49 protein-coding genes (1 of these 49 running past the window's edge) are annotated in these 57671 nt (G+C 40.8%); 19 read left to right on the top strand and 30 right to left on the bottom strand.

Annotated features, from left to right (window positions below):
• The 4 genes in view from G399_RS0105780 to G399_RS0105765 are tightly spaced (at most 55 nt apart) and all read left to right on the top strand, a layout consistent with a single transcriptional unit that may run on beyond the window.
• A protein-coding gene (locus G399_RS0105780) for a penicillin-binding protein activator (protein ID WP_006011735.1) crosses the window boundary here: on the top strand, positions 1–1150 show its 3' portion. Its footprint begins 806 nt before the window's first position; only the last 1150 of its 1956 coding nucleotides appear in the window; the start codon falls outside the window, past its left edge; the stop codon is at positions 1148–1150.
• Positions 1151–1172: 22 nt separating this feature from the next.
• Positions 1173–1511, top strand: coding sequence for a YraN family protein (locus tag G399_RS0105775; RefSeq protein WP_006011732.1), 339 nt, complete (start codon positions 1173–1175; stop codon positions 1509–1511).
• A 55-nt stretch (positions 1512–1566) separates the two neighbouring features.
• Positions 1567–2160, top strand: a complete 594-nt coding sequence (locus tag G399_RS0105770) for a phosphoheptose isomerase (protein WP_006011729.1) — start codon at positions 1567–1569, stop codon at positions 2158–2160.
• Positions 2161–2172: 12 nt separating this feature from the next.
• The gene (locus tag G399_RS0105765; RefSeq protein WP_006011727.1) at positions 2173–2757 is read left to right on the top strand and encodes a BON domain-containing protein; all 585 of its coding nucleotides are present in this window, start codon (positions 2173–2175) and stop codon (positions 2755–2757) included.
• A 155-nt stretch (positions 2758–2912) separates the two neighbouring features.
• Here the strand turns inward: G399_RS0105765 and G399_RS0105760 are convergent, their stop codons facing one another.
• The 18 genes from G399_RS0105760 to pdsR form a co-directional block, all read right to left on the bottom strand.
• A complete protein-coding gene (locus G399_RS0105760; RefSeq protein ID WP_006011725.1) occupies positions 2913–3458 on the bottom strand; it encodes a ClpXP protease specificity-enhancing factor in 546 nt (181 codons plus the stop codon).
• A gap of 93 nt (positions 3459–3551) precedes the next feature.
• On the bottom strand, positions 3552–4184 hold the full coding sequence (gene sspA / locus G399_RS0105755; protein ID WP_006011724.1) for a stringent starvation protein SspA: 633 nt from the start codon (positions 4182–4184) through the stop codon (positions 3552–3554).
• A 107-nt stretch (positions 4185–4291) separates the two neighbouring features.
• A complete protein-coding gene (locus tag G399_RS0105750; protein WP_006011723.1) occupies positions 4292–5026 on the bottom strand; it encodes a cytochrome c1 in 735 nt (244 codons plus the stop codon).
• Positions 5023–6288, bottom strand: a complete 1266-nt coding sequence (locus G399_RS0105745; protein ID WP_006011722.1) for a cytochrome b — start codon at positions 6286–6288, stop codon at positions 5023–5025. The genes G399_RS0105750 and G399_RS0105745 overlap by 4 nt, the downstream gene beginning before the upstream one ends.
• The gene (gene petA, locus G399_RS0105740; RefSeq protein ID WP_006011721.1) at positions 6288–6920 is read right to left on the bottom strand and encodes a ubiquinol-cytochrome c reductase iron-sulfur subunit; all 633 of its coding nucleotides are present in this window, start codon (positions 6918–6920) and stop codon (positions 6288–6290) included. Before petA ends, G399_RS0105745 begins: the two co-directional genes overlap by 1 nt.
• Before the next feature lie 320 nt (positions 6921–7240).
• Entirely contained in the window at positions 7241–7633 is a 393-nt protein-coding gene (rpsI, locus tag G399_RS0105735; RefSeq protein WP_006011720.1) for a 30S ribosomal protein S9, read from the bottom strand.
• A gap of 12 nt (positions 7634–7645) precedes the next feature.
• Positions 7646–8074, bottom strand: a complete 429-nt coding sequence (rplM, locus tag G399_RS0105730) for a 50S ribosomal protein L13 (protein ID WP_006011719.1) — start codon at positions 8072–8074, stop codon at positions 7646–7648.
• Between the two features lie 226 nt (positions 8075–8300).
• Positions 8301–8723, bottom strand: a complete 423-nt coding sequence (locus G399_RS0105725; protein ID WP_006011717.1) for a MazG nucleotide pyrophosphohydrolase domain-containing protein — start codon at positions 8721–8723, stop codon at positions 8301–8303.
• A 45-nt stretch (positions 8724–8768) separates the two neighbouring features.
• Entirely contained in the window at positions 8769–10916 is a 2148-nt protein-coding gene (relA, locus tag G399_RS0105720) for a GTP diphosphokinase (protein WP_006011715.1), read from the bottom strand.
• Positions 10917–10928: 12 nt separating this feature from the next.
• Entirely contained in the window at positions 10929–12350 is a 1422-nt protein-coding gene (gene rlmD / locus G399_RS0105715; protein ID WP_006011713.1) for a 23S rRNA (uracil(1939)-C(5))-methyltransferase RlmD, read from the bottom strand.
• 5 nt (positions 12351–12355) lie between these two features.
• Complete coding sequence (gene acpS / locus G399_RS0105710; RefSeq protein WP_006011712.1) at positions 12356–12799, bottom strand: holo-ACP synthase; 444 nt, start codon at positions 12797–12799, stop codon at positions 12356–12358.
• Positions 12800–12906: 107 nt separating this feature from the next.
• Positions 12907–13647, bottom strand: coding sequence for a pyridoxine 5'-phosphate synthase (gene pdxJ, locus G399_RS0105705; RefSeq protein ID WP_006011711.1), 741 nt, complete (start codon positions 13645–13647; stop codon positions 12907–12909).
• A gap of 62 nt (positions 13648–13709) precedes the next feature.
• Entirely contained in the window at positions 13710–14432 is a 723-nt protein-coding gene (gene recO, locus G399_RS0105700) for a DNA repair protein RecO (RefSeq protein WP_006011710.1), read from the bottom strand.
• Position 14433: 1 nt separating this feature from the next.
• On the bottom strand, positions 14434–14715 hold the full coding sequence (locus tag G399_RS0105695) for a hypothetical protein (protein WP_006011709.1): 282 nt from the start codon (positions 14713–14715) through the stop codon (positions 14434–14436).
• A 119-nt stretch (positions 14716–14834) separates the two neighbouring features.
• Complete coding sequence (gene recJ / locus G399_RS0105690; protein WP_006011707.1) at positions 14835–16553, bottom strand: single-stranded-DNA-specific exonuclease RecJ; 1719 nt, start codon at positions 16551–16553, stop codon at positions 14835–14837.
• A 295-nt stretch (positions 16554–16848) separates the two neighbouring features.
• On the bottom strand, positions 16849–21438 hold the full coding sequence (locus G399_RS0105685; RefSeq protein WP_006011705.1) for a PAS domain S-box protein: 4590 nt from the start codon (positions 21436–21438) through the stop codon (positions 16849–16851).
• Positions 21439–21659: 221 nt separating this feature from the next.
• Positions 21660–23819, bottom strand: a complete 2160-nt coding sequence (gene pdsS, locus G399_RS0105680; RefSeq protein ID WP_006011703.1) for a proteobacterial dedicated sortase system histidine kinase — start codon at positions 23817–23819, stop codon at positions 21660–21662.
• Positions 23816–24514: a proteobacterial dedicated sortase system response regulator gene (gene pdsR / locus G399_RS0105675; RefSeq protein ID WP_006011702.1), complete on the bottom strand. Its 699-nt coding sequence runs from the start codon at positions 24512–24514 to the stop codon at positions 23816–23818. Before pdsR ends, pdsS begins: the two co-directional genes overlap by 4 nt.
• 195 nt (positions 24515–24709) lie before the next feature.
• Between pdsR and pdsO the strand changes: the two genes are divergently transcribed.
• Genes pdsO through G399_RS0105660 form a run of 3 tightly spaced genes read left to right on the top strand, consistent with a single transcriptional unit; the run spans position 24710 to position 28799 of the window.
• Positions 24710–25633: a sortase-associated OmpA-like protein PdsO gene (pdsO, locus tag G399_RS0105670; RefSeq protein WP_006011700.1), complete on the top strand. Its 924-nt coding sequence runs from the start codon at positions 24710–24712 to the stop codon at positions 25631–25633.
• A 33-nt stretch (positions 25634–25666) separates the two neighbouring features.
• Positions 25667–28132, top strand: coding sequence for a marine proteobacterial sortase target protein (locus G399_RS0105665; RefSeq protein WP_006011699.1), 2466 nt, complete (start codon positions 25667–25669; stop codon positions 28130–28132).
• Between the two features lie 19 nt (positions 28133–28151).
• Positions 28152–28799, top strand: coding sequence for a class GN sortase (locus tag G399_RS0105660; RefSeq protein ID WP_006011697.1), 648 nt, complete (start codon positions 28152–28154; stop codon positions 28797–28799).
• A gap of 31 nt (positions 28800–28830) precedes the next feature.
• On the opposite strand, the gene G399_RS0105655 is transcribed toward G399_RS0105660, so the two are convergent.
• The 3 genes from G399_RS0105655 to djlA all read right to left on the bottom strand — a co-directional run bounded on the left by G399_RS0105655 (position 28831) and on the right by djlA (position 31566).
• Positions 28831–29580 carry a thioredoxin fold domain-containing protein gene (locus G399_RS0105655; RefSeq protein ID WP_006011696.1) on the bottom strand — a complete coding sequence of 250 codons (750 nt, stop codon included), beginning with the start codon at positions 29578–29580 and terminating at the stop codon, positions 28831–28833.
• A gap of 180 nt (positions 29581–29760) precedes the next feature.
• On the bottom strand, positions 29761–30705 hold the full coding sequence (gene xerD / locus G399_RS0105650) for a site-specific tyrosine recombinase XerD (RefSeq protein WP_006011695.1): 945 nt from the start codon (positions 30703–30705) through the stop codon (positions 29761–29763).
• Positions 30706–31566, bottom strand: coding sequence for a co-chaperone DjlA (gene djlA, locus G399_RS0105645; protein ID WP_006011694.1), 861 nt, complete (start codon positions 31564–31566; stop codon positions 30706–30708).
• Between the two features lie 340 nt (positions 31567–31906).
• Here djlA and G399_RS0105640 point away from each other — a divergent pair, with 340 nt between their 5' ends.
• The 7 genes from G399_RS0105640 (at position 31907) to G399_RS0105610 (ending at position 40634) form a co-directional block, all read left to right on the top strand.
• Positions 31907–34120: an LPS-assembly protein LptD gene (locus G399_RS0105640; protein WP_006011693.1), complete on the top strand. Its 2214-nt coding sequence runs from the start codon at positions 31907–31909 to the stop codon at positions 34118–34120.
• 20 nt (positions 34121–34140) lie between these two features.
• Entirely contained in the window at positions 34141–35454 is a 1314-nt protein-coding gene (surA, locus tag G399_RS0105635; RefSeq protein WP_264358391.1) for a peptidylprolyl isomerase SurA, read from the top strand.
• A complete protein-coding gene (gene pdxA / locus G399_RS0105630; RefSeq protein WP_006011691.1) occupies positions 35454–36440 on the top strand; it encodes a 4-hydroxythreonine-4-phosphate dehydrogenase PdxA in 987 nt (328 codons plus the stop codon). Before surA ends, pdxA begins: the two co-directional genes overlap by 1 nt.
• A complete protein-coding gene (gene rsmA / locus G399_RS0105625) occupies positions 36437–37270 on the top strand; it encodes a 16S rRNA (adenine(1518)-N(6)/adenine(1519)-N(6))-dimethyltransferase RsmA (RefSeq protein WP_006011690.1) in 834 nt (277 codons plus the stop codon). Before pdxA ends, rsmA begins: the two co-directional genes overlap by 4 nt.
• Complete coding sequence (gene apaG, locus G399_RS0105620) at positions 37260–37649, top strand: Co2+/Mg2+ efflux protein ApaG (protein WP_006011689.1); 390 nt, start codon at positions 37260–37262, stop codon at positions 37647–37649. The genes rsmA and apaG overlap by 11 nt, the downstream gene beginning before the upstream one ends.
• On the top strand, positions 37649–38464 hold the full coding sequence (locus G399_RS0105615; RefSeq protein WP_425304071.1) for a symmetrical bis(5'-nucleosyl)-tetraphosphatase: 816 nt from the start codon (positions 37649–37651) through the stop codon (positions 38462–38464). Before apaG ends, G399_RS0105615 begins: the two co-directional genes overlap by 1 nt.
• Positions 38465–38609: 145 nt before the next feature.
• Positions 38610–40634 carry a methyl-accepting chemotaxis protein gene (locus G399_RS0105610; RefSeq protein ID WP_006011684.1) on the top strand — a complete coding sequence of 675 codons (2025 nt, stop codon included), beginning with the start codon at positions 38610–38612 and terminating at the stop codon, positions 40632–40634.
• A 155-nt stretch (positions 40635–40789) separates the two neighbouring features.
• Here the strand turns inward: G399_RS0105610 and lysC are convergent, their stop codons facing one another.
• The 4 genes from lysC to G399_RS0105585 all read right to left on the bottom strand — a co-directional run bounded on the left by lysC (position 40790) and on the right by G399_RS0105585 (position 47020).
• Positions 40790–42139 carry a lysine-sensitive aspartokinase 3 gene (lysC, locus tag G399_RS0105605; RefSeq protein ID WP_006011681.1) on the bottom strand — a complete coding sequence of 450 codons (1350 nt, stop codon included), beginning with the start codon at positions 42137–42139 and terminating at the stop codon, positions 40790–40792.
• A 72-nt stretch (positions 42140–42211) separates the two neighbouring features.
• Positions 42212–42784: a DUF192 domain-containing protein gene (locus G399_RS0105600; protein WP_006011678.1), complete on the bottom strand. Its 573-nt coding sequence runs from the start codon at positions 42782–42784 to the stop codon at positions 42212–42214.
• Between the two features lie 254 nt (positions 42785–43038).
• Positions 43039–45651: a bifunctional aconitate hydratase 2/2-methylisocitrate dehydratase gene (gene acnB / locus G399_RS0105595; RefSeq protein ID WP_006011675.1), complete on the bottom strand. Its 2613-nt coding sequence runs from the start codon at positions 45649–45651 to the stop codon at positions 43039–43041.
• 214 nt (positions 45652–45865) lie between these two features.
• Entirely contained in the window at positions 45866–47020 is a 1155-nt protein-coding gene (locus tag G399_RS0105585; RefSeq protein ID WP_006011673.1) for a PQQ-dependent sugar dehydrogenase, read from the bottom strand.
• Positions 47021–47159: 139 nt separating this feature from the next.
• Here G399_RS0105585 and G399_RS0105580 point away from each other — a divergent pair, with 139 nt between their 5' ends.
• The 3 genes from G399_RS0105580 (at position 47160) to G399_RS0105565 (ending at position 50393) form a co-directional block, all read left to right on the top strand.
• Entirely contained in the window at positions 47160–47690 is a 531-nt protein-coding gene (locus G399_RS0105580) for a hypothetical protein (protein ID WP_006011672.1), read from the top strand.
• A gap of 242 nt (positions 47691–47932) precedes the next feature.
• Positions 47933–48952: an AEC family transporter gene (locus G399_RS0105575; protein ID WP_006011671.1), complete on the top strand. Its 1020-nt coding sequence runs from the start codon at positions 47933–47935 to the stop codon at positions 48950–48952.
• 352 nt (positions 48953–49304) lie between these two features.
• Positions 49305–50393: a methyl-accepting chemotaxis protein gene (locus G399_RS0105565; RefSeq protein ID WP_006011669.1), complete on the top strand. Its 1089-nt coding sequence runs from the start codon at positions 49305–49307 to the stop codon at positions 50391–50393.
• A 59-nt stretch (positions 50394–50452) separates the two neighbouring features.
• On the opposite strand, the gene G399_RS0105560 is transcribed toward G399_RS0105565, so the two are convergent.
• The 3 genes from G399_RS0105560 to G399_RS0105550 form a co-directional block, all read right to left on the bottom strand.
• Complete coding sequence (locus G399_RS0105560) at positions 50453–51166, bottom strand: aspartate/glutamate racemase family protein (RefSeq protein WP_006011668.1); 714 nt, start codon at positions 51164–51166, stop codon at positions 50453–50455.
• Between the two features lie 26 nt (positions 51167–51192).
• Positions 51193–52125: a hypothetical protein gene (locus G399_RS0105555; protein WP_006011667.1), complete on the bottom strand. Its 933-nt coding sequence runs from the start codon at positions 52123–52125 to the stop codon at positions 51193–51195.
• Between the two features lie 150 nt (positions 52126–52275).
• The gene (locus G399_RS0105550; protein WP_006011665.1) at positions 52276–52776 is read right to left on the bottom strand and encodes a lactoylglutathione lyase family protein; all 501 of its coding nucleotides are present in this window, start codon (positions 52774–52776) and stop codon (positions 52276–52278) included.
• A 93-nt stretch (positions 52777–52869) separates the two neighbouring features.
• On the opposite strand from G399_RS0105550, the gene G399_RS0105545 reads away from it, so the two are divergent.
• Complete coding sequence (locus tag G399_RS0105545) at positions 52870–53745, top strand: LysR family transcriptional regulator (protein WP_006011664.1); 876 nt, start codon at positions 52870–52872, stop codon at positions 53743–53745.
• A 539-nt stretch (positions 53746–54284) separates the two neighbouring features.
• On the opposite strand, the gene G399_RS0105540 is transcribed toward G399_RS0105545, so the two are convergent.
• Positions 54285–55049 carry a PEP-CTERM sorting domain-containing protein gene (locus G399_RS0105540; RefSeq protein WP_226988969.1) on the bottom strand — a complete coding sequence of 255 codons (765 nt, stop codon included), beginning with the start codon at positions 55047–55049 and terminating at the stop codon, positions 54285–54287.
• Between the two features lie 453 nt (positions 55050–55502).
• Between G399_RS0105540 and G399_RS0105535 the strand changes: the two genes are divergently transcribed.
• Complete coding sequence (locus G399_RS0105535) at positions 55503–55721, top strand: hypothetical protein (protein WP_006011662.1); 219 nt, start codon at positions 55503–55505, stop codon at positions 55719–55721.
• A gap of 777 nt (positions 55722–56498) precedes the next feature.
• Here the strand turns inward: G399_RS0105535 and tuf are convergent.
• A partial coding sequence (gene tuf / locus G399_RS0105525) for an elongation factor Tu (RefSeq protein WP_026843505.1) occupies positions 56499–57671 on the bottom strand: 1173 nt, incomplete at its 5' end.

Raw genomic sequence — 57671 nt, 5'->3', positions numbered from 1 at the left:
CGACGTCCGCAATATCGCCGTTTTACTGCCATTGAGTGGTCGCGTCCAGGTGCAAGGTGATGCTATCAAGCAAGGTATTATGACAGCATACTTTGCAAAGCTAGAGAACATTAATGCGAACGATCCAGGCCAAGCCATTCCAAATATTAGATTTTTAGATACAGGCTCCGATAACGACGCTTTCGTCAGTCCGGCGATTACGCCAGAGAGCCTCATGCGGTATGACATCGTTATTGGCCCATTACTGCGTGAGCATGTGAGCTTAGTCAAAGACTTCAATTTGCCTGATTCAATGCTTGTATATTTGAATCGTTTGTCAACAGAGGCACCAATGACTGAGTCAGCTAAGAGCACGAGCGATACATCAGCTAAAGTATATTTTGCGTTAGCACCAGAAGATGAAGCTACGCAACTGGCTAATTTGATGAAAAAAAAGGGTATAAGAACACCGATTATTATTAGCAATGGCTCGTCGCTTAGTCGTCGAATGATAGACACATTCAATCAGCAGTGGATAGCGTTGAATGGACTAGACGAAATAAAGCTTCCCAAAATAGTTACCTTTTCAGACAATAAAGGATTGCGTATTGGTATTACGGCAGCGCTCGATGTACTTCAAAGCCAAAGACGCATCAGTCAAATGACAAGTTTAACCACAGAAACAGTGCATAGCGTTACCCGCAATAGACGAGATGTAGACGCTTTTGTGGTTTTCGCTTTACCGCAACAAGTTGAATTGTTGAACCCGATTATAGAGGCTAGTATTAGCTTATTTACAGAGCGAACTATTCCGGTATTCGCTACCTCTTATAGCTATCAACATCAACTTAATAACAATAGTATTCGAGATTTACGCAACCTGGTTTTTGTTGATATGCCATTTCTTATGCCCGCGCAAAGAGATAGCGCACTTGCGCTACAGGTAGATGATATCTGGAACAATCCACCCAGTTCGTTTTTACGCTTATTTGCATTTGGCTACGACGCTTTCCAGTTTTCTGAAAAAATGCAACAGTTGGCTTATTTTAGTCATACCGATTTAAAAGGCTTATCCGGTAAGTTGACCGTAAACGATCAGCGTCAAGTTACTCGCAGCTTGCCAAGTGCGGTTATTCAAAATGACTCAATAACCCAAGCAGACGGCTTCTAATAGTTTGGTATCTTATCAATACATGGCCAGCTTGATTGGCCACGACGCTGAGCAAGTGGCAAAACAATATTTACTCGACCATTCACTTCTATTTTTGGAACAAAACTATAAAGCAAAGGTCGGAGAGATAGATCTAATAATGTTAGATCAGCAACAGCTGGTTTTTGTTGAGGTAAAGTTTAGGTCAACAGACGGTCATGGTTGTGCAGCCGAGCATTTTACCTTTAAGAAGCGCAAACGGCTGGAAAGGACTATTAATTATTATTTGTTACAAAAGAAACTGAATACCCACCACACAAATTTACGAATAGATGTTGTCGCCATAGACGGTGAACAGGTAAACTGGATTAAGAACGTATAATTAGTTAATAACAATCAGAAAAATCATGGTACGGACACTACTTAAGGGGCATTAAATGCTGGATAATATTAGAAAAAGTTTTACCGAAAGCATTCAAACTAAAATAGCGGCTGCTGAAGAACTGCCTATTCCAATCGAAAAGGCAGCTAACATGATGGTGCGCGCGCTTATTAATGGCAACAAAATTTTAAGTTGCGGTAATGGTGGCTCAGCGGGCGATGCACAACACTTTTCATCTGAACTATTGAACCGTTATGAACGCGACCGCCCTTCACTGCCAGCCATGGCCTTAACCACGGATAGCTCAACAATTACGTCTATTGCTAATGATTATAGCTATGATGAAATATTTTCAAAACAAATCAAAGCACTGGGGCAACCGGGCGACATTTTACTCGCAATTTCAACCAGTGGTAATAGTCGCAACGTCATTAACGCAATGGAAGCTGCTCTAGGTCGTGATATGACAATTGTTGCCCTAACAGGTAAAGACGGCGGTGAAATGGCTGGATTCTTAAGTGAGAATGACGTTGAAATTAGAGTGCCTTCGTCACGTACAGCAAGAATACAAGAAGTACATCTTCTGGTTATCCATAATTTGTGCGAGTCAATCGACAATGCACTATTCCCAATTAGCGAAGCAGAATAAAGAGAAGGGTTTATGTTTAGCAATGGAAAAACCGCCACGATATTAATTATCTTCGTTGCGTTTATGCAAACGGGTTGCGCACTCGTAACTGTAGGAACGGTTGGCGCAGCTGCTACGGTATCAGCCAACGACAGACGCACTGTCGGCACACAAATAGATGACAAAACGACACAGAGCAGGGTCAGAAGTGCAATCAATGATATTCCGTTAGTTAAGGACGAAGCCGCTGTTAGTGTTGATGTTTACAACGGTCAGGTTTTACTAACAGGGCAAGCGCCATTACAAAGAATGATTGTCGACCTTGAAAAAATGGCGACTGCAGTACAAAACGTAATGAAAGTGCATAACCAAGTGCGGCTAGGAAGTCCTATTCCAGCCACCTCAACCATGAATGACGTATGGTTGGCTTCCAAAATTAAAACTATCATGCTTGCGGATGAAAAAATCCCGTTATTCAAGCTGGTTCTTGTGGTGGAAGACAGCGAAGTATTTATTATGGGCTTGCTCACTAAAGCAGAAGCGGCGGCGGCAGTTGACGCAGCTCGGAATGTTGACGGTGTTTCTAAGGTAATAAGAGTAATGGAACTCATTCCGTGAGAATAGAGGTGCATAACAGCTCACTGCGTGATCATATTGCATGAATGATGTAGTTGGCAGAATGCTCGTGTGTTTTCTTTTTTCCGGAACATCTTAAATTATAATCGACGGTGTCTCTGCAGTGGCCTGAATTAAAAGATGCTATTAGTATGAGTCTATTTAATCACTTTTAGGCTGGGTTTTTTAGATTTACCGTCACTTTCTTTTACTGATTTTTTAACATCACTCGCTTTACTTTCTTCTGCCAGTGTTAGCTTTCCAGCTTGCACGGTCTTGGTGGTTACTTTTTCGCTTAGTTTGACACTTTCAAGTTTTTTAACAGGCTGTACAGAGGGCAAGCCCGCGTCTGTGTGCGTACTCTTTTCATATTCGGCCAACTCTTCTGGCGTTCGCGTAAATACAGTCCCAGCGCCATTTTCACGAGCATATACGGCACTAACAGCAATACTTGGAACAAACACTTGCATAGGCTGCCCAGAAAATCGTGCCTGAAACGCCACGCCTTCGAGACCTACATTTAAATTGACACACGCACTGGGCGATATATTCAGAACAATTTGGCCGTCTTTTACAAACTGTCTAGGCACTTCTACACCAGGTAAATCAGCATCTACCACAATGTAAGGGGTTAAACCGTTGTCAACTATCCAGTCGCAAAAAGCGCGAAGCAAGTACGGTTGGTTGCTGGTCATGTTGTCCATTAATGCTCTCAAATAATTATTAAACGAAAAGTGTTGAAAAAGATGGCTTAAGTATGACCTTTTAATATAGGCCATACTTATTTACTGACTTATTTATAACGGATTATGAATTTCGCGTTCTTGGTCAGTCAACGAAGCCTTAAAAGAACCGCGTTCAAATATGCGATTCATATAAGCAACGACGTCTTTACTACCGGCACCACTTAACGTGATGTTTAATGCAGGCAAACGCCATAAAAGGGGTGCTAAGTAGCAATCAACTAGACTAAATTCATCACTCATGAAGTAAGCTTTTTCAGCAAAGATTGGACCCAAAGCAAGTAAAGATTCACGTAACTCAGTGCGTGCTTCATCAGCACCTGGTTCGTTGCGAAAAATCTTTGCAGCTAGCGCATACCAATCATGTTCAATACGATGCATCATCAAGCGACTTTCGCCGCGAGATACAGGGTAAACAGGCATTAGTGGTGGATGCGGGAAGCGCTCGTCTAAATACTCCATGATAATATGAGATTTATAAAGTACTAACTCTCTATCAACTAGCGTTGGTACGGTACCGTAAGGGTTCAGTTCTAATAAATCTTCACTGAGTTGAGTTGGGTCTAGATAGCTAATTTCTACGCCTACACCTTTTTCCGCTAATACAATGCGTACTTGGTGACTATAAATATCAATATTGTCAGAAAACAACGTCATAATTGAGCGTTTGTTCGCGGCTACAGCCATTAAAACCTCCGAATTCTCTCTCTAAAAGAGAATTACAAAAAAATAAGCAGTTAAAAACACTAAAAGGGGCGCACTGCCCCTTTTATTTTATCACTAGAGGTAAGTCGTTATTTTTTAACGTCTTTCCAATAATCTTTCTTGAGCAAGTATGCAAAGACAAAGAAGATAAGGATGAAAATTAACACCCCTTTACCTATATTTTCTGATTGCAATCTTGACGGTTCGCCAGTGTACTCTAGGAAGTTAACCAAATCTAAAATAGTTTCATCATATTCTTCGGTTGTGAGTTTACCATCACCATCGGTGCGCAAACCCACACTGACTTCCTTCATATCGCCATCGATCATCTTCATTTCAGTTGCTAATCTTGGCGTTCCTTGCAAATCTTGGAGCACATGAGGCATGCCCGCATTAGGGAATGCCAAATTATTAACACCAAATGGCCTACTCTCATCGACATAAAAAGTACGTAAGTAGGTGTATATCCAATCAGCTCCGCGTACACGGGCAACCAAAGTTAAATCAGGTGGCGCGGCACCAAACCATGTGGCAGAGTCGTCTTCTGGCATTGTAGAGGTAATATAGTCACTCACCTTTTCACCAGTGAAGCGCAAATACTTGTCACCTAATTCGTCCGGCACGCCAATATCTTGAAAAGTACGCTGGTACCTTTGATATTGCATTTGGTGGCAACCCAAACAATAGTTCATGAAGGTTTGAGCACCACGCTGTAACGATGCCTGATCGGTCAAATCAATATCTGCATGGTCATTGGGATACTCCCCCCCAGCAGCAAATGCGAAGGTCGGCACTAACAGTAAAACCGCTAACCATTTTTTCATAGTGTGATCCTCGCAGGTACAGGTTTGGTTTTTTCTTTACCCGAATAAATCCAGAGTAAAACAAAGAAACCAAAGTACATAATCGTTGCTATTTGTGAGGCAATAATTTTCCAATTCTCTTGTGGCGTGCCGCCTAGATAACCTAAGAATACGAACACCGCTGTGAACACAAGTAGATTCACTTTATGCAAACCACATCTATAACGCCAGGACCTTACCTTGCCACGGTCAATCCAAGGCAATGCAAAGAGCACAGCAATCGCACTAAACATCGTTAACACACCAAATAATTTGTCCGGTACGGCTTTCAAAATTGCATAGTACGGCGTGAAATACCAGACTGGAAATATATGTGCTGGTGTTTTATATGGATTTGCAACTTCAAAATTCGGATGCTCTAAGAAATAGCCGCCCATCTCAGGCATGAAGAACATGATGTAACAGAAACCAAACAAGAACACGCTAAACGCCACTAAGTCTTTCAACACGATGTGTGGGAAGAACGGCACAACATCGTCAATGATGTCGTACTTGTCTGTGTAGTATTCATGGATTTTATACACAGTTTTGTCTTCTTCAGCTAATGACCCTTTCTTGTGCTTAACATTTACACCATCAGGGTTGTTAGAACCTACTTCATGCAATGCAATAATGTGTAAAAAAACCAAGATAACGATAACCAGTGGCAATGCAATTACATGCAATGCGAAGAATCTATTTAGCGTTGCGCCAGAGATAACATAGTCACCTTGGATCCATTCAACTAAATCAGGCCCAATGACTGGGATCGCACTAAATAGAGACACAATTACCTGTGCACCCCAGTAGGACATTTGTCCCCATGGTAATACATAACCCATAAAAGCTTCGGCCATAAGCGCTAGGTAAATTAACATACCAAAGACCCATAATAGCTCGCGCGGTTTTTGATATGAGCCATACATCATGCCTCTAAACATGTGCAGATAAACTACGATGAAAAAAGCTGAAGCACCTGTACTGTGCATATAACGGATCAGCCAGCCATAGTTGACCTCACGCATGATATATTCAACAGAAGCAAAAGCGCGCTCTGCTGATGGCTCATAGCTCATCGTTAACCAAATACCGGTCAGGATTTGATTAACGAGCACGATAGTCGCCAAGAAACCGAAAATATACCAAAAATTCATATTTTTGGGCGCTGGATATTGAATTGCGTGCATGTTTGCGACACGCATTACAGGAATTCGTTGCTCAATCCAGCTCATAAATGCATTCATCACACAACCTCCGCTACTGAGCCAATAATAACCGTATTGTCATCAACATACTGATATGGCGGCACGACCAAATTTAGTGGTGCCGGAACGCCTTGAAAGACACGTCCAGCCATATCAAACTTAGAACCATGACAAGGACAAAAGAAACCCTCTGCAACACCTTCAGCATACTGTTCAAAAGATCCATCAACTAAATGCTGTGGAGAACAACCAAGGTGAGTGCAAATACCGACGAGTATTAAATACTCTGATTTTAGTGAGCGGTATTCGTTTTGAGCAAACGCCGGTTGTTGTTCAGTTTCAGAGTTTGGGTCACGAAGTTCGCCTTCATGAACACTTAAACTTTCCAGAAGTTCTGGTGTTCTGCGCACTATCCATACTGGCTTGCCGCGCCATTTAACGCGAATCATTTGGCCGAGTTGGATTGCACTGATATCTACTTGTACATCAGCACCAGCCGCTTTAGCTTTTGCACTTGGTTGCCAAGAGGCAACAAAAGGAACTGCAGCACCTACAGCACCAATCGCACCAACAACACATGTACCAACAGTTAAAAACTTGCGACGGTCGCTGCTTTTCGGCTGTTCGTTATTTGTTGCTGATTCATTGGTATCTACTGATACATCGCTCATCAACTTTTCTCCGGGGTTGGAATGACAGGTTTCAATAATAGCTTCAAGTTTAATAATGGTTTACTTGCAACCAAGATCAAACTGTTATTCGTAATCGGAAACGTTCGATTATAATTAGCAGGGTATTTTAAAAGAAAACCCTTAACAAACACAAGGTTTTAGTAAGAAAATTTGATTGTTTTTAGCGTTATAAGTCAAGAAATCACTACAACAGGTAAATATACTTATATATCTGTTGAAATTGTTAGGACGACATGAATTTTGAGTGAAAATAAAAAACCCAGCCGAAGCTGGGTTTTTGAAAAACATATCGAAAAAGATTAACGTTTTGAGAATTGTGGACGCTTACGCGCTTTGTGTAGACCCACTTTCTTACGTTCAACTTTACGCGCATCACGTGTTACAAAACCGGCTTTACGTAGCGCAGGACGCAACGTTTCATCGAATTCCATAAGCGCACGAGTAATACCGTGACGTATTGCGCCAGCTTGCCCACTAATACCACCGCCAGAAACGGTAACGTACAAGTCGAATTTTTCAGTCATTTCAACAAGTTCTAAAGGCTGCTTAACTATCATAACTGCAGTTTCGCGACCAAAGAAAACGTCTAATGGCTTCTGGTTTACAATGATGTTACCAGAACCCGGACGAAGAAAAACGCGAGCTGTTGAGCTTTTGCGACGGCCAGTGCCGTAATATTGAGTATCTGCCATTTTGCTCGCTCCTTAAATGTCCAGTGATTGTGGCTGTTGTGCAGCATGCGTATGCTCTGGACCAGCAAAAACTTTCATTTTGCGGAACATAGCACGACCTAGTGGGCCTTTTGGAAGCATACCTTTGACTGCTTTTTCAATAACCATTTCTGGCTTCTTTTGAATTAACTGTTCAAAAGTAGCTTCTTTCAAGCCACCTGGATAACCGGAGTGAGAGTAGTATATTTTACCCTTCGCTTTGTTTCCTGTTACCGTAATTTTTTCTGCATTAACTACAACAATGTAATCACCAGTATCCACATGAGGAGTGTACTCTGGTTTATGCTTACCGCGCAGTCTTAGCGCGATTTCAGCCGCAAAGCGACCTAAAGTTTTGTCTGCAGCGTCAACCACATACCAGTCGCGTTCTACGCTTTCTGGCTTTGCAACAAAAGTTTTCATGTATTCGTCACCCAAAATTATTAGTTAAGTTCACTGTCAAGCAGTCTAATACTGCTTAAAGTGCAATTATATCAACCTGTTAGCCCCTTCGAGCCGGTTAATCTACCACCTTCCCAAAGGTGGGTGCAACTGGGCAGGGGGCAAATTATACAGACTTTAGAGTAAAAGCGAAGTATTTTTCAGCTTTTTCTAAAATGGTGTGTCACCAAGGGTTACATATTTTACTTTAGGTCGCGGGATGTTTTGCATCATTCAAGGTTTTTTTGGCTTTTTGCCATAGACGTTCTAAAGCGTCAAAACGTAAACTAGTTAATTCGAGGTCCTCATTGGCAGCGAACTTCTGCACCAATAAAAAACGTTTACAGAATTTCTCATTGGCTTTTTTTAGCGCCAAATCTGGATTAACGTCAAGATGACGAGATAAATTAACAACCGCAAAGAATAAATCACCTATTTCATCTTCTATTTTATCCTGCTGTTGTTGCTGGGTATAAACCTCAGCTCTAACTTCTTCGATTTCTTCAAGCACTTTGTCAAACACAGGGCCAACTTCGGGCCAGTCAAACCCAAGGTTTGCGCATTCGAGTTGAATATTCAACGCTTTTTGCAAAAGACTCTCCGGAATAAGTTTAATCGCATCATTTGTCATCACTAAAGACTTAATTTGTGCGCGTATAGGCTAAGTGGCGTCACTCTAATCTCTGGCTACGTCGTTAACATCGGGCAATTGTTTTAATTTATCCACAACACGGGCTAAATTATCTGCGTCTATAACTTCAATAGTTAACTTTATAAGTGCTGAATTATGGCTTTTATTACTCAAACTATTAACACCAAGCAAACCCACTTTTTCATTCGATAGCACGGTAGTAATATCTCTTAAAATGCCGGTTCTATCGTTGCAATAAACGTTAAGCTCGGTTTGAAAGCTGGTTTGATGTTCAATTGCCCACGATACTTCTATCTGGCGCTCAGGGTGCTGTTCTAATAAGTTTGATAACTGAGCACAGTTTTCTTTGTGTACACTAACGCCCTTGCCCTGAGTGATATAACCCAGAATCGACTCACCCGCAACGGGTTGGCAGCACTTTGCAATTTGGCTAAGTAAATTACCCACGCCCTCCGCAATAATCGGCTCGCTACCTTTTCGTAGCTTTGCTCGACGTGGTTTAATCGATATTTCAGCCGGTTCTGCCGGAGGAGGCCCGTGTTTCTGTAGTAAGAAATTCACCACCGTCATTACGCGAGTATCACCGACACCAACGGCGGCAAATAAATCATCAACCGAATTTGCATTGAATTTATCAACAGCGTCAGCGGCAAGTTTAATGGGAATATCTACTTTGGAGAGTTCTCGCTCTAAGAGCTCTTTTCCAGCGTCGATATTCTTATCTTTGTCTTGTTTTTTAAAGAATGAATGAATGGTTGCTCTAGCGCGTGCGGAATGTACGTAGCCTAAACCTGGGTGCATCCAATCTCGACTAGGAGACGCATTTTTACCGGTCAGTACTTCTACCTGATCACCACTTTGCAATTTGTAAGTGAATGGTACAATACGCTTATTAACCTTGGCACCAATGCACCTGTGGCCAACATTACTATGCACATAGTAAGCAAAATCGAGGGGCGTTGAGCCTAGTGGCAGATCAATAACATCGCCTTTAGGCGTAAAAACATAAACTCGGTCGTCGAAGACCTGACTACGCAGTTCTTCAACTAAATTACCGGACTCGGCCATTTCTTCTTGCCACTGAAGAATTTTGCGCAGCCAATTTAACCGTTCCTCTGAGCCTGCTTCTTTTCCTGTCGCTCCTTCTTTATACTTCCAGTGAGCAGCAACCCCTAACTCTGCGTCTTGGTGCATTTTTTGGGTTCTAATTTGAATTTCCACCGACTTGCCTTGCGGACCCATAATAACGGTATGAATGCTTTGATATCCGTTTTGCTTAGGAGTCGCAATATAATCGTCAAATTCTTTGGGAATGTGTTTCCAGACAGTGTGCACAGTGCCTAAAGCGGCATAACAATCTTGCAACTTATCGGCCACAATACGCAACGCACGAATATCAAACAACTCTTCAAAAGAAAGTTGTTTTTTCTGCATTTTTTTCCAAATACTATAAATATGTTTGGGTCGACCAATCACTTCTGCTTTAATGTTCTGTTCGTCTAACAAGTCTTGTAGTTTTTGTACAATATCGATGATGTACTGTTCACGACCAATACGTTTTTCATCCAGCATTTCTGCGATACGCTTGTAGGTATTTGGATGCAAATACCGAAAAGAAAGGTCTTCAAGTTCCCATTTAAGTTGACCAATACCTAGTCTGTTAGCCAGCGGGGCATAAATACTCGAACATTCATGGGCGACAATAACTCGCGTTTCTTCATCCGCTTCTTTCACGGAATGTAAGGTGCAAATACGTTCAGCCATTTTTATAACGACTGCGCGCACATCTTCCACCATACTTAACAACATACGACGCAGGTTGTTAACGTGATTTTCGTCTTGGCGATTACGAGATTGCAGCGTTTTAATGGCATCCATACGACGAACACCTAAAATTAGCTCTTTAATTGACAGGCCAAACTGGTCTTCAATTTGGTCTTCCGATAACTCATGGATTTGGCAATATGGATAGACTAATGCTGCTTGCAGTGTTTCATCATCCATGTGAAGTTCGTGTAATATTTCGACCATCTCTTGCCCAATTAAGAGATCATCTGGTTTATCTGAAATCTGACTTAATTTTGTTTTGGTTTTTTCAGGCACATCCAAATCAGCCAACCATTGGCTAAAAGTTGGGCGACTAGTCTGATGAACACTTCTTATTGATACCATATATTTTGCACTCTACTTTGAGCTAATTAAAGCTACCATTTCAATATGCTTTGTAAAAGGGAACATATCAAGCGCTCTCATTTTAGTAATCTCGAATTTGCTGGGTAAAACATCTATGTCTCTCGCAAAACTTGTGGGGTTGCAAGAAACATACAATATTTTTTGTGGCTTAAATACTGATATCACCTTCATGATTGCCAATGCACCCGCACGCGACGGATCGACAATAAACAGTGCGCCCTGAGGTATATTGAGCGTTGCCTTTAAGGCTAAATCGTTGAGGTCATAATGTTCGAAGCGACAATTTTTTATGCCATTTAATTGTGCATTTGCTGCCGCTTGTTGCACCATTTCGGGCACACCTTCAACACCGATAACCTGTTTACAATATGGCGCTAATGCGAGCGAGAAGTTACCAACGCCTGAAAATAAATCAACCACATAATCCTCTGAAGTCGGGTTTAACCAATCTTTTGCGAGCGTCAACATCTGTTGATTTACGTGTTGATTAATTTGTATAAAGTTATTAGCCGTTATCGCTAAGTTTACACCCGGACTGTCCGAAATAGTGAATACGGAATTTGAAACTGAATTTGTTGCTACATCACTGCTTCCGCCTGAAGATCTTAATGCAGTGATGTTTATTAACTTTGACGCCGGAGATTCGATTACGTACTGCGTACCCGAGGACGCTTGTTCAAGCGCCAGTATTTGGACTGACTCGGCATTCAAACTTTTGGTCAAATGCAAACATACTTGGGCTCTTTGGGCGCCTTCTGTTAAGGTAATATGACCAATAGAGGAAGCACTAGGTAAGCGTTTAATGATAGTCACTAGGCGTTCATATACACTTTGTAATGACTCGGCTAGCACTGCGCATCTGGGTATATCGACAATTTTATTCGACTTCTCTTGCCGAAAGCCTATTTTAATCTCATTTGAATTGCGCGCATCAATGGCTATTCGCGCCCGGCGCCGATATCCATAACGATTATCAGCAATATCCGACTTAATCACCTCTTCCCATTCGCACCGTTCAAGTTTTGTTGAAGCAATAGCCTTGTTTAAGTAACTTTGCAGACTTATCTGTTTAGCTTCAATCAAATAATCTGCATCAAAAGCCTGATGAGAGCAACCTCCACACTCATTTACATAGGGACAAAACGCCTTAACGCGGGCCGATTCGTGTCCTTGCAGCACTTTGACTATTTTGCCATGCCATACTTTTTGCTTTTTTGAGAGTATCGATACTCGGTACAATTCACCGGGTATAGAAGCAGGTACTACGATGATCGGTTGGTGAGATAAAAGGATCCCATTAGCATTATGGTCGATGACATCAACTGACATCTCAATAGTCTCATGGCAACTCTGTTCTTGAACACGATTTTTACCTAATGGCGATTGTTTCTTTGCTTTAAAAAATTGGACCACAATCGTTAACTCTCTAAAATTACTGTAGCGGTTGCGTAATGCTTTTCATCTGATATAGAAAGATGAGTGTGGTTTACTCCTTTCTGCTGAAACAGCAATTCAAGATGACCGTTCACTATCAAATATGGCTGGCCTGTCAGGTAATGGACAATTTCAATTTGCTGCCAACTCACTCCATTACCGATACCATTACCAATGGCTTTAACTGCGGCTTCTTTTGCAGCAAAGCGTTTGGCTAAAAATCGCGCTTGTGAGCTTAGGTTAAGCGCAGCTTTATCGTTCGTTTCCGCTTGTTGGCGGGGACTAATTCTGGCTAAATTAGTTAATGCCAAATAGTCTTTATACTCATTAGGAGTCAATATTCGCTTTGCCATTGAGTCAGAGCGCTCGATACTTGCTTGCAACCTAGCAATTTCTACTATATCAGTTCCGACCCCAATAATTGGCATTCCCTACTCCTTTTTTGTATCCAATTGCAGAGTATATACCACAGCACCCACAACGACTCGTAAATATAACTAACAACGTCAGCATAAGTTGACCATTACTTAACAATTTAACGCTGCATTAATCTTGCTTCTTGCATTAATAAACGCATATCTCTTACTGCTTTTTCAAGACCATCAAATGTGGCTCGAGCGATAATACTGTGTCCAATATTCAACTCAATTAATTGAGGAATGGCCGCAATTGGTTTCACGTTGTGATAATGCAAACCATGACCTGCATTTATTTTCAGTCCCAATTTGTGTGCATATTCTATACCCTTCACGAGTTTGGCTAATTCGAACTCAGCTTGCGCTTCATTCCTCGCCTCTGCATATTGTCCGGTATGGATTTCGATGTAAGGAGCACCGGCCGCAACTGCAGCTTCAATTTGTCTTTCATCAGCGTCTATGAATAATGAGGCGAGGGTACTTTGCGCCTTTAATTGCTCACAAGCAGCTTGCATTTTTGCTAGGTTGCCGGCCACGTCCAAACCACCTTCAGTGGTCAACTCTTGTCTTTTTTCGGGCACTAAACAACAAAATTCTGGTCGTACTTTTGCGGCAATTGCTAACATTTCGTCGGTTACCGCCATTTCAAGATTGAGACGTGTATTGATGGTTTCTTTGAGTAAATACACATCTTGATCTTTTATGTGTCTGCGGTCCTCACGCAAGTGTACCGTAATACCATCGGCTCCAGCCCTTTCGGCAATGTCAGCCGCATGAACTGGATTTGGGTAGTTTGTACCTCTGGCATTGCGAAGCGTCGCAATATGGTCAATGTTGACACCTAATAGTATATCTTGCACGTAGCTCTCCTGGGATGGCCGAATAGATTTAGTAAATAAATGGTTTATTTTAAGTCGTTATTTTAAATAGTAATTTTAGTACTAAATAGTTCACGGCTTTTAATCGGTTTGTCGCCTAATATTGGATGCAAAGCAATACGACTTATCTTTTTTGCCGCTTTAAGTGAAGATGACTTCCAATCATTATTATTAATAGCCAATATATCCTCACCGCTAATTGCGAACGATAGATTCTGGTCGCACTCCACAAAACCAATTTCATTCATTAACGAGTAGCTCTTATCAGGCACTATTTCTAATTCGTTTTGTGAGTCGTAAGTAAAGTCAGGGAAATAACCTAATTCTTCCAACAAAACAAATTCAAAATTTCTCAATATGGGCTCAATATCGACTAATTCCCCCCCTTCAGTTGATAACCGTTGCAGCATATTTAAGGACAACTCATATTGTTGGAACAAGCGAGTAAAGGGTTCAGATTCAGGCAGCGCCCTGTTCAATACTTCATTCAAATAAAACACACAAAATAAGCTTTGCTGTGAAAGTAAATACGATCTAGAGGTCGATTCAATTCTTGATAAATTTCGCAAGGTACCGCGTCCGACTAATTCAAAGTTGACGGCCTGAAGTGGTTGCAAAACGCTTTTTTTATCTGATTTTGGACGTCTTGCTCCTTTGGCCATTGCGCTAACTCTGCCATTTTGTAGAGTAAAAAAATCAACAATTAGGCTGGTTTCACGATACGGTCGCCGATGGAGCACGTAACCATCGTAAATATCTTTATTCAAGCTAGCTCACTTTGATCCTGACCACTTTCATGGTTTCAAATTGCATACCCGCCACTTCTTTTACTTCAGGGTAATAAGTTAAATTGACGACCCTACTTTCCAAATTGTTATACTTTTTTCGACGTTTGAATATAAAAGGCACATCCAAATTGATAATTAAGAGAGTGTTGACATACCAACCATCTTCTTCTCGTTGAACATGTGAAGTCACTTTGCATAGTTCTGAATGAACCAAGTTTGGATGGGTTTCTAGTAATGTTTGCAAAGCTGTTTTTCTAGCCATCGTTCTAATCTACCTCTTTTTCACCCACATTACAGAGTAATGAGTTCGGTTATAACTGTGTATGCTGGTTGCTCAAAATGACTTAGCGAGCCGACTGTTTAGTTAATTAAAAATGCACTTTAGTCCGCTGATTCGAGCGCTTGTACTAGCAATTGTACACTGATTTGGCCTCTAAATTCATTAATATCCAATTTATAAGCGAGCTTTACTTGCCGAATCTTCGAATTTGGCCATGTCGCTAAGTCGATATTAAAAGCAATCGCATCGAACTCAATACCATCTAAACTGACGACCATTTTTAAGTGATTTTTGCCTACGATCCGCTGGCTACGCATTTGGAATATGCCATCAAATAATGGCTCCTCAAACGTCTGCCCCCAAGGAACCGCTAATTTTATAAGGCCCGCATTTTCAATGTTAATTTCTTGGCAATTAAGAGTCCCATCTGACAAAATCAGGTTTTGTGTAGGCAGACCTTTAGTGGCCTGAACTACAGCCGCTTCAAATGCCAATTTGAATGCACTAAGGCGTGCTGTTTTCATGCTTAGTCCTGCTGCCATCGCATGGCCTCCAAACTTATCAATTAAGCCGGGGTTTTGGGTATTTACTGTCTCTAACAAATCTCGAATGTGCACACCAGGCACTGACCTAGCAGAACCTTTAATCGACTCTGCATCTTGTTGAGCGAACACAATAGTGGGCCGATAATATTTTTCTTTGATCCTACCCGCCAAAATACCTATAACACCTTGGTGAAAATCGGATTGGTAAAGCACAACACCCGAAGGTAATTCGTTGCCTTGTGAAATGAATGCTTCGAGCGCTTTTTCGGCTTCATCTTTCATTGAAGATTCAATTTCTCTGCGCTCTAGATTTAAGGCATCAAGACGAGCCGCGATTTGACGCGCTATATGTTCATCTTCGGTCAGCAAACATTCTATTCCCAATGACATGTCATCTAGTCTGCCCGCTGCATTTAAGCGAGGGCCTAGCACAAAACCAAGATCAGTAGATGATAATTTATGACAGGGTCTTGCCGCTACTTCTAATATCGCCCTGATACCCGGGCGAGCTATGCCACTGCGTATACGCTGCAAGCCTTGATGCACCAATACTCGGTTATTTTCGTCTAATGGCACAACATCAGCAACGGTACCTAACGCCACAATATCAAGGTAATTTGCTAAGTTGGGCGCTTGAATATTTTTTTGCTCGAACCACCCTTCATTTTGCAACTGTGCTTTTACTGCTAACATGACATAAAAAGCAACGCCAACACCGGCTAAATTTTTAGATGTAAACTCGCAACCCGGTTGGTTAGGATTAACAATAGCATCAGCGTTAGGAAGCGTAAGACCTGGCAAGTGATGATCTGTGACCACCACTTTCATGCCTAATTCTTTAGCGTGACTGACCCCTTCTACACATGATATACCGTTATCAACAGTTATAATAAATTCAGCATTTTGCTGATAAGCAACATCAACAATTTCAGGGCTTAAACCATAACCAAAATCAAATCTGTTTGGCACTAAGTAATCGACATTTGTGTGCCCAAATGCTTTTAAAGCTAACATACAAATAGCGGTACTCGTTGCACCGTCAGCGTCAAAATCGCCAATAATACAAATAGCTTTGCTTTGTTTTATTGCGTCACAAATTAAATTTGAAGCGACTTCAATTCCTTTTAATTCATTATAGTGGCGTAACTTTTTAATTTGCGTTTGTATTTGAGCAATGTCAGTAACGCCACGATTTCGATATAACCTGTCTAAAATAGCTGGCAATTGGGAGTCAATAGAATTTGGAGTGACCGCGTGGCGTCTCTGTATTTGCAAAACAGGCCTCTTTGATTGAATAAATAAAGATGAGTATCAGGGCCATTTACATAAATCACCGAACTAATCATCACAGGTGTGAATAGTAACAAGTGATTGCTATGGTCTGCGAGCCTTTATTCAGCTTAGCGCAGAATATAGCGTAAATAACTGCGATTATTGTTGCCTTACGAACGCTCTAGAATAGGCTTAGCTCAGTTGATATAAGAGCAAGAGACACCAACGTCCCTACTGTGAGAAAGACCTTCAGATGAAGGCCTTTTGTGCTCACTATTAGTACTTTTTTAAACCCTGCTTAGCCATGCAAATTCTCATATATAACGCGCAGTGTATTAGAAAACGCACGTTTGGTATTTGGCCAAGCAATAGAGATGTTATCCAGCATACCCGATCCGCAGTCTACTTCTAGGCGACTGACTACATCAACCAATGCATCCGCGTTTACTTTTTTACCCGTTTGAACAAGCTTCCTAGCGCCCCGTAATATTTCACCATTATTATCTTGCATCACAGCATTGTCCGTAGACGTAATAACGGTCTCTAGCTCACTAATCAATTCATTTAGCGCCGTAGATAATGAATCAACCTGCCCTTGCTGCTGTAAATAAGGCAATAAGTCAAACCACATGCTTGGGTTTTCAGGCATTCGCATTTTCGCAATAGCAGACTCTGGTGCCGGTTCAGCGCTTTCCTGCTGCTTGGTTTTCATTTGCTCTTGCGCTTGATGTAACTCTTCTTTATGTGCAGCTACCAGAGCGTCTTCTTGCTCTGCCAGTATTTCTTCATTACTCTGTAACTGCCGCTGAGCTTGCTGTAACGCTTGCTCTTTGTCATCTAACTGGGCTTTACTGGATTGCAGTTCATTTTCTAATGACGCTAATTGCTCGGCAAGACCTGACTGATTATTTTGTTGCTCGCTTAAACTCTGTTTACTTTGGCTATACTCTTGCTGAACGGCTTCTAACTGAGCTAACAACTGCTCTTGTTTATCTTCCATTGCCTGAATACTTTGTTCACGCCCTAACAAGGTGGCCTGTTGTTCCTCAACTTGCTTCTTAAGCGCGAGCTCTTGCTGCTCTTGCTGTTTGATATGCGCTTCAAGCTCTTCTTGCTGCGCTTTGGCATTGTTGAGCTCATCTTGCAGCTTGTTCTCTGCTGACTGCGTTTCAGACACTTGCGACTCTGCTTGCTGTAATTCAGTTAAGTTACCTTGCAGTTTCTCTTGCAAGCTCTTGTTTTGTGTCTGTGCGTCAATAAGAGCTTGTTGCAATTGTTTTTTCTGCTCTTCAATTTGCTTGTGATGGGCTGTCCATTGTTCTTCGCTACCTTCAAGCATTTCACGTTGCTTACTTGCTCTGCTTTCAACATCAGACAATTCAACCGCTAATTGCTCTAGTTTCTGCTCTTTTTCAATACGCGCTAATTTCTCGGCCTCAGCTTGTTGTTGAATTTCGTCTAACTTAGTCTGTGAATCTTGCAACTGCTGACGCTTAGCTTCGACTTCCTGCTTAAGTTGAGCCTGATGTTGTTCCCACTGCTTACCCGACTGCTCAATTTTAGCCTGCTGTGCCGCACTGTGCTGTTCAATTTCTTGCAGTTCGGTTTGAAGCTTATTAAACAATTCTTGTTGACGAAGTTTTTCAGCTTTTTCAGCCTTTGTTTGCTGTTTGGCGTCACTCAATATCTGCTCGGTTTCAAGCAGTTTTTGTTGTTTCTCTTTGAGCTCTTCATGCAGTTTCTGTTGCTCAGCCAAGCGCAGCTCTTCAGCCTCTATCATTTCTTGTAGCTTGCGTTCTGCGTGTTGTTCAGCTTCAGCTAATTCCGCTTCAACACGCTTCATTTCATCCTGTTGTTTTTGTTTCTCAATTTTCTCTTTTTCGGCAGTTTGTTTGGCCTCATCAAGTGCGCGTTGGGTTTCTTGCAACACATTTTGCTTCTCTTCTAACTCTTGCATCAATTTGCTTTGTTGGGCCGCCATGTCGCCTTTTTCTTGGTTCGACATCTCTTCAAATTTCTGCATTTCATTTTGTAAATGCTCAACATGACGCACTTTGTTAGTCAGTTCAGACTGCGCAAGTTTATAAGTTTGTTCAATTTCACGACGTTGTTTCTCTGCTTCTTCGCCAGCTTTACGCTGATTAATGAGGGCTTTTTTTAACTTTTCACTATTACTATCACTGGTGTGTAATTGCTCTTGAAGGCCTGTAATTTGCGAGCCAACTTTGCTAATTTCTGCATCTTTATCGGTAATCGATTCCTTCAGTGAATCTATCTGAGTCACATAAGCCTGCATTTTTTCTTGTTGTTGCTGTTGTTGCAATTGCAGTTGCTTGGAATTTTCCTCACTGACTTCAAGCTGCTGTTGCGCTTCTTGGTAGTTTTCCTCGCTTAACTGCAGTTGATTTGAAATTTCATTGCGCTGGCTTTGTAAGTTATTCACTTTCTCAGTTGAAAGCGCTAATTGCTCGGTCAATGTATTATTTACATCTCGCGCTTCACTCAGCATTTCTCTGCTTTGTGAATACTGGCTTTGCACCTTTTGAAGATTATCAGTTACGCGTTGATGCTGCTCTTGTAGCGTGATGTATTCAATCTTAGCTTCGGATATTTCATCTTGGGCTAACTGAAGCTTGGTCTCAGTGTCACGTAAATCTTTGAGTTTAGTGGTTAGTTGCTCATGACTTGAACGCAACAGCAGTTGCTTTTCAGCCACTTCGCGCTCAGCCTCTTTATGCGCAGTAATCGCTTCTAAGCGTGCCTGATCAGCTTGAATGATTTCAGTTAAGTCTGTCCACATACAAAGTATTGAGTCGAACTCCTTGCCTTTGTATATGGGGATATAGGTGGCGTGGCAAGGACGTGATTTTGAGCCTGCTTTATGTTCCCAATTAATAGATTTTGCTCTGCCGTCATATTTTACCTTGTTGACGATACGCTCTAGTTCATAAGCTTCGCCTTCATCTTTGTTCAAGTCGAGTGAATATGGCGCAAATCCCCATAAATCATCTTCATTCTCGACACCGAAGAATTCACAAGCAGCAGGATTAATGCTCGAAAAGCCTTTTTCATCCAAAATTGCCATTGGCATGCTGCTATGCTCAAGTAGGCCGTGAAATTTATCTTCTTGAAACTTCTCGCCTGAACGATCTGAAATCCAACAAACATATTGCTCTTTTTCTTTATCAAATAAATCGATATGCAACTCGCTCGGGTGCATCACTTCGTTTTTGCCACGCAAGCTGGTATGAAAATCTCTCAATCGGCCAGTTTGATGCAACTGTTTAGCCGCTCGGGCCGCAGCATCAGCGTCGTTGAACAATTGATAGAAGGTTCCTTTTTTGAGTTCTTTCTCATTTAAACCCAAGCGCTCAGTCATTGCCGTATTGGCATGCACTATTTTGTCATCTGCATCGACAGTAGCCACGGCTATTGGAGCAATGTCGAGTAAGTTAGAAAAATGCGCTCTCTCTGATTCTAGCTGACGCTGTGTTTCAGTTAATAATGTTAGGTCTTGAAACATACCAGCAAAACCAGCGCGTTCATTTTTATCATCGCCAAAAGCTTGTAAAGTGACTCGCAAGTGTCGTGTTGTATTTGTGTCATTATTGTTATGAAAGCCCTGAGGCGCGTCTGCTGCCAAATTCGCTTGTTCGGTATTTTTGCCCACTTTACCAGTAAATTCACGGTTCATTGCTCGACCGATACCGACAGGCGTATCATCTGGATTATGTAGAATATTGATGTCTTCGGGCACTAGGTTGAGTAAATCAAAACGTTTATTTTTAACATCGGCTAAACGCACACCGAACATACGTTCAAATGGATTATTAACCAATATAATGCGACCTTCGTCATCAAGAATATAAAGAGGATGCAGCGACACATTTAACATTGCTTTTACTTTTTGCTCGCTTGAATATTCTTTCCTCTGGTTTTGACGAATTTCTGTTTCATCGATCACCAGTAACTTAAACGCTGTTGACTTGCCTTTATTATTTTTAGCGGTGCTAATGGCGACAATACGCACTGGAACTTTGAATTCAATCGACTGTAACACGCTCTTAAAATCAATCTCATGCTGCTCTTTGGCGAGCTCAAAAGACTGTTTCCAAAACGTAATATTATTAGGGCAAATTAGCTGATGAAGTTTGTCAAAATCACCTGAAACGTCTTCACTGTAACCCAAAATAGTAGATAATATCTGATTTGCTTGGAAGGTTTCAGACTCAAAATCAATAAACAATTGGCCTAGATATAAATGTTCCGTAAGTTCATTAAGTTCTCCTAGATTAAGCTTTGTCTGTTTGATTTCTTTTTCGTAACTATTCACGTCTTCTAGGGTCACAACGAAGGCGACGCCATCGTACATTGAGCTGTTCTTTGCAATAGTTAAGCGCAGTTCCATGTTACTTGAAGGGGCTGTTACCAACATTTTTACACTTTCGCCACCATCCATTGCTTTGTTGATTGCGGTTTTTGATTCTTCCTTAAAAAAATCAACAAGAGGCTGATTCAATACTCGACTCTTCTCACGCCCGATTAATTTGGCAGCAGGGTTACTCAATTCGACAACATTACCTCGCAAACCAACAAGCATTATCCCATTGTTCATTTTATTGATGATTTGGTCCTTGTGAGCAATCACTTCATCATGTATTTCAATAGTTTTATCTTTAGATTTCAGACTAACAAAAGCATAAATGGTCAAGCTAAGAAGCAAAACAATCAGCGTGATCCCGGTGTAAGCGACTAAACTCAAGGTCGATCCGTCTTGGCGTGCTAATTTATCACCCAATGCGAAACATGCTGGGCTGATAAGAAACAAAGCTAACAAAGCAATGCGCTTAGTTGCAGAAAAAATTGAGAAAAGCCAGTGTCGTCGCATCTTAAGAGTATCCAAAGAAAATTAGTTTAGTTCCTATGAGACAACTTACATCGTGAGCGTCAACTTAAAAATAGTCGATCGGCATCTAGTGTATATTTATAAATAACTAATAAGCCGGAATTGTCGCAGAAAATGTCATTAACCAGGAAAGTGAGTAACTCATACTGCTCTCTGCACCAGCATCATGATAGTCGTTTCAGCATAACTCTATATCGGCAGACTTAGCGGAATTTAAAACTTATTGTGACTACCACGCCGGATTCATCCGTTTGATTATCAATATTAATCTCAGCATGATGAAAAAGTGCAATCATTTTAGCAATATATAAACCTAAACCTAAATGTGGCTGCTCGGTGTTTTGTTCTTTTCTAACAGAAATCATTGAGTCTAAAAGTTCTTTTTGCATATTTTCAGGCAATAGTGGCCCCTGATTACTAATCTGAATTCGAAACGCATTTGTGTTCCCTTTTAACGCAATTTTAATCACTGAATCAATGGGACTAAATTCAATCGCGTTTGCAACAATCTTATCAAGCATTTGAGCGAAGAGCTCAGGTGCACCTGATATGACGACTTTTTGTAACTCTGACTCAAGTAAAAAACGCCTTGCAGGATAGGCTAGTCGATAACCTTGTGAGCAGCCACTCAGCACTTCGTCTACATTAAACATTTCAATATCACTGCGTTGAATTGCTTGTTCTAGACGCGTTGCTTCACTCATGTTGGTGAGTATTTTACTTAACCTATTAATTCCCTCTTTGGCCCTATCTATGTAGGCTTGATTGTCAGGTGAGTGCTGCTCAAGCGACAAGTTATCTAATGATGAGTTAACAATCGCCACCGGCGTTCTGAGTTCATGCGACAAACGCGACGCCATATTTTCTAGATAGCTATTGTATTGATTCAATTTAGACAACACATTGTTGAAAGTACGACTCAAGTCACCAATTTCATCATTTGTAGGAGATGCTTTTATTTCACCGATTATTTTGCCTGAACTATCAATAGCGCCTTCGGCTTCATTTCGGAGTTTGCGAATTCGCCATGAAATACGTGACGCCAATAAAAATAAGGAAAGGGTACCTAAAACAATAACCGCCAAAATAAAGTGAAATTGATTTTCTAGGGCCTGATTACGCAATGTTCTTATACCGTTTGTTGTTTGCTCCACAACAACCGCTCCCATTACCTGTTCATCAATGAATATAGGATGCGCGGCCGATAAAATGACCGCTTTTTTATCTGCACTCAAACGCCACAAACTGCTTGGAGTGCCATCTAAAGCCTCCTCAACATCCTGACCTTGCAATGCATATGCGTTTTCAAGATCATCAACAAAATCAGCGGGAGGTTTGGTCAGAATTTTGTAATACACCGGCAACAACCATTCGTTTTCAACATACTGCCACCAGCTGTGCTTTTCTGCTTGATTGGACCGCTGCGCTTGCACGCCACTGGCGCTTTGTATCTCGCCTGACTTAGCTAACACTCGCATATGTTTATCAATTACCCAGACTCTTGCATTGGAGTACTTCAAGCCCTTTAAAATGTTCTCAATGTCAGGCGATGGTATTAGCACGGTGCCCAATGAGTCCTGTTTTGTGGGGTCAGCGGTACCCAGCGTATATTTTGCAAAACCAATTTTTGGATCATCAACGTCAGTAATAGCAAAAGCGATTTTACTCGACATCATACCCACAGGAAGACGTAACTCTATGGTGTAGCCGTTTTCTGTTTGTTGCCAATAGCCCTGAATTTTAGTCTCTAGGCGATCCGGCTGAATACCCTTAGTATTAGGCTTGAGCAAATACGCGTTAACCCATCCTGACTGCATGGGCGCGATAACATAACGCTGAAAGTCACCTTTAATGTCGATCATCGCTACCTGTAAATAATCGTTACGGTCAATTCGCAAGCTATTGCGCGCTCTAAACACCAGATTATCATCTAGGACTTCAAATAGCGCATACAGAAATTTGTCATAACGGCCAATCATGTGCCTAAAAGACAAACTTTGCACTCGATACGCTTGCTGCATTTGAATTAGGTTTTGTTCCGCGTAGTTGAGCTTAAAAGCTTTATATTCATCCCAATCCGATGCATCACCGTCAAGCTGAATAGGATAATCAATGCTATGTGCATACAAATCCGTACCCGGCCTTACATTACTCATAAAAGAAGATTGCACATTAAATAATTTAGGGCGCTCATGCAATGCAGTCGCGACCGCACGAGCAGTTCCTAGCATAGTTTGCTCTTGACCAATGCGTAAGTATGTTTCTAATTCCCACACATATTGGTACCCCAAATAAGGAATTGCGAATAAAAATGATGAGAAAAAGAGCAACTGAACGCGTAAGCCAATGCGCCATTTATTCATGAATTGTCCGCTTTCCAGCGATAACCCATGCCATAAACTGTTTCTATGCGGTCAAAAGAAGGGTCAACTTGCACAAACTTTTTTCTTACTCGTTTTATGTGTGACGTAATTGTGGTGTCATCGACGACCATTTTCGACTCATCCATTAACTGTTGTCGACTTTTCACATGCCCAGCGTACTTCGCAATCGCATGTAACATCCAAAACTCAGTGACGGTCAGATCAATAATCTGCCCCTTCCATTTTACCGTCATGCGCTTTGCGTCCACGATCAGTTCCCCTGACTTAATCAGGTCTGATGGCACGAGAGGTTGATTTAATAATTCAGTACGCCTAAATAGAGCCGCAATGCGAGCTAACAAATGGGGCAAACTGATATCCTTTGTTAAGTAGTCATCGGCTCCCATTCTTAAGCCGCATATAGTGTCATAGTCGTTATCACGTGCCGTAAAAAAGATAATTGGTAAGGTTTTCGACAGGCTACGTAAGGTTTGGCATACCGCAAAACCGCCATCGATTTCATCCTCCAAACCTATGTCAACAATCGCTAAGTCGGGTAGTTGTTGTGCAAAGGCAGTTTCTGCTTGCCGTCTATTTGAATAGGCTTTTACTACATAGCCCTGCTTAGTTAAAGCAGACACATAGTTTTCTCTAAGCGCTTGGTCATCTTCAACTAAAGCAATTTGCTTCGACATAACACACCTTTCATTTAAACAGTTGGGCTTAACTATATAGAAAATCACGATGGGTGAAAGCCTTTGCATGCAATTTCCATTTTTTCGCCACAATTGACCTCAACATTGCCATTTTTCCTCCCCGAAGTTGCCATGAAGTCTTTGTTTAATAGCATGGCATTTAAAAATAAACTTTAAACATCTTTGGAGAAAAACATGAAAACAACATTTAACAAAACTAACGCAAACATAGGCACCAGTGCTTTTATAGGCACATCTCAAAACAAAGACGCTTTTACTAAAGACGCTTTTACTAAAAACGCTTTTACTAAAAAAACATTAAGTAAAATTACCTTAGCGGTTGCTTTTACCAGCTTAATGAGTGTTTCTGCATTTTCAATTGCGGGTTCGCCCTCAAACAAACAGGCGCCTGAACTAAAACCAAGTGCGGAAGTAATTAAAAATCAAAAAACTAGAAATGAAGGGACTAAAAATCAAGAGACTAAAAATAATGTCGTTGGTTTAAGCACTGGGATTGTATTTGGTGGAGTTGTTGCGGGTCCATTGGGTGCGGCGATCGCGGGCCTATTTGGCTTATTTATTGCTGATGATATTAATGATGAAAATCGCTTATCAATAACTAAAAAAGAGCTACAGAGCAATAATCTCCAACTTGTCGCATTGCAGCAGAATTATCAAGATTCGATTGCCTCAGCTAATCAACAGATCGCAGCTATGGACACTGCAATGAATCAAGCCATTGCGCAGCCCCCCCCCACAATTGAAGCTAATATTCAATTTAAAACCGCCTCTTTTCTAGTTGAAGATCATTACAAGTCACAACTTGATGGCCTAGCAAGTGAATTACGCAAAAACCCAAAGTTAACGATTGAGCTCTCTGGCTTTGCGGATCAACGCGGCGAGTCTACCTACAACCAAGTGCTCTCACAGCAACGTGCTAAGGCAGTAAAAGACTACTTAATGAGTCAATTCGTAAACCAAGATCAAGTATTCACTCAATCATTTGGCGAGTCCGAACTAGTGAGTAAAAGCGATAGCTTTGAAGGTAACTTCTTTGACCGTCGAGTCCTCTTGAAAGTGCGCAACAAAACAGCAGAAATGACAGCAGCAAATAACTAAACACTGTTTTCAATTATTATAGGGAATACTCTCATGGCATCACTCCATCGCTTTGTTATTGTTGTGTCTGCGATTACCGTTGTTGGGGTCATTCAGGTGCTTGCAGCTGAATTCCCCTCGCGGCTAATGGCCGTTGATGGGGGTATTTCTAGTTCACTGTTGTTGATAAAAAACGCATTGAGCGCATCAGAACAAACTATCAATAGTGATACAATCCATCGAGATAATGGTCGATTACAAGTTACTATCGAGCAAGCCAACATTACCGTGGTAAATCCATATGAAGATGCGCAAACTGGGCAACTGTATTTTCAGTCTGTAGTTGAAAATAGCGACCTCACTGAGCCATTAAATAAAACTCTGGCAAGGTCCAATTCAGTGTTTACATTGAGCGATAACTTGCAGACCGACGTAAAAATCAACGTTACTGGCATGCTTGCCAGAACAGCGGTAAGTCAAACATTCACTAATCGAAGTGATGAATGGGTGGACGGATTGTATGTGTTTCCACTGCCTGAGAATGCGGCAGTCGACCATTTGATGATACAAATAGATGAACGTAAAATAGAAGGGCAAATCAAACAGAAACAAGAAGCTAAAAGAATATTCGAACAAGCAAAACGAGAAGGAAAGAAAGCCAGCTTAGTTGAACACAGGCGACCTAATCTATTCACTAATAATATTGCTAATATCGGGCCTGGCGAAACCGTTGTTATAAATATTGAATACCAACAAACACTGCAATATCTGCATGACGGCTATTCATTGCGTTTTCCATTCACAATAACGCCACGATATGCCCCGGTAAACGGCAATACTGAACAAGCTGAAACAGCACTGCTTACGACACTAGAAAATGCCCAAGTAACAACGCAAGCGTGGGTCACTGACACTGACAAAGACAATCATAATACTGTGGCCTCACAATCTGTATTTTCAGACAACATCAATATAAGTGTTCGGCTTAACACAGGAACTCAATTACAAAATATTGAAAGTGAGCACCATGCAATAATTACTAGCACTGGAGAAGGTAATAGCTATCTAGTTACATTGGCAGAAAGTGACGTAAAGAGGCAGGACTTTGTCCTTAACTGGCAGCTAGAATTAGGAAGTAAGCCAACCTCAGCGCACTTTACGCAGTTCGTAAACGGCAGTGAATATGGCATGATCGTGTTATATCCTCCACTACCAAACGAGCAGCTTGTTTTAGACAGAGAAGTTATTTTTGTTTTGGATACCTCAGGCTCTATGTCAGGTGAGGCTATTGTGCAAGCTAAACAAGCCTTGGCATATGCCATCGATGATCTGAGCACGAAAGACAAATTTAATATTATCGAGTTTAATAGCAATGCCGACATTCTTTGGCGGAAAGCTAAATTTGCTGACCCTCAAAATAAAATAAGCGCGTTTGATTTTATCGCGAAATTGAGGGCGAATGGTGGCACAGAAATGCATCAAGCGTTATCTATGGCTTTGCTAAGTGAAGCGGACCCTGCACTTTTTAAACAGATATTGTTTATTACCGACGGCAGTGTCAGTAATGAAGCAAACTTAATGCGACTAATTGAAGAAAACCTAAAACAAGCTCGGTTATTTACCATTGGTATCGGCGCAGCACCAAACAGCTATTTTATGACCGAAGCGGCCAAAAGTGGCAAAGGCACCTTTACGTTTATTGGTGACACCAAGCAAGTAAAGCGAAAAATGGCTGAGCTTATGAGTAAAATTAATTCCCCAGCACTGACCGATATTAAATTAAATTTGAAAGGTATTCAGCAATATCAGCAATTTGAAATGTATCCTAACGTTATCGGCGATTTATACAGCAGCGATCCTCTCGTACTGACCTATAAACAACCGATGGGAATGGACGCTTCATTTCCGTTCTCAAAGACTGAAGGGCCTATGTTAATGGGTAATTACAATAATAATGCTTGGCATTTTACACCTCAAAAACCAGTGGATAGAGGCATCATTCAGGCTGACATTTTAGCAAAGCGCCTACATATAGAAACGCATAACGCGCGTCACAAAGAGCCTCAAAATAAGCTCACTTTCGAAGTAGAAAAAAAAGCAAAAGGCATTAACGTGTTGTGGGCAAGCGAAAAAATTGCGCAGTTGAGCAGAGACAAACGTAACATAGCATTTGACGGTCCTGACGCGCAATTTGAATCACCAAGCTCACATAGTAAAACGTCTGATCAGCAAAAATCGGCCAAGCAAAGAATAGTTCAAGAGATAACAGCAACTGCACTGGAGCATCACATTGTTAGCCAATACACAAGTTTAGTGGCCGTTGACATTTTGCCTAGTAAGTCTAGAGATTTAGACAGATATGCACAAAATAATAAGGCACTTCAATCGCAACACGCATTTGCACTGCCACAAACCGCAACTAACGCTCAATTGAACATCATGATCGGAGTTCTATTAATGTTATTCAGTTTGCTAATCAACAGGCTAAAAATCCCATTCACGACGAAAAATCAATCTTAGTTTAGAGGAGATAACGCGCATGAAGGAAGCAAAAGAGCAGTCTATTTTTGAATGGTCTATAAAACTAAAAACAATCACTAGCCTAATTATCTTTGTTTTCGCCTTACTTTTCCTTTTTGACGGATTTTATATAACAGCCAAAGCCCAATACGCACAATATTTAATTGCAGACTCTTGGCGTCATTATATGAATACAGGTGAGCAAAAGAAGCCGTGGCCATGGGCTGATACTTATCCAGTTGCCAAACTAGAAATGTATCAAAAAACCCAGTATATACTCGCTGGCGCAAGTGGTCGCAACTTAGCATTTGGCCCAGCGCACATGCTACAAACTGCATCACTGGGTAGTCCCGGCAATGCCGCTATTGCAGGTCATAGAGACACACATTTTGATGTCTTAAAAAATGCAAAAATGGGTGATCTGGTATATTTAACAAGCCGCAATAAAAATCTAAAAAAAAGCACGATTTCCAGTCTTAATAGCAAAGATGCCTATTTAAAACAGGCCTACCGCGTAACTAACATAGAGATTGTCGACCAACATAACCTTGATGTATTGGACAATAATGAAAGCACAACAAGCATTACCTTAATTACCTGCTACCCGTTTGACAGTATCGAGCCTAATCCACCCCTGCGGTATGTTGTTAAAGCTCAAAAAATATAGACAAACCAAACGCATTTGCTGTTTCCATACTTTACGCTTTCTGTGCAGCCTTAATTGCTAACAACAAAGTCTGCGCTGGCTGATAACCAGGAATAATAGTTCCATCAGGCATAATAATATTTGGTGTCCCGTTTACGCCAATTGCCTTACCAAAGTTATATTGATCAGCAACTTCATTTTCACATGATTTGCTAGCAACTTTGCCACCTGCTTTCGCTTTAGTCATTGCTTCCTGCGGATTTTCAGAACACCAAATCGAAACCGCATCACGATAAACTTGGCTGTTAATACCTTGTCTTGGGAAAGCAAGATAGCGAACCGTAATCCCTAAATCATTGAGAATATCCATTTCATTGTGAAACTTACGACAAAAACCACATGTTGCATCGGTAAATACATTAATGACGTATTTTTCTTTTTCTGACTTAAATTCAATGGCCGAGTCTTTGAATCGTTCGATGCCTTCCAAACGATATTTTTGCAGGGCCGCACCGGTTTCATCAACAATTTCATCGCCAACGCGATAGACTCGACCGCTTAGAAAATATTCACCATTTTCACTGCTGTAAAAAATGCCAGTCGTTGTATTTATCTGTAACAAGCCGGGCACATTTGAATCTTCCACAGAGATAATTTCGAAGTTCAGCTTTTGCTCAAACTTTTTAATTAGCTCAGCATGCTCTCCGTTAGCATTAGACGTTGCCGACAACACAAAAAAAGATAACATGACTGACACAACAACAAACGTTAATTTCACTATTAACCTATTGATATAATTCATACAAACACTCCAAAAAAAATACTCTGTAACACATCGTTGGTAACTATTCACTGAACTGAACATACGAAGACCGTTAATTTCCAAAAAAACATTCAACGCTGTGGCTAATGACGCTGTGGCTAATGACGCTGTGGCTAATAACGCTGTGGCTAATAACGCGACGGCTAAAAATTCATAAACTTACCCTCTAGGATGATGGTTTTTGACCAAGGATTGAAGTCTTTCAGTAGCAACATGGGTATAAATTTGCGTTGTAGACAAGTCACTATGCCCTAATAACATTTGTACCACGCGTAAATCAGCTCCGTGGTTTAGCAAGTGCGTAGCAAAAGCATGCCTCAGTGTGTGAGGTGACAAATGAGCCTGAATACCAGCCTGCTTTGCATGCAACTTTATACGATGCCAAAAGGTCTGTCGTGTCATTGTTGTGCCGCGCTTGCTCGGAAAAATAGTATTACTTGGTTTGCTTAATAATTGCGGTCGCCATTCTTTCAAATAGGCGCTCAAACAATCAATTGCGACTTCACCTAAGGGCACCAAGCGTTCCTTATTGCCTTTACCCATGACTCTGATGACGCCCTGTAACAAACTTACTTCGTTCATTTGCAAATTAACTAATTCTGAGACTCGAATACCCGTAGCATACAACACTTCCAACATCGCTTTGTCGCGCGCATTTATCGGGTCATTATCGCTTGGAGCCGATAATAATTGGTCTACTTGTTGCTCAGTTAATGTACTTGGTAGATAACTTGGTAACTTAGGGTTACTTAGCCCTTGAGTCGGATTATCCGCTCGCCATTTTTTTGTAATTGCATACTTGAAAAAAGACCTTGATGAACTTAAGAATCTTGATGTTGAGCGTTGCGATAATTTTTGTTCAAAACGCAATGTTAAGAACGCCTGAATATCCTCTTTTTGTACTGAAGCCAAATCGGATGTAAAGATAGAGTCGTTTTGTAAAAAGAGTGAAAACTTAGTTAGGTCGCTTCTATAGGCTCCCGCAGTATTATCACTCAGTCCTTTTTCAATCCACAACATACTGATAAAATCGTTAATCGCAATTTCGTTTTCGGCAGATAAAATGGCTTTCTCTTTTTTGCCACTAGCAATTTTTGGATTCATTTAAAAATGCTTATGTTTTCGAACAAGCTCATAGGCTGCTTGAATATCCTGAGCTTTCTGTTTAGATAACTCAAGCGCTTGTGCCGGCAATCCCTTAGATGCCATTTTATCAGGATGATGCAATGACATTTGTTTGCGATACGCTTTTTTAATCACTTTTGAATCATCCTCTTGTTTAATACCTAATATTCTATATGCATCTTCTAATTCAGACTGTGCAGAATAACTACCAGAACCACCATATTGATTTTGTTGCTGACGTCGTTGATTGTTTTTTTGTGACCTACCAGTGCGAAAGCGTTGCTCAGCCTCAAAAGTAATGATCAGAAAATCAAGTTCTACTCTTCTGAAACCGAGTGTCTTAGCAATTTTTTCTAACAACGTGTACTGCGCAGCACTTAACTTTTTGTGCGCGCAACAAGCTTGAATTAGTATTTCCAAATAAATTTGCAGAACATCGCGACGTCCATGGTATTGCTCTTTAAATTGTTGAAGCATATTAATAATCGCAAAATCGCGTTGTTTGCCATCCCGAAATGCTTGCTGAGCCTCTAATCGAGTGTCACCCGTTAAAGACATTTCGTCCATCAATGTGGAGGCTACCTGAATCTCCTCTTGCGAGACGATACCGTCTGACTTTGCAATATGACCTAGCGCAGAAAACAAACTATGAAAAAAAACCGCTTGTTGCTGAATTTCACCTGATGTCGTAAAAAAGCGAGCAAAACCGCCTTTCTGCGAAAAGTCTTTACTGTATGTTGTATCGAATATATGACCAACAATTAAGCCTAGGATAGCTCCTGCAACTCGGCCAAACATAAAGCCCAAAAGCACACCAACAACTTTTCCCCAAATTTGCATCTTTTCATTGCCCTCTGGCATGTTAGTTTGAAATATCAGTCACCGCTTACTCTAAACTAAAAAAGTAATGACGTAAAAATCTATATAGTTAGGTACTTCATGTCTAAATTCGCTGTATTTTTCGGCATTTTACCAATAATTAGGTTTTTATTACTCATTTTTCAACAATATAGTTTGTTATTCTGACTCAAAGCATTAAAATTTGAGGCCGTTTGAACGTTCTGCAAAATAAATGTTCGAAAACTCTGGGTGTTTAGACGCTCAAGCGTCGTTTGGCGAAAATTAGTGTTTGTGTAAAAACTCAAAGACTAGCTAAAAAGGTTACCTAAAAAATCATTTGATGATCAAATTGTTCTCTACTATCACGTTTAGCATCAGTGCATTTTTTGTAAGTGCGCAAAGCATTGAGCTGTGCGTCCCGCCAAGTACTCAATTTGACCCTGCACTATTGACCACTGACAATAAAATTAGAGTCAGTTCTGACGCCGCTCAAATGATCCAGAACAGGTCAGCCTTATTCAATGGTAATGTTACTATTGCTAGTCCAAATTCAATGATCAATGCTAACGTTGCACAAATCGACGACAACGGCAAACAAGTCACCGCTAGTGGCGATGTGCTCTATCGTGACCAAGCATTGCAAGTTGAAAGTCAAGGCGTTGAATTAAATAGCGACCTGCAGCTTTTGCAGATGCAAGATACTGAATACCAATTTAAAGATATCGCAGGGCGAGGTTCAGCCGATTTACTTTCACTTTCGGGTGAACAAGGACTACGCTTAGAACAAGTCTCATTTACCACTTGCCCAAAAGGTGGCGAAGATTGGAAAATGTTTGCAAGCGAAATAGTGATTGGCAAAGATAGTCCTTTCGGCGAAGCTTACAACACCAATTTTTACGTTGGAGGTGTTCCGGTATTTTGGCTTCCCTACTTTGCTTTCCCCGTTACGGCTGGACGTCAAAGCGGTTTGTTGTTTCCAAATATCGGTAGTTCAAGTCGCACTGGTGTTGAATATGAACAACCATTGTATTGGAATATTGCACCAAATTATGATGCCACTATTTCACCAAGGCTCATGACAAATCGCGGTATTCAACTGAAAACAGAGTTCCGTTATCTATTCAGCCAAAGCCAAGGTGAAGTGCAATTAGAATACTTACCCAAAGATATCGATACCGATACACAAGATGAACGATATTTTTATCGCTATTTGCATCAAGGCAAAATCAGTGACAATTGGAATGTAAACATTGATTTCAGTGGAATAAGCGATGACAACTATATAGTTGACCTCGGGTCTGACTACTATAATCGTGCCGACACGCATTTATACCGCCAAGCTGGGGTGAGCTACTACTCATCTAACTTAGATTTCTCATTGAATTTCCGAGATTTTGAAGTGGTAGGTGACCATCCAGACGTGTATCGTGCGTTACCTGAAATGAAGCTCAATTATAACACTGACTTAGGACAATATGTTGATTTCACGCTAGCAAGTGAAGCCGCTTATTTTGAAAATTCACTGGATTCAAAACCGAATGCTTTTCGGGTTCATATTGAACCTAGTTTGTCACTCCCCTACCAGCGTGCATGGGGTGAGTTATTAGCAGAAGTAAGTTTACTGCAAACATACTATGAACAGGAACTGCCTCAAGAAACAGCAGCACGGCTTGACGCAAGTGTTAGCAGGACAGTTGGTCAAGGAAGATTATACGGTTCACTGATTTTCGAGAAAGAAGACTTAGTATTAGACCGTAAGTACTTGTTCACCATCGAACCAAAAGCACAATACCTTTATACTAGTTTTGAAGAGCAAAACAATATTGGGCTTTATGATACAACTCCCTTGTTAACCACTTTTAATAATTTGTTTCGAGGTCAAGAATTTACCGGGCTGGATCGAATTAACGACAATAATCAAATTACCTTAGGTGCCACTGCTCGATTGGTAGACCAGCAAAATAGAGAAAAACTCACCTTGAGTATCGGCCAGATATTTCACTTACAAGACAGTAAATTAGTAAGTAGCGTAAGAAAAGATAATCGTTCGGCTTTGGCGGCAGAATTTGATTGGCAAGTGAACCAACGCTGGTTTTTACACTCTGATATTCAGATTGCCACGCAAACACAAAAAGTTGAACGCAGTAGTGTTGCTACTGAGTACCGTATTGACGATAATAAACTGATCCAGGTGAACCATCGTTACATTCGTGACCTGTCAGGAGAAGAAATAAACCAATTTGGTGTAACCGCTAGTTGGCCAATAAACCAAAAGTGGCATTGGGTGGGACGTGTTTATAGAGATGCCAACCTATCGAGAACGACTGAAAGCTTCACTGGCATTCAGTACGAGAGTTGCTGTTGGGCATTGCGTGTCACTTACCAGCGCAGCCTAAGCAATAGATTCGATGCCACCGGTTTGCGAACAACCGACGAGTTCGAATCAGGTATTGCCCTACAATTTATTATAAAAGGTATTGGCAGCCGAAGAAGTAATTCCGATATTTTAGAGCAAGGTATGTTTGGTTATCGCCAACCCTATGTTTTGAATTAACTAGATTTAGACCTTATATAATTAGAGAAAATATGAAATACAGATTATTAAAAGTAAGCTTACTGAGTGTTACCGTAGTTTTCAGCATGCTGGCAAACGCGGTTGAACAAAGTCTCGATAAAGTATCTGTCATTGTAGACCAAGGCGTTGTTCTTGAGAGTGAAATATCTGACCTTGTTGATGGCGTAAAACAAGGTGCAATTGCTCAAGGACAAGCATTACCGTCAGACAGAGCATTGCGCACTCAAGCAATTGAACGTTTGATTTTAAAAAGTCTGCAAATGCAAATGGCAGAGCGCATGGGTATTCAAATTAGCGACCCGCAACTAGAACAAACCATTGGCAACATCGCAGACAAAGACAATATCAGCATCGATCAATTGCGCAAACAAGTTCAAGCCGACGGCTTAACCTACGAAGTGTATCGTGAAAAAGTACGTGAGGAATTAATAACGGGTGAAGTAACGCGTGCAAATGTAAGACGTCGTGTTTACATCACACCACAAGAGATCGATACTTTAGTTAATTTAATCAATCAGCAAGGTGCCGAGCAAGCTGAATATCGCTTAGGCCACATCCTTATTGCGGTGCCATCAGGTGCTACTGAAGAGCAAATTTCTATTTCCAGAGGTACAGCAGACAAAGTACTTGAACTATTAAACTCAGGGTCTGATTTTACTAAAATTGCGATTGCGTCATCTTCTGGTCCAAAGGCGCTTGAGGGTGGTGATATGGGTTGGATGAACGTTAACTCTATGCCTACATTGTTTGCAGAAGCGATACAAGGTGAGAAACAAGAGGCTTTGATTGGGCCACTTCGCAGTGGCGCAGGTTTTCATGTTTTAAAAATATTGGAATCAAGAGGCGTCGAGATTGTTGAAATAGAAGAAGTTAACGCACGCCATATTTTGGTGAAACCATCTATTATCCTCAGTGATCAAAAAGCAGAACAGATGTTACAAGAATTTCGTACTACGTTGATTGAAGGTGAAGAAGACTTCGCTACGTTAGCGAAAATTCATTCAGAAGACCCGGGGTCCGCTTTGAAAGGGGGCGTATTAGGTTGGAATGATCCAAGTATATACGTGCCTGAGTTTAAAGCAGCACTGAGTACACTTAAAAAAGATGAATATAGCCAACCAATCAGAACTGTGCACGGTTGGCATTTAATACAGCTAATTGAGCGTCGTATTGATGATGCGACAGAAAAACGTAAAGAAGATCGTGCGTATCAATTATTATTTAACAGAAAATTTAATGAAGAAACCGATACTTGGTTGCGTGAAATGCGCGATGGTGCTTACATTGAATTACTTGATAAAAAAGACCTGTAATGTCAAAAATTTTAAAGATTGCTGTTACCCCCGGTGAGCCTGCAGGTATTGGCCCGGACCTTATTATTATTTTATCTCAACAAGTTTGGGATGCCCAATTGGTGGTTTATGCTGACGCAGATATGCTGCAAGAACGCGCAAAGATGCTCGGAATTGCTCTGGATATCATTCCCTACGAGGATGGCAGTACTTACTTGCAGCAACCTGGACAGTTAATTGTTAAGCATACTCCAGTGGCTGTTCCTGTAGTAGCAGGGGAATTGAATAGCGACAATGGCCATTATGTTGTTGAGACATTACGCCAAGCTTGTGATGAAAACATGAGCGGAAAATTCGACGCTGTTGTTACTGGCCCAGTGCATAAAGGCATTATTAATAAGGCGGGAATTTCGTTTAGTGGTCACACCGAGTTTTTTGCGAATCAATCCAATTGCAGTGACGTTGTTATGATGCTTGCGACGGAAGGTTTGCGAGTGTGCTTAGCGACAACGCATATTCCATTGCAATATGTTTCACAAGCAATCACGCCGGAGCGCTTGGATAAAGTGATTCATATTATTCATACCGATATGAAGCTAAAATTCGGTATTGAATCACCTAAAATTTATGTTTGTGGTCTAAACCCACATGCCGGAGAAGATGGTCATTTAGGTAAAGAGGAGATATTAGTTATTACTCCGAAATTAGATGAACTGCGCGCCCAAGGCATTAATTTAGTTGGTCCTCTTCCTGCTGATACTATATTCCAACCGAAGTATTTAGAACAGGCCGATGCGGTATTGGCGATGTATCACGATCAGGGTTTACCCGTTTTGAAATACAAAGGTTTTGGAGCATCGGTGAATATCACTCTTGGACTTCCTTTTATCAGAACCTCTGTGGATCATGGCACCGCTGCTGATCTCGCAGGTTCTGGTAATATCGACTGTGGTAGTTTCAGCCTGGCGATAAATAAAGCCATCAAACTGGCTAGGAAAAAAACATGAGTCAAAAGCATTTGGGCCACACGGCAAGAAAACGCTTTGGTCAAAACTTTCTTCATGATCAATATGTAATTGATCAAATCGTGTCGGCGATTAATCCAAAACAGGGTGAAAACCTGGTAGAAATTGGACCCGGTTTAGGTGCATTAACTGACCTCGTTGCCGAAGAAGTGGACCATTTAACTGTTGTTGAGCTCGATAGAGACCTAGCAAAAAGATTACGTGAGCACCCGCTCCTCGGTAAAAAGTTAACCGTTATAGAAGAAGATGCGCTGAAATTCGATTTCGCTAGCTTAGTCAAAACAGACGGCGACTTAAGAATTTTTGGCAACCTGCCATATAATATTTCGACCCCGTTAATGTTTCACTTATTTTCTTTCACTAAAAAAGTGAAGGATATGCACTTCATGTTACAAAATGAAGTAGTAAAGCGCCTGTGTGCAACCCATGGCGATAGGCTTTATGGTCGTTTATCGGTAATGGCGCAATATTATTGCCAACCTATTCCTGTTGTTGCCGTTCCACCAAGCGCATTTAAACCTGCTCCAAAGGTAGACTCTGCTTTTGTTAGACTTATTCCGCATGCACAGCCCCCAGCTCAAGTTGACAACATAGACCGTTTACAGCAAGTTGTTACCGTTGCATTTAATCAACGCAGAAAGACTATCCGTAATAGTTTAAAAGAATTAATGACGCATGAAGAAATTGAAGCCTTGGGCATTAAGCCTGAACTAAGAGCCGAAGCCTTATCTTTACAACAGTTTGCTTTACTAGCCAATTACGTTGAAAAAAAACGTATAGATGCTGAGATAGAAGGAAAAAATGCAAAATAACGCAATGAATAAATCAATAAGTATTAGCACAAAAACAGCATTTATTGGACTGCAAGATAGTGGGGATAGAACCCCTGTTTATGTTTTTAGTTACACCGTAACGATTAATAATAACCTAGCTCAACCAGCTCAGCTTAAGAGCCGATATTGGTTAATTACCAATGGCGATGGCGAAAAAGTAGAGGTACAAGGTGAAGGTGTTGTGGGTGAGCAACCCATTATTCAGCCAAACGAGAGTTTTGAATACACAAGTGCCTCAATGATAAAGACAGAAGTCGGTACAATGGAAGGCTACTATGAATTTGAATTTGCGGATGGTCAATTTCATCGCGAGCAAATCCCCGTCTTTAATTTATCAAAACCAAATAGTATTCATTGATTTTGATCACCAAGAATTATGTCGTAGGCGATATTCAAGGGTGTTACAAAGGCTTGCGCAAACTTCTAAAAAGTGCAAGGTTTGATGCAAAAACAGATAAGTTATGGGCCGTAGGTGACCTCATTGCGCGCGGGCCTCAATCATTGGAAACGCTAAAATATTTAAAAGATTTAGGTACTCCACATTTTGATACAGTACTCGGTAATCACGACTTACACCTCATTGCTATGGCTCATGGTATTAGCACGCCTAAGCCCGTAGATAAGTTAGATCCTTTAATTAAACACAAGTCATTTGGTGAGCTCATTGACTGGTTATGCACTAAAAAATTGGCTTTAAAGCCAGCAAAAGACCACTTTATCTCACACGCAGGCTTATACCCTATGTGGTCCACAAAAAAGGCGCTTTCGCTTTCAGATGAAGTCAGTGAAGCGTTAATGGGTGGCGAGCAATTTCAATTTTTGAAAAATATGTACGCTAATTACCCAACCGTTTGGAATGATAATTTAGAGGGTCATGAGCGGCTTCGCTTTGTCGTAAACGCCCTCACACGAATGCGCTTTTTAAGCGACAACGCGCTGGAATTCAAAACTAAGTGTCATCCCGAGTTAGCGCCTAAAGAACTAACTCCTTGGTACCTTTATCCAAATTCCGATGTGAAACAAAACAAAACTCTTATATTCGGGCATTGGGCATCGTTAATGGGTGAGACCAATAATCAGAAAGTAATTGCACTGGATACTGGTTTCGTATGGGGCAAGACAATGACATTGTATTGCATAGAGACAAAACAGTTTTTTTCACAACAAGCATAAAGAAAAACTTATGCGTACCGATACCTTGATGTAGACATAGTTATAAATCTGCTTACGCGAGTGTTAGGTAAAATGAACTACTCTCTATCACCTGTTCAAAAGTCGTAATTGTTACCAGAAAATCGGGTAATTAGGGGTCAAAAAAATGAATCTTACAGTAAAAATGCGAGTCATTAGCGGATTTAGCATCATCAGTTGTCTGCTCGTATTGTTAAGTATACTCTCCCTTTTCAGCTTAAATGAGATTGAGAATGCAACTGACGAGGTAAGCGATTTAGCCTTACCCACGGTTGGTGGCAGTAATAGCTTAAAAGCATCGTTCTTAAATATGGGCCGCTTGACCTTTGAAGCCTATGTTACGACTAATCAAACGGATTTGAACGAAAAACTAGTCTCATTTGAGGCGAGTAGAGGCAGTTTTGATGAACAGTTAACTGTCTTGCGTAGCGTTGTTCAATATGAAAGCAACTTGAAAAGCGCACTTGGTGAAGTTGAAGTTGTTTATGATAGCTACTCTCAAAATGCAACAAAGGTATACAGCAATCACCTCTTAGAGCAAGACCTCAAGGATAGTGTAGATACTAAATATGCGATTATTGAAGACAGCGTTGATGACGCAACTTCATTCCTCCTAGACTTTGCAGATTTAGATACCGTGCTTGACTCGCGCGTGCTTTCTGAAGTCGCGGTTGAAGGCGTAAAACTAGAATCAAATTTACTTTCAATTTTATCCTCTATCGCAGACTATGTTTCTACCGAAACCTTGCAGCGAGCTGATATTCGAGGCAAAGAAGTCCTTCTCAGGGTAGCTCAAGCTGAAGAGCAATTTGCCGCGATGCTAGGTATGTCAAATGGCCAAGACGATACAGGTACGCTGGATGAAGTAGGTGAGTTAATTGATACTATTAAACAAACCATTGTAGGAACTAGTGGCATTCTAACTTATCAAGTGACTAAGTTAGAAAGGGCAATAGATTCGGAAAGCTTCTTGATAGCATCTGATGAAGATATTTCTCGAGGACTCGAGTCATTAGAGAGTTTACTGAAATTAGCTAATAGTAAGGCTGCATCGCTCAAGCAGGGCGTAAGCGATCAAGTTGTCTCAAGCATACAATGGGTTATTATTATGGTACTGGTATCACTGGGCATTGCCGCCTTTACTGCTTACCAAAGCGTAACTGCTATTACAAAACCATTGGCTAAAGTTAATGAGCTTCTCAAAATCGCATCTTCTGGCGATCTAACACATCGATTGGACGATTCCTCCACCGACGAATTCGGAGTGCTGTCGAAAAACTGCAACGCTCTAATTCAAAATCTTAAGACACTTATCGAGGGGATCCACGGCAGAGCCGAACAACTTGCAGCAGCGTCAGGTGAAACATCATCAGTGACTGAGCAAACAACACGCTCCATACAAGAACAAAAGTCTCAAATATCACAAGTTGCTGCGGCAACTACTGAAATGCACAGTACCTCTCAATTAGTATTACAAAGTGCTGACGATACGCTAAAACAAATTGGTCAAGCCGATAATGAAGCGGAAAAAGTGAAACAGATTTCAATGGAAAATAAGCGCACTATTGAAGTACTAGCGCGTGACGTGCAAGAAGCAGCGGATGTTATCAACAAGTTGCATGAAGACAGTGCTTCAATTGGTGGCATTCTTGACGTTATTCGAGGTGTTGCGGACCAAACTAACTTACTCGCATTGAACGCAGCTATTGAAGCAGCTCGAGCTGGTGAACAAGGTCGCGGATTTGCCGTGGTTGCGGATGAAGTTCGTACCTTAGCAAGTCGCACGCAAAAATCGACACAAGAAATTAATTCAATGATAGAAGTGTTGCAAGCCGGTGCTGAAAAAGCAGTATCGGTTATGACACAAGGCAAGCATCAAGCTGAGATTTGCGTAGCACAAACCGAAAAAGCAGCGAAAGCGCTTGATTTGATAACCGATGCTGTGCACAAAGCACATGAAGTTAGCACTCGAATTGAGCAAGCAGCTCGCGAGCAGAATCAGGTGTCAGCGGAAATCAGCGAAAAGCTTGAGACCATCGTTGGGATTGCTGAGGAAACGACATTAGGAGCTCAACAAACAACAGAGTCGAGTGCTGAAGTTGCTAGACTGGCGGATGAGTTACAAGAGTCTATTGGCACATTTAAGGTTTAGCATTTACCCCTTTGAGCGGCAAAAAAAAGAGGGAGCCTCGGCCCTCATAATTGAAGTAACGATGTCAGTAGTTAAAACAAAAAAGCGATTTCGGTTTGATACGGAATCGCTTTTTTATTGGCTGGTACTTCGCAGACATGACGAATACCGTTTTATTATTCAAACAATGCTTTGTGCAACACCTTAACCACATCTTCGCTGTCGGTATTGCTCACTACAAATGATAGATTGTGTGGGTTTGCACCAAAGCATATCATGCGCAAATTAAAGTCTGTCACAGCCTCAAAAATTTTACTAGATACACCTGTAGAGCTATGCATGTTATTACCCACAACTGTCACCACATCATATCCCTGCTCAATCGTGACATCACAAATTGTGGTCAATTCAGCAAGTGTTTCTTTGTTCATCTTTTCAGACACAGAGTTAGGCGGATTATCTAGTGTAAAGGATACCGAAATCTCAGAAGTCGTGACTAAGTCCACTGAAAGGTTGTGTTTAGCGATAATCGTAAAAACACTCTGTAGGAAGCCCTGAGCATACATCATCTTCGGAGTCTTCACCGTCACCATAACTTGGTCTTTACGTCTGGTAATCGCTCTATAAGCAGGTTCATGCGCACAGTCTCTAACAATCCAAGTGCCGCCTTTTTCAGGTTCACGGCTAGAGCCTACAAATACTTTGATGTTTTGCCTAAGCGCCGGTTCCATTGTTGCAGGATGCAGTACTTTTGCACCAAAAGTGGCCATTTCTGCCGCCTCTTCAAAACTCAGTTCAGGTAAAGGACGGGCTTTGTCGGTGATGCGAGGATCTGTTGTATAGACACCAATGACATCAGTCCAAATTTCACAAGTCTGTGCATCAATAGCTTCAGCTAACAGTGCTGCTGTAAAATCAGAACCTCCACGGCCAAGTGTGGTTGTTCTACCTTGTTCATCTGCACCAACGAAACCTTGAGTCACAATCACCGAATTGTATAATTCTGGGAGCAACAATGCTTGTGCAAGCTGCCTAATAACCGCAAGATTTGGTGCTGCTTGCGTAAACGTTGAGTCAGTACGAAGTACTTTTCTGACATCGAAATTAGTTGCCGAAATACCGAATTCTCTGAGTACCGCTGCGAACAGCAGTGAAGACATACGCTCACCCATCGACACTAGCGCATCTTTTAAATCGTCTCTAAAATTAATTTCTTCATGTTTTGCCAAGTCCGTCAATTCAACTAACAAAACGTTAAGCTTGTCTTTGACCTCTTGCGGTTTTTTTAACTGAGCAACGATGGCAAGCTCAATTACTTTAATCTTTTCTACAATTTCTTCAACTTGCTGGCTCGTTAACGCGGTGTTAGCCAATGCCACTAAATGGTTGGTCACTCCAGCCGAAGCGCTGACCACAACAATTCTTGTATTTGTGTTATTAGCGATTATTCGCGCACAATTACCTATAGTGCTATATGTGGCTACGCTAGTTCCGCCAAATTTGGCAACATTCAACACTGCATTCATTTACTTTTATCTTCCCTTCCATTAACCCAAAGAAACACATTATAGACGGCGACTAAACGCAGCCAATTTATACTATTTGAATGAAGGTTGCTTAACGCGACCTTCTATAGAGATTTTATCACCCACTTTTATCTTATTTTTCGCAAACCACCCCTGATTCATTTCTAAGGCATAAAGTACCTGTTTCGAAGATTTAACCGAAGTAAGGTCCAAGGGCTCCAATTGCATGATGTCGATTATTTTACCATCTACGGTTATATATGCTAAATCCAGTGGAACAAAGGTGTTTTTCATCCAGATACTAGCCATGCGCTCAACGTCAAACTGAAAGAGCATGCCACAGTCCTCACATAAGCGCTTGCGATACATCAATCCCAATGCTCTTTCTTCAAAAGAATCGGCAAATTCAACTTGAAGAGATTTATTGGCAAACGAGATATTTATATGACTGTCATCGGCTAGTAAGGCTAACTCTTCCTCTGTTAGTTCATCGCTAGTATTGATTATGACTTGTTTTATATCGGCCTGACCGGACTTGACTAAATCGGCTGTGTTGTCATTTTGTGCGCAGGCTTGGAGTGAAAATAATGTGGTAAATATAATCGCAACAAAACAAACTATACTGTTGTGTGGGTATTTTTTCACGACCTAATCCTTGTTATTATTATGTGCTTGTATGGCTCAATCGCGGCTTTGTTAAATAGACCATAGTATGTATCTTATTAAAACACCTGTTAATTACTTTTTTATTCTTTACACAATGATTTAGCTCTAAGGCACAAAACAAAAGTAAAAAAACGCCGAGCCCCTTATACAGAGTCTCGGCGTTTTTACTGTTTACCATATCCGAGTAAGGGGTGTTTATTGCCACCACCTACGTTATCAACATTACATCGATTTTACGCGATATTCAACGCTGGGATGATGTTTGCTTTCGCTGCTTCAGCCGCTTTGCTAAACTTAGGCATGCGATCAAAGTTTAAGTAACGGAATACTTCATCGCTCATTGATTCAATTTTGCTCGCGTATTCCATATATTCATCAGCGGTTGGTATACGACCAACAATAGCACCGACTGCCGCCATTTCAGCTGAACACAAATATACATTTGCGCCATCACCTAAACGGTTTGGGAAGTTACGCGTTGATGTCGACAAGACTGTCGCACCTGCAAGCACACGAGCTTGGTTACCCATACATAATGAACAACCTGACATTTCCATTCTTACGCCAGCTTTACCATAAATACTAAAATAGCCTTCTTCCATTAACTGGGCTTCGTCCATTTTCGTCGGTGGAGACATCCACAAACGAGTTGGCAATGTGCCTTTGAATTGTTCAAGAAGCTTACCCGCAGCTCTGAAGTGGCCAATGTTAGTCATACATGAGCCAATGAATACTTCATCAACTTTATCACCAGAAACGTCAGATAATGTTCTAGCATCGTCCGGATCATTTGGGCAACACAAGATTGGCTCATTAATTTCAGCTAAATCAATCTCAAGCACTTCTACGTATTCTGCATCGGCATCTGCTTGCATTAGTGTTGGCTTAGCTAACCATTCTTCCATTTTGCGTGCGCGACGCTCTAATGTTCTTACATCGCCATAGCCTTCGTTTATCATCCATCGAAGCATAGTGATGTTTGACGTCAAGTACTCGGCAATTGACGCTTCGGATAATTTAATTGTACAACCAGCAGCAGAGCGCTCTGCAGAAGCGTCAGACAATTCGAATGCTTGCTCAACCGTCAAATCATTCAAGCCTTCAATTTCTAATATGCGACCAGAAAACGCATTGATTTTGCCTTTTTTAGCAACCGTTAATAAACCGTTCTTAATGCCATACATCGGGATCGCGTGAACTAGGTCACGAAGCGTAATACCGGGCTTCATTTTACCTTTAAAGCGAACCAATATGGATTCAGGCATATCTAAAGGCATGACACCTGTCGCTGCTGCGAATGCAACTAAGCCCGAACCGGCAGGGAATGAAATCCCCATTGGGAAACGCGTATGTGAGTCACCGCCAGTGCCAACTGTATCAGGCAATAACATGCGATTTAGCCAAGAATGAATGATACCGTCACCTGGGCGTAATGAAACACCACCACGATTCATAATGAAATCAGGTAATGTATGCTGAGTATCGATATCCACAGGCTTCGGATAAGCAGCAGTGTGACAGAATGACTGCATGGTTAAATCAGCGGTAAAGCCTAAACAGGCTAAATCCTTAAGCTCATCGCGCGTCATAGGTCCCGTTGTGTCTTGTGAGCCCACAGTGGTCATTTTAGGTTCGCAGTAAGTACCCGGACGAATACCTTCTACACCGCAGGCTTTACCGACCATTTTTTGCGCCAGTGTAAAGCCTTTGTTTGAAGCAGCCGGTACCAGAGGCTTGCGGAACATATCATTTGCTTCTAAGCCTAGAGCTTCGCGAGCTTTATCAGTTAAGCCTCGACCAATGATAAGATTAATACGACCACCAGCACGAACTTCATCAAGTAATACGTCTGACTTATATTCAAAAGTCGACAGTAGTTCGCCTGTTGCCGCGTTTTTAACTTCACCCGCGAATGGATAGATGTCAATCACATCACCCATGTTTAGTTTGTCGACGTCAGCTTCAAATACCAATGCCCCCGCATCTTCCATGGTGTTGTAGAAAATTGGAGCCACTTTACCGCCGATACACACACAACCACCGCGTTTATTTGGTACACCAGGAAGATCATCACCAAAGAACCATAACACGGAGTTTGTAGCCGATTTACGCGAGGAACCAGTTCCAACGACATCACCAACAAATACAACCGGATGACCAATGGCTTTAATTTCTTCAATTTGAGCAAGCGGGCCTAGTTCACCATGAACTTCAGGTGTTAAACCATCACGTGTCATTTTATACATTGCGCGAGCATGCAGAGGAATATCGGGACGAGACCAAGCATCAGGTGCTGGTGATAAGTCATCTGTGTTAGTTTCACCTGTGACTTTGAAAACAGACATAGTGATTTTGTCGGCTAAATCATCGCGAGAAGTAAACCACTCACCTTCAGCCCAAGAATGCATAATATCGGTGGCAAATTCGTTACCGGCTCTGTGTTTCTCTTCCACGTCATGGAAGGCATCAAACATTAACAAGGTATGCTTGAGTTCTTCTGCAGCAAGTTCGGCTAAGTCATTGTTGTCTAGCAAACCCACTAACGTTTCGATGTTGTAACCACCATGCATGTTACCAAGTAACTGCACAGCAGCATCAGCACTGACTAAGTCGCAAGACTCTTCGCCTTTGGCTATCGCACTTAAAAATACGGCTTTAACATAAGCGGCTTCATCAACGCCAGGAGGCACGCGTTCTGAAATTAGTTCTAATAAAAATGCTTCTTCGCCTGCTGGCGGATTCTTCAATAATTCAACGAGGCCAGCAACTTGCTCTGGATTCAATGGCTTTGGTGGGATACCCTCAGCGGCACGTTCTTCTACGTGTTTACGATAATCTTCTAACACTATTTAACCCTCTTTTTGATGCTGGTTTCTGTTCATATCAGTTGTTCATAAAAATAGAACTAACCTGCAGGAATAAACTTGATTGTAAATTTCAACTCACATTATAACGCGTAACGTCAAGAATTTGAATGGCAAAAGCTTTGCAACGAACAATAGCCGATATTCATCAAACTAATTGCTTTAATGATGTTAATGGATTTGATTTATATTAGTCCTATTTCGTCACTAGCGTAAAAATCTGAGCATTCTCACCATCGGTCAATAATAAAATATTCCCATCACTGCCTTGTTCTATATCCCTGAGCCTATATTTGAAATTTGGCAGTAAAATACGCTCATTGGACATGTTTTCGCCATTTAGCATTATCGCTCGCAATTGATTAAACTTGAGTGAGGTCACGATTAAATGTTGAGATAACGAAGGCAACTTATCAGACTGATATAGGATCATGCCTGAGGGCGCAATAGAGGGAGTCCAATCAAAATCGGGTTGTTGCATTCCGGTATACTCTGTAAATGGGGTGATCACAGCACCGGAATAATCTCGACCATTGGTGATAATTGGCCAACCATAATTGTTGCCTTTTTCAATCATATTGATTTCATCACCACCCGCAGGACCGTGCTCATGCGAAATAATCAATCCTGAAACACTCACCAATAATGCTTGAGGATTTCGATGCCCCAGACTAAACACATAGTTAGCGTTGCTGTCAGGCGCTTCTTTGTTGTAAAAAGGATTATCGACTAAGGCTTTACCAACATCGCTTACTCGAATTATTTTACCTAAGTGCGAAGACTTAAGCTGCGCTTGCTCACGGAAATCAAACCCGTCGCCAGTAGTTATAAGAAGGCTATTATCGTCTAAAAAAGCGAGGCGACCACCATAATGTACAGGAGTGTTCTTATCTGTTTTGACGATGAAAACGTCTTCAATTACTGAAATTTCGTTGCCCGAATTAGGCAGTTTAAACCTCACTATTTTCAGTCGATTTGAATCACTTGTGCCAGCACTATAACTTAGGTATATCCAGCCATTTAATGCAAAATCGGGATGAAAAGCCAAATCAAGGAATCCACCCTGACTATCCGCAAACAAATCATCTATCGAAGTGGAGAAAACGTGTTTGTTCCATTGTTGGTCAAACACAATAATACTGCCGCTTCTATCAGTTACAAATATTTCATTGTCTGGAGAAAGGTTAATTGACCATGACTTAGGCAATCCATCGACAAGCAATTCAACATCAAAGTTAATGTCAATTGCTGCTGGCGTAGCCTGAGCATATGCTGCTTGCCAATTAAACGAGGCAAGTAATAAAGATGAAGCAATCACCCTAGTGATGAGCGTGGGAAGTTTGTTTAACATCATTATCCTTTTTAGATAGAAGCGCATAAGTTGTATGCGTTATGTCTTATTATTAACATAATAAAACGAGAAGATAATAACCGCAACTTAAGAAAAAAACATATATAGTGGCAATAAACCAACTTGGAGCAGTAAAATTTTGGACGTTAACACTAACAATCATCAAAGAACTAAATTAGTGCGTTTCGGCTTGTTTATTTTCCAACTATTAATCACTACTATTGTCACGTTTGTCATTGCTAGTGCATTACACACTCAGTTCGTTCTATCTGGTTTGATTTCTGTCGGTGCTGAAATTCCATTAAGTGTGAGAATAGAGACTATTTTTGTTGATTTTGTAGGTTTGCTTCCAACCTACGGCGCCATCATTTTCGTTGGCATGCTGATTGCCATGACCGTCGCCGTATTGCTCGCAAAAAAGATACGAACAAAGCCTCTGGAACAGGCGACTGATCAGCCACAAAACAGTCAAAAATCAGCACTTTGGGTTTATACGCTCGCAGGGGCTGTGGCCATGTTTACTTTGTTGGCCGCCATGCATCCGATATTAAACGTGAGCATCATTGCGGGCGCCAGAGGCTTTTCAGGCTTACTCACACAAAGTATAGCAGGAGCGATTGGGGGCACCGTGTTTGGATTGATCAGAGGTAGCACAAACAAGTACTCGTAGTCAAAAAGCAGTTTTTAGAGTGCATATAAGACTCCGAAGGAATTACACGTAATCGACGAGTTACCTAAGTCAACTGTCGGCGCAGTTTAAGGTTGATGTTCTTTAACATTAATGACTCTTGTTGTTAATGACTCTTATTGTTAATGACTCTTATTGTTAATGACTCTTGTTGTTAATGACTCTGCACTTGTCAATTACAAGTCAGAGTAATCATTATTGAGCCACTCTTAAAAAAGTTTGCAATGTGCAAACGTAAATTTGAGAAATATCAATGCAAAGCGCGTATCATCGCGCATTATTTCGTCTTGAGACACTCTGTGTTAGATAATAAAGCCATCATCGATTTTGCATTTTCAGTCATTGGTCCCGTCATTCTGCTAATCGCATTCGGATACGGACTCTACAAAAGCGGTTTAATGACAGATGACTTTGTTGAACGAGCCAGCCGTTTAATTTTCAATTTTGCACTACCTGCACTTTTGTTTACAACAATCAGCAAAAACAATGTCGATGCAATGTCGCAATTGAATATATTAATAATTGGCGTGTTAGGCACAGTAGCAATTTGCGCTATTATGATGCTCATTAGCCCTTTCCTAGTGACTCGGCGCAGTGATCGCGGTGTTGTTATTCAAGGCGCATTTCGCTCAAACATGGGGATTATTGGATTAGCCTATTGCTCTAATGCTTATGGCGATGCTGGTTTGGCGTTGGGGTCTATCTATCTAGGTGCAATGACAATTACCTACAATATTATTAGTGTCGGTATTTTAAATTTTTATTTAGACAGCAAAACGTCCTTCATAAAAGTAGTCAAAGGTGTCATTAGTAATCCAATTATTCTATCTATCGTGGCAGCACTTCTGGTTTCTACATTCAATATTGAGATCCCGAACATAGCACTCAATAGCCTTGGCTACTTTGCGCAATTAACTTTACCGTTAGCGTTGCTGTGCACTGGCGCAGCATTGAGATTCTCAAGTTTTAGAAGTGATGCAAAAGCGGCCGCGTTAAGTATATTCGTAAAATGTCTGGTTTACCCAAGCGTTATTGTTTTAGCTGCGATCTATTTCGATATAAGCGGCATAAAACTTGGCATTGTGTATCTTATGTCAATTGCGCCAACCGCGGCGGCAAGCTACGTTATGGTGCGTAAGATAGGAGGCAATCATCAGTTAGCGGCTCATATCATTGCTATTAGTACTATATTGTCGGTGCCAATCACCATTGTTGGCTATACTTTACTGGCTGCTTATTTGTAATACTGTCTTAAAACTAATTTACCAAGAAGCAATTCATGGATAAAAACAAGGATGTTAATAAGCGTCATTTTAAATTAACAAAAAGAAATGTACTCATTGCGATTTTTATTTTTTGTATTTCCATCGGTTTATCTATGCTAATTTTAGCCGAACTATAATGCTAATTATCAAATCTCACTTATTCTTTTTTAACATTGACCGATATATTAAGTTACTTACTCAATAGTAATTATTGTTAGCTACAATTTATATTAATTTTACACCATGGCGGTTTATTGGAAGTTTCATCTCTAAAAGGTACTTATCTTTTGATAAACACAGCAAATCAATTACTTAATCAATGGAACAATATATGTTTGTGTTAGCCTCAAATTATCAAAAATTGGAACGTGAAAACGCACAGTTGAAAGTTCAATTAAACGATGTGAATTCACTTTTGTCCGAACAAAAGGCAGAAAACCACGCATTAACCCAAGAATTAAACATGCCGAATCCTAATGAGGAATTCGAAAAATCATTAGTCAAATGTACACTCGAATCATTAGCTCAAGTTGAAGGAATAAGACAGACAGTCTTGGAATCATTTCTCAGTATTCAAGCTGAAAGTGAGTCTGTTGAAAAAATAAATATTTTATTTGACCTTTCAACTTCCTCTTTGAGTGATATCGCAAACTCAATGAGCGGCTTAAACATAAAAATGAGCAGTATGACCCAGAACATATCAGGACTTTCTGATAAAGCTGACCACATCAATAAATTTGTTTCTACCATTACAAGTATTTCTGACCAAACAAATTTGTTAGCTTTAAACGCTGCTATTGAAGCCGCAAGAGCAGGTGATGCCGGCCGTGGTTTTAGCGTTGTGGCGGATGAAGTTCGCTCTTTAGCGACTGAAACAAATAAATCAGCAAGTGAAGTAGCTGATTTAGTTGGTAACATTATTTCTTCAACAAAAACAGCAGTAGAATCAGCAGAGGATGTTAAACACAACAATGAAACACTTTCAGTTGGTGTAAACACACTGAGTGAAAACTACAGTTCGATTGTCACTAGTAGCAATAAAATGAAGTCAACTATTGAAGAATCGGCTCATCGGACATTCATTCAAACCGTTAAGCTGGACCATATCGTTTGGAAAAGTGAAGTCTATGCTGTGATCCATGGAATGAGTAAAAAATTAGCTCAAGACTTTGTCAGCCACAAAAATTGTCGACTAGGCCAGTGGTACGATACAAATGGCATGCAAAAATATTCAAACGTTGGATCTTTTAGAAGCCTGGATCAGCCTCATGCCGAAGTTCACAATGAGGGTGCTAAAGCACTTGAAGCCTTCGCGGATCAAAACCAAGAACAAACGATAATGGCCTTACAAAAAATGGAGAATGCAAGTCAAAAAGTGATGGGCTATTTAGACGACATTGCTAACTTTAGTCAGGCCTAACCAGCACTTCATTATGCTGGCCCGAGTAATTATTCTTGGGGCCAGCCTCACTTTTTAATTTAAGACAGTGCTAACTCAACAGCCGCTTTAGTATGCAGTTCTGTTGTATTAAATAATGGAGCTTGTGGTAAATCCTTCGGTTGCAGCAACAGAAATATTTCGGTACAACCTAATATAATCCCCTGCGCACCTGCTGATAATAAGTTTTCACACACTTTGATATATGCTTGCTTAGAAGCCGCTGTTATTTTCCCTCTAACCAGTTCATCAAAAATTATTTTATCCACTATAATTTGCTCTGCTTGATTTGGCGAAATCACATCGATATCAAATTTTTGCTTAAATCGGTCTTTAATATAGCCTGCTTGCATCACCGGTTTTGTTCCTAAGATACCGACTTTATTGAGTTTTGCATCTTTTATTGCTCGTCCTGTTGGATCACTAATATGAATAAACGGAATGTTAACCACAGTGTCAATATTATCGAGAACACAGTGCATCGTATTACTCACACAAATCAGCATGTCGGCTCCACCAAGTTCTGCACCTTTTGCCTTAGCTTCAATATAAGTGCGAGCTTCATCCCATAATCCATTTCTTACATAATATTCAATATTACCAAAATTAAGACCTTGAATAAGTGTCTCTGCAATTTCCCAACCGCCCAAGCGCTGATTTATTAATTCATTAATCATTCTATAATATTCAGACGTTGCTTGATTGCTCATACCGCCAAGAATACCGATTGTTTTCATTTTAGTCGGTCGAGTCATAATAATTCCTTTAAATACGCCTATTGCTATTCAAAAGTGTAACCGACACCAAGAATGAACCGAGAGTTTTGGTCAAACAGATCGAAACGGGCAAACGCTTTCCAGTTTTTCGAATTAAACAGTGCAGTATCTGATTCGATCGACAAACCATGCCCGGTTGTAATGAAGTCTTCCGTAAGCTCAGCTCGTGCACCAAAGTTATCACTTACGTACGAATAATAAGCATAATAAGCTACATCCGTTGCAAATAATGTCAGACTGTCTTCAATACCAATAACAACTTTGGTCTTCGATGTTGAAACGCGACTAATTAGCTCAAATGAATAGATCGGTGAATGTGCAAGAAATAAACGGTACTCTGCTCTGACAAAATTGGCTTGTGTCATTCGCTCAAGACTAATCTCATAACTTGAAACATCATTAATATAAGACGACATTTCCAGTTCCACATAATTCAGCTTTTTAAATGCGTCGAGTGCGGTTTCCGCTTGATCATCTTCCAGCTCACCGAGGACCATTTCAAACTTTGTTTTTGAGGAGTAAGCATAGACATGTCTAGCACCTTTAATCCAACCGTCCTTTGCAAGACCGCTAGAAGAAACTCGTCCTTTATAAGTTGGAATGACTCCAATTTCTGTCTTGCTGCCTAATGCGCCTGTGTGTTTGAAATAGATATGACGAAGTTTGAAGTGGTTAGAAATATCACTATCAATAGTATTATAGCTGGAAGAGAATTCGTTACCCGTGACGCCAAAAGCGTTGATACTCCACTTTGAATTAGGAATATGAAACGCTGAATAAGCGCGAACCCGATATTGAAATCGATGCTCACGATTAGAACGATCATCAAAACGAAGTTGAGTTTGTACTTTGTATTCAAGGTTATCATCCGCACTAAAAACCGGATGCATTGGAATAATTAACAAGAATGCAATTAGTGTAAAACGCGAAGCTGCCATTTGTTCTCTTTAAAATATATAGGGCGTACCCACGAGATAATGCAACAAATATAGCTATGTAGAAAAAATTAAACAAGTAAGACTTGTTATTATTGTTGTCGCCTTAGGAAAGCAGATTTTATATTCCTAAGGCGATAGTCAATTGTTAAGTTATTCAGCTACCGCCGCATAGGTTAGTTCATAACTATGGCTGTATATTTCGAGAATATTTCCGAATGGGTCTTCCATATATATCATTCTGTATGGTTTTTCGCCGGGATAATAGTAACGCGGTTTTTCCATTCGTTTTTTACCGCCGGCTTCGACGATCTTGATGACTAATTCCTCTAAATTAGGATCTTGAACACAAAAATGGAATACGCCCGTTTTCCAGTATTCAAAGTTATTTTCAGGTTGCTCTTGGTTAGTAAACTCAAACAGTTCGACTCCAATGCGATCGCCCGTTGATAAATGAGCTATTTTAAACTGCCCCCAACTGGCCCCAAATACATCGGTGCACATTACGCCAATCGGAGAGTCATCCTCTAAAACGGTTGTCGGCGCCACTAACTGATACCATCCTAAGACGTCGGTATAAAATTTAACTGCCTTGTCGATATCTGGAACTGAAATACCGATGTGTGAAAAGGTTCTTGGATATGCTTTACTCATGATTGTTACCTTTGCTGATTAGATAGGTGAATTATACCTCTCATGTTAAAATAGAAAAATTATGATTTATTATAATTATGAGAACATACGGTAATGATTAATCAACATTTATTGAAGACATTTTGCACTCTTGTTGATATCGGTCACTTCACGCGCACAGCCGACCAGCTTTTCATGACGCAGTCTGGCGTTAGTCAGCACATCAAAAAACTCGAGTTACAGCTTGAAACTCCACTACTAATAAGAGACGGAAAGTCGTTTTCATTAACGGATGCAGGTGAACAGTTATATCAAAGAGGTCATGAGCTTTTACGGTCGTCTGAAGAACTAGAACAATTGATCAAACATGACGAAACATATGAAGGTAAAATAAAAATTGCTTCGCCAGGAAGCGTTGGGCTGCGCCTCTATCCATTCCTGCTTAATCAGCAGCGCTTGTATCCAAATCTGCTTGTAGATTACGTTTTTGCCCCAAATCGGGATATTGAACGTGCGTTAGCTGATCGTAAGATTGACCTAGGCATACTCACCGATCTAAGCAAACTTAGCAACGTGTCGAGTAAGAAAATAGCGATCGAACCGCTCGTTTTAGTAACATCAAATAATGTCACATCGGTTAACTGGCAAAAATTGCTTGAGTTAGGATTTATTTCGCATCCAGATGCGCCCCATCATGGGCGACTTTTGCTGAGTGAAAATTTTGAAGAATTTAAACACGTTGAACAATTCATGCATAAGGGCTTTTCAAACCAAATTAGCCTGATATTGGAACCGGTAAGCAGAGGATTCGGATTTACGGTCCTACCATTGCATGCCGCACAAGCTTTCCGTCAACAAGACCTCGTAAAAATACATTACCTCAATAACCCTGTTGGCGAAAATCTGTATTTGTGCCTTAATCGTATAGCAATGACTCCTAATCGGATACAATTTATTAAAAGTGCGATTACGAGTTACTTGGCAGACTAAAATTTGAGCCTTGATAAATAAACTTACTTCAAGATCTTGAAGCTCACGATACTCTTTGAATATATTAAAGTTTGAAACTAAGCATTGAAGATTGGAACTGAATGAATGGTCGATATGCTAACGGCCCGAGTCTGCGGCATGTAACATAGTAATCGTCTGCGTTGTTCTGGCGATAGTTCACATAAAAGCCAATTGCGACCATTAAGGCCGTATAAACAAAGATAATTCCAGTATCAAGAGCAGCTAGAGTAGCTTCCTTCTTTTAAAGTTAAGAAAGAATAAAATACATTCCTAATCTAAGTAACAAGCGTCGATTTTGCCGCTTTGTTTGGCCATTGCGTTGCCTATTGAAAAAGAGTAAGTAGAAATAGAAGCTATCTTTTGTAGGTCAACGCTAATTTTTTATTGCTAACATTTTATCGATTGTTGCAAATTAGAACAATTGGTCTACTTAGCAGTTAAGTATAGCAAGTCACAGCTTTACGACCGAAAGGCTCTTTTGCGGGCGTATACCTCTAAATGCTAAATTCCTGCTTAGGCTAAACGCATAAAACACTAATTTTACGTTTTCTAATCGTAAACAAAAGCGCTAGCCCAACCAAGAGTAAACTACTAGGTTCGGGAACCTGCTGTAGATTTTCAGCAAAGCCAAAGCTATCTACGATTAAAAAGTATTCTTCGGAATCACCATCAGCTAAATCAAAAATAAAATTGACGGCAAAAGAATCAGAGACACCAAACGTACCGGGTCCTTCAATAAGACTATCTAATTCAATCCAGTCTTCAAAAACCCTCTCACCCGAACTATTTTTAATAAAAAATCCAGCTGTAGCATAGACTTCTTCGTCACTACTAGAAGTGAAAATATTGGCAAACCACGTTATGTCAAAGGTCACATCTACGGAAATATTCGAGCCTGTATTATTTCCAAAATTGAAAAAACCATGCGTTTCCCATGAACTTTGAACAAAACCTCCAATACCGTCTAATTGGCCATTCGCCGCCGCACTGACGGTGCCAGTCTCATTCGCCCCAAGTGAAAAGTCAGAGAAATCGCTGCCACTGTTGTTACCCGAAGCACTACCTTCAACGTAAACAAGTCCATCAAATAAATCTGTCCCAAATTGATTGACCGACACTGTTGACGAAATTTCAACGTCAACACCTGTATCAAAACTTCCGATAATAGTGGCTTGAGATTGTGTGAAAAATAAACTGAGAGTCGACAAGAGCAGTCCCAAACCCATTTTTCTAGCCGACCTTTGTTTTTGCCTTTTGAGTTCCTTTATGCATGTATTAGTCACTTTTTTACCCCATTAATATTGAATGAGTTTTCCTTAGTAATCGAACGTCCTTGCGCAACGAGCAACATACTGCTCGCTCATCTAGAGTAACCTAACCTCCTTTGTAACCTGTTCTATGTCCACATATGTTTGTCATATATCCACAACAAAGCTCATGTTAATCAAAATCAGCATGTCGGCAATCCGATAGCCTTTATGCTTACACACAAGGAACAATTAAATTTAGTCAAAAAACGAAGGCCAATCTCGATTGGTAATCGTGGTCTGTTGCTATTCAAACGTATCACGCTTAGAACAACTCTGAATCTTTTGTGAGCATCAACAAGTCTAAAGAAATACAGATTACTTGAACGCCGGGTGGTCACTCATTCCGTTCTGTGAAATCGGTAGCATTGATAGTTAAAAAGTAGTACCCAATGTAACGTTACCCGGCATTACTATGGGGATGTTAGTATGGGACACGTAGCGAGAACTCAAGGTACAAAACTTAGCAATGATACTGCTAGCTCTGTTTCTGGAAAAACATTAGGAAAAGGGGTTACTTCGAATGTTGTCGCCGGTTCCGGTGTAGCCGTAACAAGAAAATTTTCAATAGCTTTGCAAATGCCTGAAGTAGTCAATAGTACTCTGGAAAATACAGGTAACTGTTTACCTGCAAACTCTCATTGCTGATAAAAGGTCGATTGAGTAGTTTATGAATATAAATAAGATTTTCTTACATACTTACAGCACTAAAAATTTTTTAGTATATGGTTTTAAGTCTTCCTTGCAGTTAGGAAAAGCTATTTTTATTCTATTCTTCTTGATGATAGTTTTGACAGCATTGTCTAATGGTATAGACGGTATAAAAGGATATGTAAACTCTGTAAATTACTTGGCTTTAGTTAAAGAGTTGTTCGTGTTTTTGATATCCGTTTCGATAATTTTTTTACTTTTTGTTATTGGTTATAATTTATATTTATCAATTTCATATTGTTCAAAAAATTCAATTCAATTCAATTAATAAATTTTTATAAAAAAGATATTCAAGAAATCATAGATATTTGGGCACAGAATAAATTTGACGGATCAATCAATAAGTAACTTCTGTATATAACTTACTAGATTAGCACGCTGGGTTTGCTAGGAGGCTGATTATGCTCGTTGCTGCATCGATATTTGGTGTTAGATTGATGGTTGATTGTTGATTGTTGATTGTTCGTGAATGCTAAATCGCCGTGCTTAACCTCGGCCCACACGCCACACGTGCGTGGTAAGCAGTAAAAGGAGGGGAAGGAGCGTCTTAACCTACACAAACCTTCTAATGGCAGGGATGCCATTAGCGAGCGGCCAAGGAAGGCGAACAGCGCGTTTGTGTGGGTGAAGACGCTCCCTCCCCTCCTTTTACTGCTTTTCCTTAAGTAAAAAAAAGGCGCTCAATGAGCGCCTTTTTTAGGATTTAATGCGGTATTACGCAACAATCTTTGATACAACACCAGCACCTACTGTGCGGCCACCTTCACGGATTGCGAAGCGTAAACCTTCGTCCATCGCGATAGGAGCAATGAGTTCAACTTCAAACTTCAAGTTGTCACCTGGCATAACCATCTCTACGCCTTCAGGAAGCTCTACAGCACCTGTGACGTCAGTTGTACGGAAGTAAAACTGTGGACGATAGCCTTTGAAAAATGGAGTATGACGGCCGCCTTCATCTTTGCTTAGGATATATACTTCAGCTTCGAACTTAGTATGTGGATTGATTGAACCAGGCTTCGCTAATACTTGACCACGTTCTACGTCTTCACGCTTAGTACCACGTAATAGAACACCGACGTTCTCGCCAGCACGACCTTCGTCTAACAGCTTACGGAACATTTCGACGCCCGTACACGTTGTTTTAACGGTGTCTTTAATACCAACGATTTCTACTTCTTCGCCGACTTTAACAATACCTTGCTCAACACGACCAGTAACAACTGTACCACGGCCTGATATTGAGAATACATCTTCGATTGGAAGAATGAACGGCTTATCAACATCGCGCTTTGGCTCTGGAATATAGCTATCCAGTGCTTCAGCTAGCTCAAGAATTTTCGCTTCCCATACTGGGTCGCCTTCAAGTGCTTTAAGTGCTGAACCTTGAATTACCGGTAAATCATCACCTGGGAATTCGTATTCTGTTAACAACTCACGAACTTCCATTTCTACTAGTTCTAGTAATTCTTCGTCATCAACCATGTCACATTTATTCATGAAAACGATCATGTAAGGAATACCCACTTGGCGACCTAACAAGATGTGCTCACGGGTTTGTGGCATAGGGCCGTCCGTTGCCGCAACAACTAATATACCGCCATCCATTTGCGCAGCACCGGTGATCATGTTTTTAATATAATCGGCGTGACCAGGGCAATCTACGTGTGCATAGTGACGTGCAGGTGTATCATATTCTACGTGTGATGTAGAAATTGTGATACCGCGTTCACGCTCTTCTGGTGCATTATCGATTTGGTCAAATGCTTGAGCGCTACCGCCGTAAGTCTTTGCTAATACCGACGTGATTGCCGCTGTAAGAGTTGTTTTACCGTGGTCAACGTGGCCGATAGTACCAACGTTTACGTGTGGTTTATTACGTTCAAACTT

This window comes from Brumicola pallidula DSM 14239 = ACAM 615 (assembly GCF_000428905.1).
In the GTDB taxonomy this organism is placed as follows: domain Bacteria; phylum Pseudomonadota; class Gammaproteobacteria; order Enterobacterales; family Alteromonadaceae; genus Glaciecola; species Glaciecola pallidula.
This window is presented reverse-complemented; position numbering and strand designations above follow the sequence as displayed.

Excerpts from the sequence above, each read along its gene's own strand:
- G399_RS0105775 (WP_006011732.1), top strand. The coding sequence starts at position 1,173 with ATGGCCAGCTTGATTGGCCACGACGCTGAGCAAGTGGCAAAACAATAT.
- G399_RS0105770 (WP_006011729.1), top strand. The coding sequence starts at position 1,567 with ATGCTGGATAATATTAGAAAAAGTTTTACCGAAAGCATTCAAACTAAA.
- G399_RS0105765 (WP_006011727.1), top strand. The coding sequence starts at position 2,173 with ATGTTTAGCAATGGAAAAACCGCCACGATATTAATTATCTTCGTTGCG.
- G399_RS0105760 (WP_006011725.1), bottom strand. The coding sequence starts at position 3,458 with ATGGACAACATGACCAGCAACCAACCGTACTTGCTTCGCGCTTTTTGC.
- sspA (WP_006011724.1), bottom strand. The coding sequence starts at position 4,184 with ATGGCTGTAGCCGCGAACAAACGCTCAATTATGACGTTGTTTTCTGAC.
- G399_RS0105750 (WP_006011723.1), bottom strand. The coding sequence starts at position 5,026 with ATGAAAAAATGGTTAGCGGTTTTACTGTTAGTGCCGACCTTCGCATTT.
- G399_RS0105745 (WP_006011722.1), bottom strand. The coding sequence starts at position 6,288 with ATGAATGCATTTATGAGCTGGATTGAGCAACGAATTCCTGTAATGCGT.
- petA (WP_006011721.1), bottom strand. The coding sequence starts at position 6,920 with ATGAGCGATGTATCAGTAGATACCAATGAATCAGCAACAAATAACGAA.
- rpsI (WP_006011720.1), bottom strand. The coding sequence starts at position 7,633 with ATGGCAGATACTCAATATTACGGCACTGGCCGTCGCAAAAGCTCAACA.
- rplM (WP_006011719.1), bottom strand. The coding sequence starts at position 8,074 with ATGAAAACTTTTGTTGCAAAGCCAGAAAGCGTAGAACGCGACTGGTAT.
- G399_RS0105725 (WP_006011717.1), bottom strand. The coding sequence starts at position 8,723 with ATGACAAATGATGCGATTAAACTTATTCCGGAGAGTCTTTTGCAAAAA.
- relA (WP_006011715.1), bottom strand. The coding sequence starts at position 10,916 with ATGGTATCAATAAGAAGTGTTCATCAGACTAGTCGCCCAACTTTTAGC.
- acpS (WP_006011712.1), bottom strand. The coding sequence starts at position 12,799 with ATGCCAATTATTGGGGTCGGAACTGATATAGTAGAAATTGCTAGGTTG.
- G399_RS0105695 (WP_006011709.1), bottom strand. The coding sequence starts at position 14,715 with ATGGCTAGAAAAACAGCTTTGCAAACATTACTAGAAACCCATCCAAAC.
- G399_RS0105685 (WP_006011705.1), bottom strand. The coding sequence starts at position 21,438 with ATGCGACGACACTGGCTTTTCTCAATTTTTTCTGCAACTAAGCGCATT.
- pdsS (WP_006011703.1), bottom strand. The coding sequence starts at position 23,819 with ATGAATAAATGGCGCATTGGCTTACGCGTTCAGTTGCTCTTTTTCTCA.
- pdsR (WP_006011702.1), bottom strand. The coding sequence starts at position 24,514 with ATGTCGAAGCAAATTGCTTTAGTTGAAGATGACCAAGCGCTTAGAGAA.
- pdsO (WP_006011700.1), top strand. The coding sequence starts at position 24,710 with ATGAAAACAACATTTAACAAAACTAACGCAAACATAGGCACCAGTGCT.
- G399_RS0105665 (WP_006011699.1), top strand. The coding sequence starts at position 25,667 with ATGGCATCACTCCATCGCTTTGTTATTGTTGTGTCTGCGATTACCGTT.
- G399_RS0105660 (WP_006011697.1), top strand. The coding sequence starts at position 28,152 with ATGAAGGAAGCAAAAGAGCAGTCTATTTTTGAATGGTCTATAAAACTA.
- G399_RS0105655 (WP_006011696.1), bottom strand. The coding sequence starts at position 29,580 with ATGAATTATATCAATAGGTTAATAGTGAAATTAACGTTTGTTGTTGTG.
- xerD (WP_006011695.1), bottom strand. The coding sequence starts at position 30,705 with ATGAATCCAAAAATTGCTAGTGGCAAAAAAGAGAAAGCCATTTTATCT.
- djlA (WP_006011694.1), bottom strand. The coding sequence starts at position 31,566 with ATGCAAATTTGGGGAAAAGTTGTTGGTGTGCTTTTGGGCTTTATGTTT.
- G399_RS0105640 (WP_006011693.1), top strand. The coding sequence starts at position 31,907 with ATGATCAAATTGTTCTCTACTATCACGTTTAGCATCAGTGCATTTTTT.
- pdxA (WP_006011691.1), top strand. The coding sequence starts at position 35,454 with ATGTCAAAAATTTTAAAGATTGCTGTTACCCCCGGTGAGCCTGCAGGT.
- rsmA (WP_006011690.1), top strand. The coding sequence starts at position 36,437 with ATGAGTCAAAAGCATTTGGGCCACACGGCAAGAAAACGCTTTGGTCAA.
- apaG (WP_006011689.1), top strand. The coding sequence starts at position 37,260 with ATGCAAAATAACGCAATGAATAAATCAATAAGTATTAGCACAAAAACA.
- G399_RS0105610 (WP_006011684.1), top strand. The coding sequence starts at position 38,610 with ATGAATCTTACAGTAAAAATGCGAGTCATTAGCGGATTTAGCATCATC.
- lysC (WP_006011681.1), bottom strand. The coding sequence starts at position 42,139 with ATGAATGCAGTGTTGAATGTTGCCAAATTTGGCGGAACTAGCGTAGCC.
- G399_RS0105585 (WP_006011673.1), bottom strand. The coding sequence starts at position 47,020 with ATGTTAAACAAACTTCCCACGCTCATCACTAGGGTGATTGCTTCATCT.
- G399_RS0105575 (WP_006011671.1), top strand. The coding sequence starts at position 47,933 with ATGTGCAAACGTAAATTTGAGAAATATCAATGCAAAGCGCGTATCATC.
- G399_RS0105565 (WP_006011669.1), top strand. The coding sequence starts at position 49,305 with ATGTTTGTGTTAGCCTCAAATTATCAAAAATTGGAACGTGAAAACGCA.
- G399_RS0105560 (WP_006011668.1), bottom strand. The coding sequence starts at position 51,166 with ATGACTCGACCGACTAAAATGAAAACAATCGGTATTCTTGGCGGTATG.
- G399_RS0105555 (WP_006011667.1), bottom strand. The coding sequence starts at position 52,125 with ATGGCAGCTTCGCGTTTTACACTAATTGCATTCTTGTTAATTATTCCA.
- G399_RS0105550 (WP_006011665.1), bottom strand. The coding sequence starts at position 52,776 with ATGAGTAAAGCATATCCAAGAACCTTTTCACACATCGGTATTTCAGTT.
- G399_RS0105545 (WP_006011664.1), top strand. The coding sequence starts at position 52,870 with ATGATTAATCAACATTTATTGAAGACATTTTGCACTCTTGTTGATATC.
- G399_RS0105535 (WP_006011662.1), top strand. The coding sequence starts at position 55,503 with ATGGGACACGTAGCGAGAACTCAAGGTACAAAACTTAGCAATGATACT.